Below are 56,793 nucleotides of genomic sequence, written 5' to 3'. Positions count from 1 at the left end.
CAGCCTATATTTTCTTTACTTCTGGTACTACTGGCGTTCCTAAAGGAGTGTTGGGATGTCACAAAGGGTTGGCGCATTTTCTCAACTGGCAAAGACAGACTTTTGGAATTGGGCAACAAGACCGCATTGCCCAACTGACAGGACTTTCCTTTGATGTCGTCCTCAGAGATATCTTCTTACCTTTGACCAGTGGTGCAACCTTGTGTTTGCCAGCAGAAGGAGAGAACTTAGAACCGACAAAAATTCTGCGTTACTTGCAACGCGAGCAGATTTCTGTTCTCCACACAGTACCTTCCTTGGCACAATCATGGTTAGCTAATGTACCAAAAGAAGTTTCTTTAGAAAACTTACGCTGGTTATTCTTAGCCGGAGAACCTCTTAAAGACACACTTGTACTGCAATGGCGGGATGCTTTTCCACAAGCAGGTGAAATTGTCAATCTCTATGGACCAACAGAGACAACTTTAGCAAAGTGTTATTACCAAGTACCTAGCGAACTCATACCAGGGGTGCAGCCAGTGGGATGGCCACTTCCTGAAACTCAAGCACTAGTTTTCAACCAAAATCACCAACTGTGCGGCATTGGTGAACTGGGTGAGATTGTTTTGCGGACACCATTTTGCAGTTTGGGCTACATTAACGCCCCAGAAGAAAAGCATTCTCGATTTGTTAAAAACCCCTTTCAAAATGACGAAGGAGATTTGCTGTACTATACAGGCGATCGCGGACGCTATCGTTTAGACGGCTCTCTAGAAATTCTCGGTCGCCAAGATCATCAAGTTAAGATCCGTGGGATACGCATTGAGCTTGGGGAAATTGAGACAGTATTAGCACAGCACCCATCTGTACATCAAACTGTAGTAATTGCCCGTGAAGATGTTCTTGGCGATCAACGCTTAGTGGCTTACACGATCTTGAATCAGAAGTCAGCACCCACCATTAGTGAGATCCGACGCTTCCTCTCCACTAAGCTGCCACAGTACATGGTACCTTCAAGTTTTGTATTCTTAGATAGTTTGCCACTAACACCCAACGGCAAGATAGACCGTCGTGCCTTACCTTCGCCCGATTTGGCGAAGGAGCTATCAGACAAATATGTCGCTCCACGTAGCCCAATCGAAGAAATACTAGCACTAATTTGGGCTGATGTCCTAAAACTAGAGCAAGTAGGCATACATGATAACTTCTTTGAACTTGGGGGACACTCGCTACTAGCAACCCAGTTGCTCTCCCGCATCCGCAACAGTTTAAAAGTAGAAATCCCTTTGCGTAGCGTTTTTGCAGCCGTGACAGTAGCCGAATTAGCGCATCTAATTGGGCAGTTACAGCAACAAAACTTAGAACTTTCTGCACCACCTATTTTACCAAGGGCAAAGAATGCACAACTAGCACTGTCATTTGCCCAAACTCGGCTGTGGTTTTTAGACCAGTTAGAGCCAAACAGTGCCTTCTACAATATTCCTATAGCTTTGCGACTGCAAGGAACTCTCCAAGTCCCAGCCTTAGAACAAAGCTTACAAGAAATTATTGCTCGCCACGAAGCCTTACGCACCAACTTCATCATAGTTGAAGGACAACCAACTCAAATCATTCAAACGGCAACTACTTGGACATTATCAGTAATTGACTTGAAGCATCTGCCAACAACCGAGCAAGAAATTGCAACACAGCAATTAGCGCAACAACAAGCTATTCAACCCTTTGACCTAGCGAATGAAGCATTAGTCAGAGCAAAATTAGTAGTTTTGTCCGAGACAGAACACAGATTGTTTGTCTGTATGCATCACATTGCCAGTGATGCTTGGTCAATAGGTGTATTTGTCCAGGAACTGGCAGCGCTATACAATGCTTATTCTCAAGGTCAGCCAAGCCTGCGGCACGCTACGCTAACACCCTTAGCGCCACTGCCAATTCAGTATGCAGATTTCGCCATCTGGCAAAGATACTGGTTGCAAGGCGAGGTACTGCAAACCCAATTGAGTTACTGGCAACAACAACTGGCAAACGCACCCGCTTTGTTGTCCCTACCCACAGACCGACCCCGAAGAGCGGTGCAAACCTTCAATGGGTCATATCAAAAGTTTGCACTCTCAGTTGAGCTAACTAATGGGCTAATACAATTGAGTCAGCAACAAGGAGTCACGTTATTCATGACGCTGTTGGCAGCGTTTGATACATTACTTTACCGCTACACAGGTACAGAAGACATTTTGGTGGGGACACCAATTGCGAACCGTAATCGCAGTGAAATAGAAGGGTTAATTGGCTTTTTTGTCAACACTTTAGTTTTGCGTACTGATGTCTCAGGCAATCCCAGTTTCTCAGAATTACTGGTGCGAGTTCGGGAAATGGCTCTTTTAGCTTATGCTCATCAGGACTTGCCGTTTGAAATGCTGGTGGAAGCATTGCAACCAGAACGAAACTTAAGTCATACACCCCTGTTTCAAGTGATGTTTGTCTTGCACAATACTCCCATGTCTGAAGTAGAGTTTGCTGGGTTAAGTGTCAGTCCATTGGTAGGAGAAAGGACAACGGCAAAGTTTGATCTTACCTTGGCAATGGAAAACACATCGACCGGACTGATGGGTGTGTGGGAGTACAATACTGATTTGTTTGATGAGCGCACCATTGAGCTGATGACGGGGCATTTCCAAACATTGCTTGAAGGAATTGTTGCTAACCCACAGCAGCGGATTTCACAATTGCCTCTGCTAACAGAACCTGAGCAACAGCAGTTATTAGTTGAGTGGAACGATACTCAGGCGGATTACCCTGTTGATAAATGTATTCATCAGTTGTTTGAGTCACAGGTTGAGCGCACACCCGATGCAGTAGCGGTAGTGTTTGAAAATCAACAACTGACTTACCGCCAGTTGAATTGTCGCGCGAATCAGTTGGCGCACTACTTGCAATCTTTGGGTGTGGGAGCTTCGGTGCTGGTCGGGTTGTGTGTGGAACGCTCAATAGAAATGGTGGTAGGGCTACTTGGCATTCTTAAGGCGGGTGGGGCTTATGTACCTCTCGACCCACAGTATCCCCAAGAACGCTTGAGCTTTATGTTAGAAGATGCTCAACTTTCGCTGCTACTGACCCAACAGCAACTACTTGAGAAACTACCTAAACACAAAGTCCACCTTGTCTATTTAGATACTGACTCTCAGAAGTTTGCCCAAGCCAACGAAATTCCCAACGCCAGCCAGGTAAAACCATCAAACCTAGCCTACGTGCTCTATACCTCTGGCTCTACAGGTAAACCAAAGGCAGTAGCCATAGAGCATCACAGTCCAGTCGCTTTAGTGAGTTGGGCGCAAGCGGTTTTTACACCAGAGCAGCTTGCTGGTGTCTTAGCTTCTACCTCTATCTGTTTTGACCTCTCGGTTTTTGAATTGTTTGTGCCTCTGAGCCTGGGAGGAAAAGTCATTTTAGCTGAAAATGCTTTACATTTATCTACTATTACTACAGCCAACCAAGTCACTCTGATTAATACAGTTCCTTGTGCGATGGCTGAGTTAATTCGAGAAAATAATTTACCACAGCAGGTATGCACGGTTAATTTAGCGGGTGAACCTTTGCAAAATCAACTTGTGCAGCAAATCTATCAGCACAGAAAAATCGAGCGTGTATTCAATCTCTATGGTCCCTCAGAAGACACCACTTACTCTACATTTAGCTTGATAGAAAAAGGGACAAGCTCCTCACCGACCATTGGGCGACCGATAGCGAACACGCAAATCTACATTTTAGACACTTACCTTCAACCAGTACCGATTGGCGTACCAGGAGAATTGCACATTGGGGGAGCAGGATTAGCACGAGGCTACCTTAACCGTCCAGAGTTGACACAAGGGAAATTCATCCCCAATCCCTTTAGCACTGACCCTCATTCCCGTCTCTACAAAACTGGAGATTTGGCACGCTATTTGTCTGATGGCAACATCGAATACATAGGACGCATCGACAATCAAGTAAAAATCCGGGGCTTCCGCATTGAGTTGGGAGAAATCGAAACAGCCCTGAGCCAACATACCCACGTGCAGGCATCTGTCGTCATCGCTTGCGAAGATACTCCTGGTAATAAACGCTTAGTCGCTTACGTCGTGCTGCAAACAGAGGTGACACCGACAATCAGTGAACTGCGACAATTCCTAAAGGATAAGCTACCAGAGTACATGGTACCGAGTGCGTTCGTCATATTGGAGTCCTTACCCCTGACTCCCAACGGCAAAGTAGACCGCCTCTCCCTACCCGTACCTTCTCACCGCAGTGCTTCAAACACATTTGTCTCACCCCGAAACACTGTAGAACTGCAACTTGCCCAAATCTGGTCAAAAGTTCTCAAGGTTGACAAGGTGGGAGTACAAGATAACTTTTTTGACCTCGGTGGTCATTCCCTTTTAGCTACTTACTTAATGGCTCGAATTAAGCAACAGCTACTTAAAGATGTTCCTTTAGTAACCTTCTTCCAAAATCCAACTATTGAACAGTTAGCGACTATCCTGCAACAAGATTCGGTTTCTTCTTGTTATTCTCCCTTGGTAGCAATTCAGCCAAACGGTTCCAAGTTGCCTTTCTTCTGTCTTCCAGGAGCTGGTGGCTATCCTTTCTACTTGTATAACTTAGCCCGTTATTTAGGCCCAGACCAACCGTTCTACAGTTTCCAAGCAAATAATTTGGATGGAGGATTGCAGGCAATCACCCGAGTTGAGGATATAGCTGACCATTATATTCAAGCAATACAAACTGTTCAGCCCCAAGGCCCATATTTTTTAGGAGGACATTCTTTTGGCGGTAAAGTAGCTTTTGAAATGGCGCAACAGTTGCTTCATCAGGGGCATGTGGTTGCTTTAGTTGCCATTTTTGATACTAAAGCACCTATTTATCAGAAAAAGAAAATAGGTGTTGATTGGGATGATACTAAATGGCTGACTGAGTTTGCCAAAGCACTAGAAATTGCATTTGCAAAGAACTTGGATATTTCTTACGAAACTCTCCAAGCTTTGGAACCAAAGGAGCAACTGAAATGCGTTCTACAGCATTTCCAAATGGTTAATATCATGCCTCCTGACGCTGAAACTACACAACTTGATAATTTGGTGCAAGTTTTCAAAGCTAACCATCTAGTTGATTATGTACCACCACAACAGGTCTATCCAACCCGAATTGCTCTGTTGCGCTCCAGCGAAGCTTCTGTTGATGATTCTACTAGTGAGTTACCTTCTGAGATTTTACAAGATACAGTCTGGGGCTGGGGCAAGTTTTCTTGTGAACCTGTAGATATCTATTTTGTCCCAGGCAACCATATTACGATGATGACTCAACCCCACGTCCAGGTTTTAGCCAAACAGTTGAAAGTTTGCATCCAAAAGGTACAAGCGGTCACAAGGAACGAGGTACCACTGAAGTGATTACAAATTACAGCCATTTTTAGGTAAATAGACCACAGTCATACGGGCACAAGACATTGCGCCCTTACAAAAAGTGTGGTTCATTTAGGTGAAAACTGCTGTAAATTCCTTACAACTATTTACTTAAGGAACTATATATGATTGTTTTAGGTATCAACTCGGTTTATCATGAATCAGCAGCATCTTGTATTATTGATGGTCGAATCGTGTCAGCAGTTGAAGAGGAAAGATTTAATCGCAATAAACACGGCAAAGCTGCACGTATCGATAATCCTCACATTCTCCCTATCCATTCTATTAATTTTTGTCTAAGAAATGCCAATTTAGATATTAAAGATATCGATTTAATTGCATTTTCTTTTGACCCTAAGCTCCGCAAGAAAAGTTTTGAATTTGACCCCATCAGTCTTCCAAGAGATTGGGGGAGTATAGAAGGAGAAAAAACATTCCTTTTAGGGTTGGAACAAGTCAAACTTTCTTTAATTCAAGCTTTAGGCGAAAAAGCAGCAGAAAAACTCATCTGGGTTCCCCATCATTTAGCCCATGCAGCCTCTGCGTTTTCCCCTTCAGGATTAGAAGAAGCAGCAATTTTAGTCATAGATGGTATTGGCGAAAATGCCTCTTCAATCATGGCTTATGGTAATGAGAACAGGCTCGGTGTATTACATGAAATCCAATATCCTCATTCTTTAGGTTTTTTGTGGGAAAAACTGGCTCAATTCCTCGGTTTTTCGGAATACGATGCTTGCAAAGTCATGGGACTAGCAGCTTATGGGCAAAGCGAAACCATGCGAGAAGCATTTTCTCAGTTTGCACGGATAACAGATAAAGACTTTACCCTAGAAAAAGAGGTTCTTCGCTTTCGCGTTGGCGAATTTGAACTATTAGAAGCGCTACTAGGTAAAAGTAGAAAGAAAAATGAACCGATAGAACAACATCACAAAGAGATTGCAGCTTCTTTACAAGCATTTACTGATCAAGCTGTGCTGCATTTAGTCGAAGTCCTTTACCGCCTCTGTCCATCGGATAACCTTTGCTATTCGGGAGGAGTAGCGCTCAACTGCGTTACTAACTGGTTAATTAAAGAAAAAGGACCGTTCAAAAATATCTTTATTCCGACAGCTCCGCACGATGCTGGAACCGCAGTCGGTGCGGCTCTGTACGCTTATCATACGCAATGCAATCAACAAAAAGTTCATACTCCGCAACTCACCCCGCATACAGGACCGGAATTTACAACTGAGGAAATCCTGTTAGCAATTGAGGAATCTGGTTTAACTACCAGACGCTCAATAGATAGTGCGATCGAAGCGGCTGATATGGTAGCAGATGGTAAGGTAGTTGGCTGGTTCCAAGGTCGTATGGAATTTGGTCCTCGCGCTCTCGGTAATCGTTCTTTGTTAGCCGATCCGCGCTACGCTACTACTCGGGAATTGCTCAACCAAAAGGTAAAGCACCGAGAAGATTTCCGACCTTTTGGCCCTAGCGTTTTAGCTGAAAAAGCCGAAAAATGGTTTGAAATTGGTCGCAAGAGTGAAAGTCTAAAGTATATGCTATTTACTTGTCCGGTACGACCTGAAAAAAGAGAAAAAATTCCTGCTGTCGTTCACATAGATGGAACTGCAAGAGTGCAACTAGTAGAAAGACAACTTAACCCCAGTTACTACCGATTAATTGAAAGATTTGAACAGCGTACAGGGATTCCTGTAATCCTTAATACATCGTTCAATGATAGTGAGCCTATAGTCTGCTCGCCTAAGGATGCCATTTCAACCTTTAAACGCACGGCAATTGATGCCTTGATAATGCAAGATTTCGTTATAGAACGTAAAAATTGAAACACATACTACGATGATCGGCGAATTAATCAACTCAAACTTTCGTAATCAGCGCATCAGCGCCATTTCCTCAAAGCTCACAGGAGAATACACAGTTGCTACCGATCTAGTCAGCTACCAACAGCCAGATCAAGTCTTTCCTTTACATCCTGAGCAGCAGTTCTTTCTTGATGAAATTATAGAGGAAAAGATTGCTGATGCACGGGTGCTGGAAATCGGCCTTGGATCGGGCGTATTATCTATTGGTGCACTTAGAGCAGGGGCAATTCATGTCACTGCTCTTGAAATCAATCCACGCGCGAAGAACTATGCTGGCTTCAACATTCTCGCTAACGGTCTAGAAGGCAAGATCGAAATTAGGGATGGCGATGTGAGCGACATCTGGAAACCAGTACGTGGCGATCGCTTTGATTATATGATCTCTAATCCACCTTTCGAGCCGACACCACAGGGAATGAGTCACTATCTGCATTCTGCTGCTGGCATCTGGGGGCTTGATTTTGTAGAAGCAATACTCAAAGAACTCGATGATCATCTGACAGCAGCAGGTCATGGGCAGATTGTTACCTTTGCTCCCGGAAATGCCCAAGAACCATTCATGCTGATGGATATGGCTCAAAAGTACTTAAAGGGGGAGACAAAAATCAAAGTGAATCCGATTTCAATCAAATTTGGTGAGTTTGTAGACAGATATGTTGAAAACGAACAGGCGACTCGAAAACAAGTAGAAGAAATAAAAAAAATGGCACAAGATAATGATGTTTCTCACTTGTATCTTTGCGTACTTCATTACAGGCAGGGTGAGCGATCGCTCACTGTTACGGAGACGACTCTAGCGTATGAAGCTTGGTTAAATCCTTTGTGAAAATGACCATGCCCTTCAGGCAGGCAACTAGTAACAGGAAACAGGGAACAGTAAGAAAAAACCTGCCCGAATATTGGGTTCCAAGCCTCCAAATCGATGAAATAAATACTTTTATTTTTTTCATCGATTTGGCGCAAGAAAAAATGGTCTTTGTTCAAATCCCCTAATTTTTATTATGGGGATTCCCCTGTTGCCCGTTAAGAGTTCCCATTTAAAATATGGCTTATATAAATTGGGTAGTAAAAAAGTTTGCACAAGCGAGTATTTGGCTTCTTACTTACCTGAATTACAGGCTGCTGAACGCTTGTGGTCATTAGTTAACAAACCAATTGCAAATCGTTCTTTTGATCAACTTAAGGACTTAGAGGGGGTTTTATACCGACGCTCTTATTGTCCTTTTATAACAGCAGTCTTTAATTCAAGCTATTACTTACTATCATTAATGACCTCTAACTCCATTTTTATTAGTCCGATGTTAACGGATCTGATATCATAAGGGATGAAGATTTTAATAAGTGTAAAGATAGTTTATCATCATCTAAAATAATTTTTACTTATTTTTTTTAAGTATTGGATTTGGTTACAAAAGATTTCAGGTTTATTTTTAGAATATGCAAAGCCAAGTTTTTCGCAATCAACCTTCAACAAATACTTCTTCAGCTTTTACTCAATTTTGGGAGAATGTAAAAGCGATCGCAGGTCCTTACTGGTATCCAACAAAGCCAGAGGGAAGAGCATTTTCAGACGTGATTCGATCATGGGGAATGCTCTTTATGTTGATCTTATTAATAATTGCACTTGTAGGTGCAACTGTTTTTAATAGCTTCATTAATCGCTATTTACTCGATATTATTATTGGAGAGAAAGATATAGATAAGTTTTTTAAAATGTTAGCCCTTTACGGCGTTGCCCTATTCTTAGTAACACTATTGATAGGATTTTCTAAATTTCTCAGAAAGCAAATTGCTCTTGATTGGTATCAATGGCTAAATAATCAAATTATATCAAAATATTTAAGTTATCGAGCCTATTATAAAATCAATTTCAAGTCTGATATAGATAATCCAGATCAACGTCTATCACAAGAAATAGAACCGCTTGCCAGCAATGCTCTAAGCTTTTCAGCTACTTTCCTTGAGAAAGTGCTGGAAATGACAGCTTTTTTAATAGTTCTTTGGTCAATTTCTCAGCAAGTTGCAGTAATTTTAATTACTTATACTATCATAGGAAATTTAATTGCTATTTACTTAAATAAAGAATTGATTAAGATTAATCAATCTGAACTCGAATCTAAAGCAGATTATAATTATTGCCTGACTCATGTTCGCAATCATGCTGAGTCTATAGCCTTTTTCCAAGGAGAAAGCCAAGAATCAAATATCATTCAACGAAAATTTAGTCACCTGGTAAAAAATGCTCAAAGTAAAATAAATTGGGAGAGAAATCAAGACTTTTTTAAGAGAGGATATCAGGCGGCTATCCAAATATTTCCATTTATAGTACTTGGGCCGTTAGAGCTAAGAGGCGAAATGGAATTTGGAGAAGTTACTCAAGCGGCTATAGCCTGCAATCTATTTGCTAATGCTCTAGCAGAATTAATCAATGAATTTGGAACTTCCGGACGCTTTTCCAGTTACGCTGAACGTTTAGCTGAGTTTTCAAATGCCTTAGAAGCTGTTACTAAACAACCAGAAAACGTTAGTACTATTAAAACAATAGAAGAAAATCATCTCGCTTTTGAGAATGTAACTTTACAAACGCCTAACTATGAACAAGTGATCGTTGAAGATTTATCGCTATCAGTTCAACCTGGAGAGGGTTTACTGATTGTTGGACCGAGTGGTATAGGCAAAAGTTCTCTCCTACGAGCGATCGCTGGTTTGTGGAATGCAGGTACTGGTCGTCTGATGCGACCGCCGCTAGAATCCGTCTTATTTTTGCCCCAACGTCCTTATATAATCTTAGGAACTTTGCGCGAACAGTTACTCTATCCTAATACGAATCGTCAAATGACCGACGCAGAACTTAAAGAAGTTTTGCAACAAGTCAACCTGCAAAACTTGCTAAGTCGCGTCAATGGTTTTGATACAGAAATTCCTTGGGAGAACATATTATCTTTGGGGGAACAACAACGGCTAGCTTTCGGACGACTATTAGTTACTTGTCCTAGCTTTACTATATTAGATGAAGCAACGAGTGCTTTGGATTTGAAAAATGAAGGGAATTTATATCAACAGTTACAATCAACGAAAACAACGTTTATCAGTGTTGGACATCGGGAAAGTCTATTTAATTATCATCAATGGGTTCTGGAGCTTTCACCTGATTCCAGTTGGCAACTTGTGACTGTACAGGATTATCAGCTGCGAAAAGCAAAAGAAATTGTCACTACTCCCGAACCGCCAGAAGATTCCCTATAAGCGTAGGTAGTGCATAGCCCCACTTTATACTGTACATTCGCTCATTTTTGAAGGGTGAGAGGAATTAATGCTTGACTGGGTAAGGAAAAAACGGTGTTGCTGAATCACAATATGAATTATGCGATCGCTACATCCAATTCTGGATTATCTTTCACAACAAACCTTAAGACTTCTCCCACTCGATAAGGATTTGGTACTTTGGTACGTTACGTCAAGCATTACGATTGTGCGCCCACAGGAATTAATAACATTAATGCAGCAATGCAGTAATTCAGTAAGTAATTGAGTATATAAATTATTACTTGAGTAAGAGAAGAAATGATGGGCGCAGTTAGAATCTGCTTGCTGAAAACTTATACAACAACAGAGCGACTTTCCAGTTTTACTTACTGCATCAATGCAGTAACGCAGTAAGTAATTGAGTACAACAGTCATTGCTTGAGCAAGGAAGGAATGATGGGCACAGTGATAGGATTTTTGAATCAAAAGGGGGGGTGTGGCAAGTCCACATCTGCTGTTCACATGAGCTGCTGGCTAATTAAAAAAGGTCATAAGGTTCAGCTTTTAGATGCTGACGCTCAACGCAGCAGTTCAATTTGGCTGACTTCGATGGAAGATAACCCAATTCCAGCTACTGTACTGCAATCACCTGATGAACTACTAGAACAAATTCCAGAGTTAGCCAAGCAGTGTGATTATCTGATTGTGGATGGACCTGCTGGGCTAACTGAGTCCACCAGGGCGATTTTGTTTCGGGCTGATTTGGCTGTCGTTCCCTGTCAGCCAACAGGTTTAGACCTGCAATCGGCTTCTGATTCTGTGCGGTTAATCAAGCAAGCTCAATCTGTGCGCGGTGGTTTACCTAAAGCGGTTATATTCATCAGCCGTGCCGTTAAAGGGACAAAGCTACTAGATGAAGCGATCGCACTGTTATCTAAAACAAAAGAAGTGACGGTGCTCAAGACAGTGATTCACAATAAACAAGCGATCGCAGACACTTTTGGTCAAGCCGCAACAATTTGGGATTTATCAGGTCGTCCAGCGACTGAATCTGCACGCGAGTATGAGCGACTGTTCAAAGAAATTATGGGGATGGTGCCATGAGTACCAAGAAGCGAAAGTCCCTCGATGATGCCCTGGCGAGTGAGTTTGTTTATGGTAAGTCCCAGTCAGAACCTCAAGACTCCCAATCCCCAAAACCAGAACAGGAAACTGTGCCAGTGACAAAACCAGCTGCAGAACCTACATCCACTCAACCAACGAAATCTAATCTCATGTCTCAACTTCAGCCGACGACTCCTAAAGAAGCAACAGTACGATTAACTGTAGATTTACCTGAGTCGATGCACCGCAAGCTATCTGTGCTAGCGGCGAAGACGGGCAGGAAAAAGGCTGAGATTGTGCGGTTTCTACTAGATGAAGCACTTAAGGAAGTAGACGAATAATGCAGTAATGCAGTAATGCAGTAAGTAAATGATGAAGTATTTCCTCACATCGAAGTTTCGATGTGAGGAAATTTTTAGAACTGGATGACAGTTTTCCGAAATTGACAACGCTCTGGTTGTAGTCTTAGTTAGATTACTTATTTATAACTAACTTCTATAACAAACCTTCGGGGATATTGCCCCACTAAACCCCGGTTATCTTGACCGGGTTTTTTAGTGGAGTGAGTTGGCTTCTCTGAGCGATCACGCTCTAGAGCGCAATCACCGACACCAGAAAAGCTATCTCGTGAGAGCAGCAGTTCATTGGCGAACCGCTGCACAAACCCTATTTACTCGTCATCTAAAAGCTCCTTCGCAGTTGCATCCAGTCTTTTGTTGGCATCATCCGAGAGCTTGAACAAGCGAGTAGTGGCAACTCCAGTGGTAAGTCCCACAGCTGTTGTAGCTACTGCTGCGGGTAAGTTCCCCATACAAACTGATATAGCAACCCCAATGCTGAAGGTAGCTGTCAATGTCCATAAACTGACGGTAGCGTTGAAGCTTGCCTTGGCTTGGCGACGACGCTCTTGAAACCACTGTATTGCAATATCGTCATGACTAGCATTAACTACTATGGTGTTATTTGAGCTTGACTTTACGATGGCGCTGCTGTTTAAACCTACTTCTGTTTCAGTAGCAGGAGTGTTTGTGACTTTATCAAAGTGGAATCAAGGGCAAGGGCATTTACTTGAGCTTGTATCAATTGATGATCCACCTTGTTTGTAACAAAGAATGTGTTGTAGATGCAATTTCTGAAAATTTGCCAGGGATGCGATGGCGCTCTGCGATTGCACAGAGTGCAGACGCCCGGGCGCGTATCGCACCCCCCCTCACAACTCATCACTCATCCTCATCCGCCAAATACAACCCACTACTATCAGTAGGTCGAGCGTGCAAATACATCTCAGTAATCGCCACCGAACTATGACCCAGTGTCTTTTGCAACAAATGTATCGGCGCTCCTCTATCAAGACTGTGGGAAGCATGGCTATGTCTTAACCAGTGGGGCGACACATTACCCTCAAGTCCAGCACGTTTCGCCGTATTCTTTACAATATGAAATATCATCGACCGACACAAGTGACCACCTTTACTCGAAACAAACACAGGGTCATCCTTACGAGCATAGCCTTTTAACTCATTAATCTCTCGCCAAATACCTTTCCCCACTAGCACAGTCCTAGTTTTCTCACCTTTACCAAATACTGTTATCTGTCCCCCATCCCCACGCGCCTTGAGGTCACGCCACTTGAGATGACACAATTCTGATACCCGTAACCCAGCAAAGTAAAGTAAGCGGATGATAGCACGGTCACGTGGATTGGTGGTAGATTTTATCAGTAAATGTACACAGTCTTCAGTTAAAATTCGCTCTGCCAATCTGTTCTTTGCCTTGGGTGACTTAACTAACACTCCTAAATTAGCCGATATCACTCCTAGCTGTTTAGCAAAGGAAAACAGACTCTTAATTGCACCCACAGCCACCCGCTTGGAATTCTCAGAACAATGAAGTGTCATCGTCCACATTTGGATATCCATCAAAGTGCAATCTGCTAGCAGTTTATGATTCACATGAACAAAGAACCGTTCTGCATAGCGACGGTAGCCGTCAACAGTGTTGAGACTTTTGCCGTGTAACCAAAGGTCAACAAGTTCAGAGTTAGTGAGCGTGGAAGAGTTATTCAACATTGTGTACTCTTATGTTGAATCCTTCTCCATTAAACCGCACACAGCGGACGAATTGAAGAAAAGTCGCGTAAGCGCTTGAAAATTAATGTCTCCACAATAAATGCTTTCCATTTTTTCCCGCTTCATTAAAACCGGAAAAATCTGCCAGCCTCATTACTAATTAGTTGGTTTAGCGCCAACGACCTGGGCGGGGGTCTTACACGTAAAAATTTTGGCAGCCTTATTACTACGAGTACTCGTCTTGCCCCACCGATCAACAATCACATTGGCTGCCAAAATTTTAGGGGACAATGCGTCGGCGCTAAGATGCCCCAAACGTAGATTTTTCTGAGATAATGAGTATTTATACATGGGCGATAATTCCTGTGGCTGGCAGATTTTTCAATCGTTGTGGCCCAACCCCAGAACTGGGTGTAATCACACTCACTTAACTGGATGATACAGCCCATCTTTTGAGTTAAATCGCCACGCATATTGACTGGAGTCGCGCGAACGAGTCCAAAGTTCAAAATCTTTCTGCGAAAGGACTGCACGTTTTTCCTGGAGCGTCGAGACAGTAGTATTGAGTCGCAATGCTAGGTTTTGTTCGCTAAAGGGTTGGAGTTGAGGTGGTTGGGAGTTGTGCTGATAGGGGTAGCCACCAGATTTATAGCGCGATTTGGATGCATTGAGGTTGTGTTGCATTTGCATTAATGCTCCTTCAAACTGCGCTAGTCGGTTTGCGAATCCTTCGGAAAGCTTCGCTAACGCATCAAGTTTTCCCTCCAAGTTGGTTAGTCTTTCTTCATGACGGGGGTTTGTGTTTTTCGCATCGGGACTAGAACGAATGTGCAAAAACTCTTCCTCAAGTTGGGCAAGACGAGTTTCTACACTCAATTCTGTACCTGGTACATCCCCTAAAATGTGATGCAGCCCTTGAATAACTAAATCAGTTGCGGTGGTTTTACGTTCTCTTGCTACTTTGCGTAGCGCTCCTGCTAAGGGTTTGGGGAGTTTGAAGTTGATTGATTCCCGCTCCAATCGTGTCATGTCTATACTTGTGTATGTGCCAGCGTGTAGAAATTGTACAGCTATTTTGAGGTACGTTTCTCTCAGAACTGAAAAAGAGGTTATCAACGATTCGGATGTGCGGTGGCGCGGTTTACTATCTTGGGCATGGCGTTTATGATGGTTAGCTACAAACAGTAGATTAGAGAACCTCTAAAAAAGCAGTATTTGGTATTTAAGACGATGGGAAAAGTTAATGGTAATATTGTTATATTTTCGTTAAGCTAAACGTAAATATTACTCTTGATTTAAAAGTATGAGTATCTAATGTTTTTACAGTCAGGTAATTCAAAGATAGAGTCAATTTGTGAGCAATGATTTCAAATGATAAGGATTAAGTAACAATGAACGCTTACAAAATATACGTCACGATTGAAGACCCAAATAATGTTGTTTTATCGAATTTACCCTTTCAGCGAGGACAGCGAGTAGAAGTCATTATCTTAGCAGAAGATAATGAAAGGTCTGCAATGAGTCAAAAAATGAGAGATTTATTTGATAGAACGCAGTCACTTCCAGGAGTACAAGAGATTACATCAGAAGATATAGCAGCAGAAGTTGAGGCTTACCGTCGGGGCGAATGAAGATTATTATTGATACGAATGTTTTAGTTTCTGCTGTACTTAGGGGGAGAGAACCAAGAGCAGTTATTCAATTTGTTGTTGACAATCCAGATTGTGAGTGGATTGTGTCTGAAGAAATTTTAACAGAATATAAGGAGGTTTTGAGTCGCTCTAAATTCAAATTGACTTCCCAAATCCGCTCGGAGTGGTTTGAAATTCTTGATAATTTGACGACACTCATTTCGGTTAATGTAGAAATTGATTTTCCACAAGACAGAAAGGATGCAAAGTTTTTGGCTTGTGCTATAGCAGCAGAGGCAGATTTTTTAGTTACGGGTGATTCTGATTTTAATTCAGCTCAAAGTTTGGTCAAGACAGCTATTGTTTCCGTATCTTTATTTAAAAAGCTAGTTTGTGATGTAAGGGGGTAAGTTAATTTACTTTGTTCTGCCTTGCGATTGTGCTCTTTGCGTAGATATACCCCACAAAGAGCGAGCGTCATAACGACGCGAGTTTTTAAATTTCGTGACACAGGCAATTTACATCTATTCACCATAAAGACAACTGCCGCTTCATTTTCCATAGACAAAAATGGACAACCCTACACAATGTCTACTCGTAAAACTCAAGATCTGGGTGTATTTTGGCGCAAAGCTCGCCGGGGGAAGTTTCCCCCGGCAGACTTTGCGGCCTAGCCTGCGTTCTTGGGTAAAACGAGTTAACTTCTGGCCGCCAAAATACAAGGGTTGTCCATTTTTGTCGTTAGCGTAGCGAGCCGTAGGCTGGGTTTGCCCAACCCTGGCGAGACATTAGACTTACCGCCTTGGTGGTAAAAAAGATGACACGCACTGCACAAAGCAACCAAATTACTTTTTCTGTTATCGGCTGGGTTCCGGTTCCAATGATGTACTTGGAGCGTGTACGCCATCCGTTCTGAGCGTGTTAGATGTGATGTGTTCTCACCTGGAGCAATACACTTCAACCCGCATTTTTGACAGCGCCAAAGAGCTTCTTGTTTAACTTCAGCAGCAATTTCTGACCAATTGTCTGGGTAAAGCAAGTACTTGAACTTCATTATCAGTTAAAGAAAGCGTGGCTTCTAGGATTTTAATGTTTATTTGGTGCAAAAGATTTATCCAAGTTCATCTGTAGATAGCGTACGCTTATAAGCTGACTTTCCCCCAGAACTAAAACCTGTTAACAGCTTTTGATGAATTGCAGTATATCTGAGATTGTCCAACGCTTAAGATCGCATACGCGATCGCCCGTCACCTGCCGACGAAGGAACGCTAACAGCCAAAGTGACAAAGCCATTAGCGCTTTTAGCTGCGGGGTTTTTCTCTTCATATTTATATGCCCAATACCAGTGGCTTTACTCTATGGTTACTATGACGATGTTACCTGGACTACTTCTGAGAGGTTAGAGCGCCTTAAGCTAACTACTCCAACAGCCAAAGCACACTCGTGGTTCGTGGATCACAGCCAATGAACCAATCCAGTGAATCCCCAAAAAACCAGTTCTAACCTACCAAAAAGAAAAGTACCAAAAGAAAAAATCTAGTGCAGTACGAGTCTGTTTTAGTTGTTTTTTTAAAAATTCTACGCTTTCTTCAATCACGACCTGCAAACGACGAGCCATAAGAGACAATAACATAAACTCCATCTATTCTATGCAACTTCACATACAGCGTATTACAGGTTTATATCGTAGTGAGAAATCCGGGAACAGGGTTTTCATGAAAGCGTCGGTTTTTGCAACACAACCCAAAAAAGAGTGATCGCAGTTTGATGGGGGTGTGACGCATTGGGGCGGCAGCTTTCTGGGGGAAGCTTCCCCCAGAAACGTGCCTTACAAAGAAACTCGCGGTGCCCTATGGGCGTTTTAGTCTAAAGTCCAATATAATGCAACACTCTCAAATAAATTAGTTCGATAATGAAGAAGATAGAACAATCAAAACCGAGTAGATACAATCTAACAATCCAAAGATTGAAAATAGAGGGTAAAGAACGGCCAAATCGAAACGACTATATTCAAGCTTTTGGACTTCTACCAGATTTTGTCCTCAAGGCTAATGGAATTTTAAGCGCAGAGCTTGAGGAGGGAAATTTAGGAGTATTACTCAGATCTCATCGAGATGCTTTTAAAGCTATCAAGAAGTGGATAGTTCACTTTGTATGCAATGCCAATGATAGCCTGACGACTGACCCACCAGAGTTAGATCTTGGCTGGGAGTTTGATTATAAACCCCATGCTGAAGAGTCTTGGGCTTTGCTAAATCTCTGCGAAGAAATTTTTCAGCGAGACCAATTTGGATGGAAAGACTCAATAGCATCTCTTTTGGCTGCTGAAATTTGGTTTAGCTGTGAGTTTGAACGACTGGAAAATACTTTTCAAAGCACAGGAATCTTAGGAACAACCCCTCAAAGAGGAAAACATCAATCCTGTGATGCCATGTCAAAGCAAATCAGCTCAGACTTTAATTCTATTCCATCACGACGCTTTGCTGATGCTTCTGCCTTTGAGCCAAATGAAATTCAAACCTGGGACTCTACAGAAGAAGCTATTAGAATACACGCTGAAAAAATTGCACAACTTGATACTGAATTTTGTCACATTATCTACTCCAATTACATCAAAATTCGGAAACGCACCATCAGAAGCATCCGCAATAATCCCAATTTACAAGTGGCTACTTTAGAAAAATCAGGCGATCTATTTGTGGGTGGAAAGGGTAAGCGAGGCAAAAGTCAAAAGCGCTCTAAGTCCAAAAAGGGTTTTTGTAAAGAAAAGTAACAATTAGCTATTTAGCTGCACAAAAGCTGCACTTGACTTGACGTTCTGAGATACTAGTTTTAGTGCAGAAAAAATTATTTATATTGCAGCTATGGGGTACTAATTATTAGTATTTTCATGTTGTTCTCCTTGAATAACAGGTTAATTGAAATATGAAAAATGCTCGATTTTCTTGTCAAAAAGCCCCGTTTAGTTTGCTCGTTTTTGTGCATATCCAGCGGGGAGTGGATATGCACAAAACATTGATAAAATTATTAGAGAAATTGATGTAATTATTGAGGTTTTCACTGAAAAATGAAAAGAACTGTAGGCTATGCGAGAGTCTCTTCTCGTGAGCAAGCCGTAGACTCTCAAGCCTTAGAACAGCAAATAGCAAGACTAAAAGCAGCCGGTGCAACTGAAATTTTTCAAGATATTCAATCAGGTAGCAATGATGATAGGCCTGCACTAAAAAAACTAATGAACCTAGTACGTTCTCGACAAATAGACGAAGTTGTCATTACCAGAATTGACCGAAAAGCTAGGTCGTTGCCAAAATTGCGAGAATGTATTGATACTTATAACTCTTCTGGTGTGAATCTCCGAATTTTGGATCAGCAAATTGACTTGAGTACATCTCAAGGCAAGTTGATGGTAAATGTCTTGGGTTCGCTCGCCGAATGGGAAACGGACCTTTTATCAGAGCGAGTCAGGCATGGTAAACAACATCGTAGGAATAAACAAGCAGCTAATGAATCCTATCCTTGGGGTTACCAAATAGTTAATGATAAATATCAACTAGATACTCGTCCATTTCTTTGTCTGCTCTCAGCGAGACCAGACAATTATCTAGACTTGTATAATGAATCAGATTTGACAAAACTTCCTGGTCAGACTATCTCAGAGGTAGCCAAAAGTTGTCTTGACATATTTTTTAAGCATCGAGGAGTTAGTCGAGGTTTAAAAGCTATATTCAATACATATGGAATCATCAAAAGAAGTGACAATAGAAATAGCCGGGATGGCATATTTCATTGGACCCCTACAGGCTTCAATCACTGGTTAACCAATCCTGTGTTGTGTGGGCATACCGCTTATCTCCAACGCATTACTATTAGCAAACGAAAAAGAAAGAGAAATAAGCCTGAAAACTGGGAAATAATCCATGATACTCATCCAGAGCATAGGCTCATCACCGATGCCGAAGCAGCAGAGATTCAACAAATTCTCAAATTTAACTCGAAAACTGGACATTTTAGCTTTAATCAAGACCCCAATAACCCTGTTTGTTACCGAGAATATGCTTATCAGACAGGTCTAGTTTTTTGCGCTGAGTGTGGATCAAAGTGCATTACTAAAAGTGCTACTCATAAGGGAGGAAAGTATTACTACTTTGCTTGTAGATATGCAGGAATGGGATGTGGAAATCCGAAATCTACCCGCAAATCAAATATTGAGTCTGCTCTGATCAAGACTTTAGTGCAACGCTCCCAAATTCTAGCTAGCTCTGACGACAAACAGTTGGCCCAATCGCAGTCAAAGTCAGAGAAGTTAAAGTCGTTGGAGTCTCGCTTAGAGGCTCTAGAAAAAATTCCAGGGTTTGATCCTGATTTGGAAAACCTTAAAGAGAAGACTCGTCAGCTTATTGCATCGGAAATTAACCCATTCCTCTTTGACTCTACCCAAAATAAAAGCCCCGAAGAAATTATTCGTGCAGGTAATAACTTAGCTATCTGGCATACTCTATCTCCCGACGACAAGGTAAAAATTTATCACCAGATTGTGCATCGGATAACTATCCGCAATGCAGATGTTGAAGAAGTCATTTTGAAAATTTAAATCTGTAACTTATAACTATGAATACTCAGGAAAGTTTTGACTTAAACAAGCGCAGATGTGAAGTAGCTATGCAACAAGCGTTGCAGTCATGGCAAGTAAAACCCCAAACTTATGGAATGGAATGCCCAAAATGCAATTCCACAATGATAGGGAAAAATGGCCATTGTGGTGGCGTACAACGATATTTCTGTAAAAACTGCCACCGCAATTTCAAACAAAGACCTCTGCTCGAATGTGATTGCTTGATTCCAGGAAATCAATTAAAGTGTCAGTCTTGCCCTCAGTTTAAAGAGTTTTTGGAAATTGTCAAGCAGAAGGTGGATGATTTACGTAAATTGAGTTTAATTGAGTTACAAAACCTCAAATTACCGTTCTAGAAAACGATGCACGAAAATCCGGCAGCTGTAACTCTAGTTCCATCTCCAAAACTAGTTTTTACAGGGGGTCTTACACGTAGAGAAATCAGCCAGCCCGAATACTTCGAGTACATGAGATGACAACACAGATCAACAAAAACAAGGGCTGGCTGATTTTTTTGACCCAAATGCGACGGCTCATTTCTCCAGTCATTCGCCCGGTCAACCGTGTATTAAGGTTGCGGGTTGGTGACGCAAAGTCAGCGGCAGCTTTTGGGTAAGAAGATTCTTACCCAAAACGTGCCGCCCCTAAAAATTGGGCAGGCTAGTTCCTAAGAGGAACCGCTTTGCTACAAGCCCTCTGATTGATCGGGGGGACAAGACGCGTATCGTATTAAGCCCCACGGAGCCTAGTCCTGAAAAATTGGCAGCCAATGTGATTGGTTATCTGTGTTCCAAGACGAGTACTCGTTGTATTAAGGCTGCCAATTTTTTGCGGCAAATTCGATTCCAATTTTTTCGTGTTAGACCCCGTGACTCAGATCGTCGTTTGACGGTTGACCAATTTATTCAAGCATGGATGCTAAACTCGGTTCTTCTCTTTAGGCGATAGCCCTTTGGGCTGACGCAGAGCGTATCGCCTGAATCGGAATTTCTAGCAGTTCCTGCTGCCATTCTTCCGGCAAGAAGATAAGCATGTTACCAAGCAAAGTTGATCTATGGTGCGGGTCCAGTGCAGCGAGAACGCGAGCAAATGATTTCCACCCAAGACTTGAGGCGATCGCAACCGCTTCATTTACCAAGTCAGTTGGGTCAGGCGTATCTTCTTCCAGTAACAAGGGTAAGTACGTCTTGGCGGCAAACTGCTCATCCTCAGTTAGCGGCTCTCCCAAAGTGTTAACTCCCCTATATAAAGTACTTAATAGGTGAATTAACACTTTTCGGAAGCTGTCAAACCCACCTGCAACCTCGTTAGCAATTTGAGATATCCTGCTTCTGTGACAACCAACAATTTTGGCTAGAGCACCAGTGGTGACTTTCTGCTTTGCCTCATCCAAAACTTTGAAGGCTTGCAGAATTGACCAGTGGATACGTTCACTGGCACTACCTGCATCTGGAGTAATCTGAAATGCTGGTTTCGTTTCAAATTCTGCACCAGGAAATTTATCTTTCAGATAAGATAGATCGGCATCACTAGCAATGTACCAGTACAGCTGCTCATCCGGGCGTCTGGTGCTCCTGAGACGCCAGCCAGCTTGTTGCATTTCATTTTGTACGTGTTCTTGCACAAAAGCATCAAAATTGGCATTACCTCTATCCGGATTGCGATCGCCTGTCAACGTAGTGTATAGCATTTGTAAGTGTCCAATATTCTGGAAAGGTGTTCCAAAACTCACAAGTGCCGAATTCTCTTGAAATCTATTACTTCCTCGGTTGTCCTTGAACCAGTATCCGGCTTCGGATTCCTCATCTAGAGCACCTTTATGATCTATAACCCCTACAGATTCATGTTTCCTTTCTATGCCTGCTGTTAAGGCATTTACACGTTTCTGGGCGCTAGCGCTTCTGTCAGCCCCTAACAAGCCAAAGCCAGTAACTTGAGTAATTACTAAGTTCTTATAAGGTCTGACTTTCTGTTGGATAACAACAATCTCACTTGGATCACATTTAAGCTTCTGTGCTACCGATTTTCTGTTTTCCGTGCCGTCCAAAATTAAGGTAAAATCAGCTTGCTTCAGATGATCGCGGTGACGGTCGTTGTTTGTATAGATGATTAATTTACCCCACTGGATGCGGAAAGAGCCATCTTGCTCCCCTAGCAAAATTTCCAACAAAGGAACCAGCCAGTTTGATGGCATGTTCGCGATCGCATCCCGATTCTCCTTATCTGCTTCTTTCTGCATTACGTTACGAACGTATTTTAGAGATGCAGCACTTCCTTTGCGATCGCTCCGTGCCATGCTGTCTTGGGATACGCTGTCGGCTTCTTTTAACAATTCTTCTAGTTTGGGTGTGAACCGGCGAATGGTTTCTAAGGCTTGCTGAATTTCTGAAATCAGTAGTTCACCTAGCTTTTCTCGCAGAATCGCCTCTGACCAACCGTTGCGGGTATCTGAGTCTGTTTTTTCTTCTCCGTTTAAAATCTGTCGCAAAAAGAAAACAATTGGTTCTAATGTTTTTAGCGCTTCAGCTAAATCTTCATCCGCATCTGAATGCATCCTGCCTTGTAAATACATCCATGTGGTATCAAAATCTTTAAGCGACGCTTCCAACGAATCATGTGAATGAAATTGCGTCAATTCGTCTACAATGATCGCAATTCGCCGCGCTTCTCCTGTGTCTTTTCCTGTGTCTTCTTCTTCTTCGATATTCTCTTCGTTATCTGAATCTTCTTTTTTCTCCGGTACAGGCTTCTGCATTTCAGCGATATCAGGCAAGGAATCCAAGGAGCATCGAATCATGTTGTAAGCAAGTGCACTTCTACGCTCCCATCTAAAGCCACTCCCAGGAACTACATCATCTGTCTCTTCTGCGCCTATACAGGAAATCCTCAGCTTACAATTCAAGCAGAGCGGATTTTCTCCTGCTTCTAATGAAGTTTCCGTTCGGTATCCTTTTTCCGCATACTTGTAAAATAAAGGTGCTTTAAAGCAGTTGCCTTCTAGATTTGCTTGTTCTCCTTTTTGGGGCCAGCGGACGGAAGGATTATTTAAAGGAGTTCGTTTGCTGTCATCCGCGAACAGTCCATCGTTACGCACAGGTAGATCAGCATAATTCCGCTCAATGCTTGCAACGGTAGGATTCCGGTGCGTAGAGCTGGTATAGAATAATTTGTCTATTCCCAATCCCTGCGGTGTAAGCTCACCTGCAAGATGGGATTTTCCAGTACCACCAGAACTGTTGTCAAGAATAATTAATTTCTTGCCAGATGCTTTGGCTTCCTGTGCCAAGCTCTCTATAGTTTGTTGATGTTGCCCTTCTGCAAACTTAATAATCCCAGAATTATTTTCTTTCTCTGGGCTGATTTTGGTCTCAGATTGTGGACCAAAACCTACAAAGGGACGGGTGCGACTAAGATATTTTTTTAATCTACCCAAACCATTGATGAAGAAAGATTTTAATGATTCTTCTTGTTGTTGCTCGGTGTGGCGAGCGCAACATTTTTCAAATTGCTCTTGCTGGGCATCTCTGCGACTATAATCATTTGCAAAAGCAGTTTGCAACTCAGGTACATCTACACCAGCCTGTTGACAAAACTCTTTCGCCGCTGCTGCCCATTCTTTACCCTTGGGGTATTGTGCATTAATACCATTCTTGAAATGCCACCAATAGCCAAAAGCATTGAGTTGCTTATTGTCGGTGCAAGTCGGGCAAGCAAAGCCCCACCCATTACCATTTTGTAGCGGTGCAATCCATCCAGCTGTACCAGTAGTAGATTCATGCCAGGGACAACAACCACGTGCCTTGTTGCCCGTCCACTGCCAGTTATGTCCGGTCCAGTAAAAAGCATCAGCACCTAGGTTTTCTGAAGTTTGGGTAACGGCATCGATCAAACTGTTGGCAGTATCGCCGATAAATCCCGTAACGGTGCGTCTGTACTGCCGTTGGTTACGTTTTTCCGTTAGTTCGCGACGACGTACATTCTCTGGTAAATCACTTTCAGGCAGAGCTAGCAGCTGACGAATGCTAATTTCCTTTTCCCCCCGTGGTAGCTTACTGCTTAAAACCCGACGTACTTCTTGCCAGCGGTCTTGGCTGAGTGAGTCATACCAAGTAAAGTTTAAAGCAACAAAGCAACGTTGCATCCCTTGTTCAAATTCTTCTGGGCTATAACGCGCTTCACTGTAAAATTCTAGAGTTTGCTCTTTACCTTTTTCCTTGCGATAAAACCCAGGAACCCTCATTGGTTGGTGGGGATTGGTTACGGCTGGATCACCCAACAGTGCGATCGCTAACATCCGAGCAAAGAAAGTTCTTTGGGCAATATCAACCGTAGTTGATAACTTCCAGTGGGGGTGGGCAGATTTACCACCAGACCCGATGATGTACCCCGGAGTTAACCCAGACAGTTGAACTAGCAATTCAATGCGTTCCCACTGCTCAAGGGCTGTACCATCGTCCATTTCACCGCCGATATCATCCGAGGCTGGACAGAATTCCTTGAGTGGGTAGTCGCCCGGTTTCCCAGGAATATAGAATGCACCACCATCTAGCTGAGTCGTGCGCTGAGATAAAAATTTAAAAGCATCTGCGTGGTAAGCTGTCTTTCTTCGGTTCGTTCCAGATCCGCGCGTCTCGCATATAGGGAAGTTACCTAATTGGTTAATAGTCCCAGTTAAAAACTGATTGTGACTAAATTTAAGCCAAATCTTTTCGCCAACCTTAAACGCTAGATTTAGCCAAATCTTAAACGCTATTTCGCCAGTGAGAGTTTTTTTGGGAATAGGGGTCGCTTGGCGTTTTGTATTATCTGATGATACAAATTGTGTTTCAGAATTTGTTATGCGAACCATAAAAGCCTCCAAGAAAACCTACGTTTACGTTGGAGGCTCTATTTTTTGCTGATTTCGTCGTTGAAGCTTTTTGTTTCTTGACTAATCTTTTAAAATTACGGGGTTATAATTTTTTAAAAAATTAGCTAAACTGAAAGATATATATGTTTAAAAGCTTTTAAGTATCCGAAAGGTACTTTTTCAGCGAACGGGGGCGAATCAGCAAAAGATGAGCCTCCTTTTTAAGTTTATACTCTACAAATCTGCGTTGCTGATCATTTTTTAAATAATTTCCTCCTTTTTGGGAGGATTTTTGCTTTTTGAGTGTTTCCACTTAGTTGACATCACTTTGTAGACGAAGTTTTCGGAATACGCAAAGGAATGTCATTAAGTAACTACTGCTGTGGTTTTGGCTTTGGTTTCGGCATCTCCTTTGATGCTCCACTTGCCCATTGTTCTTTTATTATGAAGCTGGTGATAGAGTTTCCACTTCATAAATGTTATGGGCGACTGTTTGGTACAACAGAAACTCCAAGCTCTCAAAATCGTAAGATACATCTGTTCAGCTGCAATATTGCAGCGGTCACTTCATCAGCTGACTCAATTAGTCATGAATCGTGAGTAAAGTTAGGACTCAAATCACGCGGGATAATAGACATCATTCCCCCAAAGGCTGAATATAGAATCGACGCACTTAGTGAAAAGCCCTTGGAGCCGATAGAATATTGCAAAAGATGGATTGATATGTCCCCTGATGACCGGGGGTACAGAAAAGCCTGCATAGCCGCGCTCGCTGAAGCAACTGGGCTGAGTCCAAGGACTATAGGCAATTGGGGAGCGAACTTTGAAAAGCGACCCAATTATGTAGCGCATATTTTACGAATGGCGGATCAGCTCAACCAAATCAAAAAAATCGTCTTACCTGGTGACTTTCCTCAAGAATAATTTACTCGTGATTCGTGACTAAAAGAGTTGTATTATAGGCAGATATTTCTTAAGTTGAGGTTAGCAGTATGGGTTTTGCGTGCAGTAGCTTAATGCCTGCACAATTTCCTGTTGCTGTACCATCACATGTCACGAATCCTCAAAATGCAAACTGGGAGGCAATTCCACCACAACAAACATCAAATTGATACCCTCTGTCAGTTGCCCCTGGAACCGATGGAGTATTGCCGTCGCTGGGTTACTCACTCACCAGGACGTAATTATCGCAAAACTTGTATTAATGCGATTGCTCAAGCTACGGGGACGAGTCCCAAAACTGTAAAAGACTGGGGAAAAGATTTTTGCTTACGACCAAAATACATTACTCGAATTTTGCGGCAAGCGGATCTAATAAACCAATTTAAACAGCTTGTTGCTCAAGGGATTATCAATTTACCTTCAGGTTTTCCCCAGGAATAATTTAGTCGCTACTCGCTACCAATTACTAGAAAAAACCCTTGTAGTTAGTACAAGGGTTTTTTAGGCTGGCATACAGAAAGTTTATTAGACGTGCGCGATGACAACAACAGCAGAACACCAAATGGATTCGATTTCGACATTTGATATTACAAAATATCCCTTATTCGATGTCATGAAGGATATAAAAATAGGACGCATTCAACTACCAGACTTTCAGCGAGATTGGATTTGGGATGATACCCATGTGCGCCGTTTGCTAGCAAGTATATCGCTGGCTTATCCTATTGGTGCAGTCATGATGCTCCAACAAGGTATTTCACGCCAACAATTTAAACCGCGTTTACTTGATGGTGTCGCAACTACCGCAACCCAAACACCAAATTTACTAGTACTCGATGGACAGCAAAGACTAACAACTTCGTTCATGGTGCTGCTATCTGGGCAACCCGTCGTCGTCAAAGATCCCAAAAGCCAGAAATTAACGACAAAGTGGTATTACCTGGATATTGAAAAATGCCTTTCACCAGAGTGCGACCGCAAAACCGCCATTATTGCTTTACCCGAATCGAAAGTTATGCGAACTCGAAACGGCGATTTTATCGACTGTTCGACTCCAGAAAATGAGTATGAAGCGCTTTTATTTCCGTTATCCAAAGTATTCTTTTTTTCTGAATGGCGTAGCAAATTTTCTAAATACTGGCAGTACGACTCTCAAAAACTCGAACTAATTGACACTTTAGAATTAGAAGTCCTCAAAAAATTTGAGCATTATCAAATACCAGTAATTCAACTGCGCGATTCATTACCGAAAGAGGCAGTATGCCAAGTTTTCGAGGAAACAAATACAGCTGGGTGCGATCTCAACTTCTTTGATTTAATGAGTTCGAGTTACTGTGCAGATGATTTTAGCCTTCGAGATGATTGGAAACAGCGCGAAAGGCGCTTTCAGGCATTCAAAGTTCTCCGTCAAGTCCGTAGTACCGATTTTATGCAAGCTGTAACCTTAGTAACTGGTTACGCTCGCAGAATCTCAGCAGCTAAACAAGGCTGGAATGTAGATAAATTGCCTGGTGTCGCTTGCGGTCGTGCCGAAGTATTAAAACTAACAAAAGAAGAATATCAAACATGGGCTGATCCTGTTAACAAAGGTTTTGAAGAAGCAGCTCGTTTTCTACGCGGTCAAAAAATCTTTGATGCCAATGATATTGCTTACCCCATCCAATTAGTAGCCTTAAGCGCAATTTTGACTATTATTGGCGATCGCTCTCGTTCGTTTCAAGTACGTTCGATGTTAGAGCGTTGGTTGTGGTGCGGGATGTTTGGGGAAATTTATACCCACTGGCACGATTCGCAAGCTGGACGCGATATTGTCGAAGTACCAGCATGGCTCTCAGGTGGTTCGGTTCCTTTTGGCATCACGCAAGCAAATTTCTCGTTTGAAAGACTTCTTAGCGTCAGAAAGCGACTTGGTGCAGTTTATCAGGGGTTCGCGGCATTACTACGGCGTGAAGGTGCAGTAGATTGGATCACAGGCGAGGAAATTAACGACGTTGTTTATTTTGAAGAACAAATCGACTCACATCATATCTTCCCCGTCGCATGGTGTCGCAGACAAGGCATTGATCCCAAAAAATATAACTGCTTAGTTAATCGCACCCCATTAAGCGCTAAAACTAATAAAAGAATTGGTAGTAAAGCACCTTCGGCTTACTTGAAAGAGTTTGAGCTGCATGGAACTGCGACCGCTAGCTTGGAAGAAATAATGCGCTCGCATTGCATCAAACTAGAAATTTTACGCAATGACGACTTTGAAGCATTTTTCCAAGCAAGAGCAAAAGCGTTAATGGAACTCATTGGCAAAGCGATGGGCAAAAATTTAAGCCTTGAATCGATAGAGGATATAAATGGAAATTTACGCAATGGGAACGGTTACAGGCTACATCCAGAAATCATTACCAAGTATTAAGTGATTATACCAATTCTTTATTCAGCTGCGCTAAATAAAGCTTTAAGAATGAAATCGGGCGTTGCATAATAGAGGGATGAATTTCGGCGTTCTACTGTGTATTGTCCATACTATGATTCTACTGAGATTAGAAAAAACGGTAAACGAAGAGGTAAGCACGCATCACATTTGTGTAAAATGTGGTCGTCAATTTATTGATGCCTATAGTCCACCAAAAGGATACTCAGATGAGATAAAACAAGACTGGGTAGTGCTAAAGAGGAAAGGATGAGTTGGCTGGGAGAGAAGCATTGTAGTGATGGATGAAATTCCAAATCGCGCCAATGTGATTCTCTGACTTTTTGGAAAATGACAAAGTTTTTCTTACTAACCGTGAGACTCGTTGTCTTAACGTACAGTTAAATCGCTCAACATAGCTTGTTAAACCTGTTTCCTTACCAACTGCCCGATGTCGTTTGCTCGGTAGCGCTACAGGATAGGACACCCAGAAATCACTATAACAAACGGCACACTGGCGATACACGGCGGGTAAAGAGTCCCACAATGCCTGAGCCGATTTGCCACTGCGATCACCAATGGTTGCTCCCTTATGTGCATCGCCAATATAGCAACCAACGATCTCGCGTGTGCCAACGTCCATCGCCAGCCAGATCCATTGTTCATTACCTTTGTGATCCACAAACGACCACAACTCATCCATTTGAACTGTCAAGCGACGTTTCGGCTTTGGGCGTACTTGTACCTCCTGAGGCATCGTCTTCGACTTTTGATTGACGTATTGTTGCAACCACAATTCTGAAATCTGTAAGGCACGGGCAATGCCTACAAGCGAAATTTTTTCTAACAGCAACCGCTCAACTATAGGAATCCGGTTTGATTTGTGAAATTGTTTGCGTAGGGAGGGAACGCTTAACGCTTAACGCTTAACAGGAAAAAAGGCTCTTGAAGTGTACCTAGCTTCGTCAAAAATCAAATAGTAGTCCTATATCTCTTTGGTTTCATCTGATATCGGTCGCCACTGCGGGTCTTCAACGAATTGACGCCCACACTCACGGCATTTATAATTTTGCTTCCCATGCCGCGTTCGACCATTTTTCACGACATCCCCAGCATGACAACTTGAACACTGAGGCAAGGCAGGAGACATAATGCATCATTCAATCACAATAATCTCTATTCTCCCATCCTTTCCTCTTTAGCACTACCCAAGAAGCGATTGCTATGTGTATGCAGACAAATGCTGAGTTTATCTGGACAGAAACAGAAAACGAAGAATGAATAGGTGTACAAATTTGTACACCCTTCCTTCTCTCTGAAAAAAAAAGTATTTATACTTACTTTTGACTATTTTCTAATAATTTAGAATAGCTAAAATTAATACATGACTTGGCTTGCAAGCCAGAGAAAAAGCGGTTAGATTTAGTTTTGGGTACATTCGGGTACAAATCTCTGCTAACCTACTGTTATCCGACTTAAAAATCACTAGAATCTAGATGGGGTAAGACTTATGACGAATTCTAAGACCACTGACACAACCGCAAATGTACCCAAAAGTACCCAGAAAATAGAGGGAGTAAAAACACCTAAAATTCCAGCGAAAAATAAGAAGCAGTTCAAGTCGGTGACTGACTTGGGTAATCATTGGATTAAAGCACACGTGGAAGGCTACGAACTTATAAGAGAACCAAGCTGGTATGCTCGCTGTTTATCCAATACCTCTAGTAAGTTACCTGGTCACGTCCGCTATGTCAATGGTGTGAGGACTGAGCTAATCAACAGTTGCTGGCTAATCGGCAATCAAGCTGTCCGCAGTGGTAGCAGTGACCTTATGAGGTTGGTGGAAGATTACATGGGGAAATCATCTCTGTGGCTTGAGTACTTCTTAGGCACTTTAGCTCATCTACCACAGATTAACCCAGAGATGAATCTAGAAGTTACAGTAACTACCAATGATGTTAAACGTCACTCAGGAATTATCAGGAAGAACGAAGGGACGCACAAGGTAGAATTGTGTGGCGTCCCATGTGGTGTAACTATTACCATTAAAGCAATCTTACCCGAAGGCTTTGCAGCGCTTAAAAGCCAGAAGCTAGACGGTGCTGTGACCATCTGTGATATCGGTGGCGGTAACACGTCCATCAGTCGATTCTTCAACTCTGAGCCAGTAGGAGAAGTTGCAGTTAAGGATTTTGGCGCTGAATACCTAATTGAGCGAATTAGCTGTAATTCTGATCTCAAAGCACTTATCAAACAAGCACCTAGTAAGGATGTCATCAACAGGAGTATTGAGGTAGGAGTAAAGTTCAAAAAATCGGAGTTAAGTGAGAAAATTCCGTTTCTGGCTTATGGTGAATCAGATCTCAATTTCTACAAAGTCTATGAGTTCGAGCTACAGGACTTCATCAATTGCAGATTGCGCGAAGTCATTAAGCAGCTAGAACAGTATAAGCTTAGTGGTGACCAAATCCTGATAATCGGAGGTGGTTCTAAGCTTCCACTGCTGAATGCTGCACTAAAGAAGAAAGGTTTCTTGATTTCAGCCAATGGTGCTTTTGATAACCTCATGGGACTCATAGCGGAGGTTGGGTAATGAGGGTCTTACACGTAAAAAATTTGGGCAGGCTTATAACTACGAGTACCCGACTACGCTGACAGATTAACAAACAAAGCCTGCCCAAATTTTTAGGGGACAATGCAATGACAGCTGACAAAATCAGGATTAAGAAGTATCAAAAGCTCAAAGTACAGCAATGGTGTGAATCTTTAGAGATTACTGAGAGTCGGTTTGTTGAGGACGCAATAGGGTTTTACTTACGTTATTTAGAAGGAAAGTACCCAATTCTACCCACTCTAGCAGCGACAGCACCTGCAAGCTTAAACGGATATCAGGAACATGTGGTTATTAAACCAGCGCCGATAGAAACTGATGACCCGGACGAATTTGACGGGGGGATAGAGCTTTAAATCAAAAAGCACTAGCGGGTATCGACTGCCAGTGCTTGAGCATGAACTTGATTCTTGTGATTTGAAAATATAGCAACCACCAAGGCGGTTAGTGTGACTTGAACTAAAAAATGAGATTTTATCTCATGGGTAGTAATGCATAGTAATGATTTCATTTTGTAGACTAGCATTATAGTGATGAATAAAATACCAGATGTAACCGTTCACAGGATTTGAAACGCAGAGCGTGAAAAATGGGTTACTGAGGTGGTAGATTAAATTGCATGGATGAAAACTGCCTCGCCTACGGAATTGAAATTTCCGACTCTGATTGGGAAAAGACTCCAGCCAATGTCAAGGAATTGGTCGAGAAAATGGGGCAGCACATCAAAAAATCAGAAGAAAAGCTGGCTGAACAAGAGGTCAAACACCAAGAACTGTTAGAAAAAATCAATCGCACATCAAAAAACTCGTCATCTGCGCCGTCCTCAGATCCACTTCATGCTGAAAAACACCAAGAAAAAAACAAGAGTGGTAAAAAGCGAGGAGGGCAACCAGGACACAAGGGTCATAGTCGCGAGCTGTATGAGTTATCCGAGTGTGAAAGCGTTTTAGACCACCACCCACAAACCTGTAGCGGTTGTGCAGAAAAATTAAAGGGAGAAGATACCAACCCTTACCGTCACCAGATAGTAGAAATTCCTCCCATCAGTCCAATAATCGTAGAACATCGCCTGCACCAACTAATGTGCTCTGAATGCGGGACTTTAACCCGTGCAACATTACCCGTAGACGTATATCCAAGTGGTTATGGTGTGAGAGTTGTGGCTCTTGTAACCGTGTTGAGCGGACTGTACCGCCACAGTACTCGGATGGTGCAGAGTGCCATGCAAGATATACTTTGTCAGGGGATAGTTTTTACTTTATTGAAGGATTGAAAACGCAAGGTTAGCAATGAGTCCAACTCTTGTTTGTAAGTTGTGTGACACTGATTAAGACAGGAAGTGATTGCCGCCTTGAATGCACTAAAATCAGGATAGTAAATCGAGTATAAGCACTGCTTTTTAACGAATTTCCATAAGCGTTCAATCAAGTTTAAGTTGGGAGAATAAGCAGTCAGATAAAGCAGTTCGATGTTCAACGATTGAGCCAACTCCATCACCAGCGCACACTTCTGATATCGAGCATTATCCAACACCAGGGTAATTGGGATACTCAACCCTAAAGCAGCTAGCTTATTCAGTAGTTCGCAGACACTTTGAGCATTGATGTAAGTTTCATTTGTGACTAGAATTAACTCACGCGTTACGGCATTGAGGGCACCTAGAACATTGAAGCGTTGCCGTCCTGAACCAGATTTGATGAATAATCGCTCAAAGCACCACAAAAACCCAAGGTATGCACCCAAGACAAAGTGAGCCGCATCGACAAAGAACACTGCTCGTTTGCCTGCTTTCGCCTCTTCCAACCGAGGTTCTAGTTTTTTTTAACGAATTCCTCTTGCTCCTGTGGATCTGCTTTGGCAGGGAGTACCCCCACTCGGCAACAACTCATCCCCATCGACTTGAGAAACTGACGCACTTGCTCTCGACTGCGAACAATCCCCGTTCGCTCTTCAATCTTGGCAGCCGCTTGAGCCAAAGTTTTGGGAGGATGTTCTCGAAAGTAAGCTGACAAACTTTCCTGATGCTGCTTTAGTTCACTCTGTGGTCGGTAGAAGGTGATCTCTTTGAGCTTGGCAATTCCTCCTGCTTGGTAGTCCTGAAAGTAACTCAACAAGGTCGGTTTAGTAACTCGAATCAATTGGGCAATTTCCCAATGAGGATAACCCTGGCTTTTGAGGTACAACGCTTCCATTTTTTGTTGCACACGTGGGTGGGGATGATGAAAGCGTTCGTAATGCAGTTGTTTAATCTCGTCGGCAGTGAACGTGAGTTTGATCAAGTTGGTCACCAGAGTAAGAGTTCTCCTCTATTTTTAGCTCTGGAAAAAAGTAAAATCTATACCCTGGCAAAGTATATATTCGGAATTTCCATGTCTTTGGGTACAGTCAACAACCTGAGACTTGAAGCCAGCCATGCAGTCAAAAGTGCAGTTGACCAAGCAAAAATATACGTCCAAAACTCCGAAGTAATTGGGGCAGATGAAACAAGCTTTGCTCAGGGGAATGTTGATGGATGCAATAACAAAAAAAATCAAGGTTGGCTCTGGGTAGCGGTTACAACGCCACATGCTTCAAGTCGGCAAAGCCGCCCAACGCAGTGGCTCCCCTTAGTGACTTATTTTCAGATTGCCCTTTCCCGTTGTTCCGATACTGCCCGTAATCTCCTGGGTGAAAACTTTAGCGGTATTTTAAATTCAGACCGATATGCGGCATACAACTGGGTAAGTTTAGAACAGCGACAATTGTGTTGGGCGCATCTGAGACGAGAATTTATCAAAATCTCTGAGCGTCCTGGAGTTTCAAACGAGATCGGTAATGCTCTAGTAAAACAACAGGAGAAATTATTTGAGTTATGGCATCGGGTTCGAGATGGAACCTTGACACGTTTTGAGTTTCAACTTTTAGTATCAGAGATTCGTAACTCCCTCAAGTCCTCTCTACAAGAGGCTGCCGATTGTGAGATTGGTTCTAAAGAAAAAACACCACTAGCTAAAACTGTTCGCACTTGCCGCCAAATACTGAAAGTTGAACCTGCTTTATGGTTATTTGTGACGGTTGATGGCGTTGAACCGACAAATAATGCTGCTGAAAGAGCAATTCGTCCTGCGGTGATCTGGCGACGCACGAGGGTCTTACACGTAAAATTTTTGCCAGCCTTTGTTTGTTGATCTGTCGGCGTAGTCGGGTACTCGTAGTTATAAGGCTGGCAAAAATTTAGGGGACAATGCGTCACCAGTTTTGGTTCTCAAACCCAGGCTGGCAGTACTTTTGTACAAAGGATGTTGACCGTTGTGACTACTCTCAAGTCCCAGCGTCGAAATGTCTTGGATTTTATCACATCAGCAGTGAGTGCTGCGCGTGTTGGCAAAGCTTCTCCTTCTTTGCTCCCTAAAGTTCCTCTTGCTTCTAAGCAAGTAACAAATGCTGCTTAATCCACATTTCTCATATCCGGTTATTTACTTCTATTCAATTTAGGAGAGTCTCCGGAATTAACCTCCATAACTCCTACGCTCATTGAAATACATTGTGTTTTAGTTCGCGATCGCCCCCTGAACGGTTACTACCAGATAGCACCAATATGATTGTCCAGCATTTTGGAGAACGATAATGTTTTACGAACTAGTCGTCCAACTCGTTGTCGCAAGGTGTTGTTGAATCTTTCAATGTAGCTCGTTTTACCACTTTCTTTGCCTACTGATTGGTGTCGTTTACTGGGTAAAACCTGTTCATAAGCTTCCCAAAAGTCTGTGTAACACATTGCACATTGTCGATAGATAGGTGGTAGCGATTGCCATAATTGTTTTGCTGATTGGCTAGAGCGATCGCCAATATGTACCCCAACAATTTCTCTGGTTGTCGCGTCGATTGCAAGCCAAATCCATTGTTTATTAGCTTTCGACCCTACATATGACCACATCTCATCCATCTGGATTATCAGCCGACCTGGTTTTTTTTTAGTCACTTCAACAGATTTGGGAACCTGGTAATATTTCTGGTTAACGTAGTATTGAAGCCAACGTAGTGAAACTTCAGTGACACGGGCGATCGCCGCTAATGAAACCCGTTCAAGTAAGAGTTTATCGATTAATTCACGTGTTGAGTTATCAATCGGTTGTCTTGTTGGACTCTCGACAAACTGTCGTCCACAATTTTGGCATTTGAACCGTTGTTTTCCGTAGTGAGTACGTCCATTTTTGACTATGTTATTCGAGTTGCATTGAGGGCAGTGCATAGATTCTGTGTTGAACGACAGTTTTTTCTTTTATCATTACTATGCATTACTACCACTTCTTTTGTTGTTCATATTGTGCAGGTCTCTCCCGTGGCTGTTCACATTGGACTTTGGACTTTTTTGTCCAAAGTCCAATACTTATTCTCCCTTGTGGAATGAAACAGCCCTGCCCTGAACGCTTACGAAAAAACAGGAGTTTATGCAACCAATCACAATTTTAAAGGGCGCAGTGGCGATCAAAAAGTCAAAAACTATTTCGCCTCCCCAAGAACGGTGGCGATCTCAGGCTTTTTCGGGAAAATCAGTCACAATCTTGATTCAAGACTCAACTATCAGGTTAGGATAAATAGAGAAAATTTTCTAAAATTTTAACTTGATCTGAGCGTGAGTCACCCTATTCTCCCTTAATCTAGATTTAAAATAGGTTTCTTTGTTTACAAAGACTCCAGTTTTATACCCTGAGTAATGTTTGAACCAAAACCGAAAATTTGAGGTAATTCCAATGGACGAAATCGTTAAAAAACTTGCCGGTCTGGGTCTTCCTGGCATAATTCTCGTGATTCTAACAGCCACAGCAGGAGGTAGTTCTGCTGCTGTTGCTGCTGCCCTCACAGCAGCGGGAGGACCGTTTGGCATCGTAGGAGGTATAGGATTACTTGGTCTATTAACAGTTTTGGGGGATACTATAGCAGGATATGGAATTGAAGCCATTCTTAAGGCCGTCTATGCAGAACGTAGCAAAACGGAATCTGTAAGATTTCTCCTCAAAGAAATTAATGATTTACCCATTTCAGACGAGCTAAAACTCAAACTGAAAAATCAACTTACCCCAGATACCAATACTTACACCGTACCAAATGAGGAACCAAGGACAGTTGAAATTGTCGATGAATAATTTCACTGTAAAATTCGGTGAAATTCCAGATTAAATGTCACTATGTACAGACGTTGGCTCAATGTCATGGAATTGACATTAAATTTTCTAAGTGCAAGATGTGAGCCTCCAACTAGCGGCGTACCGCAAGTGAAATATTTAAGAAAAACATTATTTTCCTGAAATATATAAAAGCCCTGCTATATATGGGTTTCAAAATGTGTTTCATAGGAATTAAGCAGATATTTCAAAGAATTAAAAAAGATTTAAACAGTAAATCAAGAATAGTTACAAAATATAATTTATTTGCAGCGAAAACGTATTTGCAAAGTCACAACTATAGTATGATAACGGCAACCGATAATATGCTGTTAGTTGTATTGCATTTTAATGAGAAACATGAGATTCTTAGTAAGCGAAGTATAAAAAGATTTTTTCAAATAAACTGGAGTTAGGTCATAATCCATGTTAATTTTCAAGGAAAAAAGGAGTATATTGATTGAAGACAGATTCCATTTAGGAAGAAGCACAGACAAGAGCTACCGACTCTCACCTGTTAATAAGAAACTTGCCAAACTTCAAAATTTGTGTCCCTTCGGGACACGCTTCGCGAAATTCAGGGGTAGCATTATACGCTTTTAGGCAAAGCGTATAATGCTACCCCTGAATTAACTGATGCAATACTAAATAAATTTAGCCCATAACTCAGTATTTATGTGTAAGAGGCTAAGCTCATAAAAACAGTTAAAATTGTTCAGAAATAATTTCAATGGCTTTTTAGAGAAAGCTGGATGTCTATCCAAGTAAAGCAATGTCTTAATCGTATGGATTTCTAAGTAAAAAATCCAATTGCTTTGTTGTAAGACGAATGTCTAAAAAAGAAAAAATTGGTTTATGACTTGTTTAGATAATTTCCAAAATCCTCTAGATGATAAATTTTCAAATTTAGTAGATCTGCTACGTTACAGAGCACAAATTCAACCAGAGCAAAGGGCTTACACTTTTCTGCAAGATGGAGAAACTGAAGAAATCAGCTTGACTTATCGAGAACTAGATTTACAAGCACGGGCGATCGCCACCCATCTTCAGTCTTTAAAAGCTGCTGGTAAACGTGTTCTGCTACTATATCCACCAGGTCTAGACTTCATTGCTGCCTTCTTCGGATGTCTGTATGCTGGTGTTGTAGCGGTTCCAGTTTATCCACCTAAACGCAATCAAAGTCTATCGAGACTGCGAGCGATCGCATCAGATGCTCAAATAACAATAGCACTGAGTGTTAGCTCTACTCTCACCCAAATCCAAAGTCAATTTGCCCAAGAGCCAGAGTTTGCCAATATGCCATTGTTAGCTACCGATAGTATCGCTATTGATCAGGCTGCAAACTGGCAACAAGTGCAAATAAATAGGAATACTCTAGCTTTTCTCCAGTACACTTCTGGTTCTACGGGAACGCCCAAAGGTGTAATGGTCAGTCATGGCAACCTGCTGCAAAATTCCAAGTATACGCAACAGATATGGGAGTACAACTTACAAAGCGTCATGGTAACGTGGCTACCTGTCTTCCATGACATGGGACTGATTTATGGAGTTCTCCAACCTCTGTATCAAGGGTTTCCCTGTTACATGATGGCTCCTGTATCTTTTATTCAAAAACCGATACGATGGCTTCAGGCAATTTCGCGCTACAAAGCTACTCATAGTGGCGCTCCTAATTTTGCCTACGAACTTTGCGTGCTTAAGACTACACCCGAAGAACGCGCCACCCTCGATTTAAGCAGCTGGCACATGACCTTAAATGGTGCCGAACCAGTCAGATCAGACACCATCAAACAATTTACCCAAACTTTTCAATCTTGTGGTTTTGACTTAGCAACGTTTTGTCCCGGCTATGGTTTAGCAGAAGCAACCTTAGTAGTAGCTGGAGTGCAAAACCAAAAGCTACCGAGTTTCTTTCCAGTTCAAGCAAAAGCACTAGCACACAATCAGGTAATAGAGAGTAAAACTGAAGAGAAACTACAAACTCTTGTAGGATGTGGACAACCTGGAATTGATACCAAAGTAGTCATTGTTCATCCCGAATTATTAACCCAATGTGTCCCAAAAGAAATTGGGGAAATTTGGGTTTCTGGCTCTAGCGTTGCTCAAGGATATTGGCAGCGACCAGAAGAAACTAAGAAAACTTTTGGTGCTTATTTAAAAGACACCAAAGAAGGACCGTTTATGAGAACGGGGGATTTAGGATTCTTGAAAGATGGCGAGTTGTTCATCACAGGGCGACTTAAAGATGTAATCATTATCCGGGGTCAAAACCATTATCCCCAAGATATTGAATGGACAGTGGCGCAGAGCCACCCAGCACTGCGACCTAGTTGTGGGGCAGCTTTTACAGTGGAGGTTGAGGGTAAAGAGCAATTGGTGGTTGTTCAAGAGGTAGAGCGCACTTGGCGGCGGAAGTTAGATGTAGAGATGGTAGTGAGAGCTATCCGTAAATTTGTCTCGCTAGAACATGAGTTGCAGATTTTTGCAATAGTCCTGCTCGATACTGGGAGCATTCCTAAAACTTCTAGTGGTAAAATTCAACGCTCTGCTTGCCAAAGTGCATTTCTTGAAAAAAGCTTAAAGGTGGTAGCCTCTTGGGGCGATTCGACCAGCCAAACTTCAGATCAGTCTCAAGCTAAAGCAGAATCTCTAGCAAAACCAATTCAAACTCGCCAAAAATCAGATTCTCGCATTCAGAGTACCAATATCACAGTGACAGGATATTCTAGTAAAGAACGTGCTAGCAATTTGATCGAATGGCTGCGCCATTACGCCAACGAACGAATAAATTCCCAACTCATTGATGAGCGTCGGTGCATCCCACCCTATATTGTGCTCGATTTTGGAAATCATGGTCTTTTGGGTATGCAGGTGCCACTCGAATATGGGGGTATCGGTCTTAGCAACTATGATACTATGCGGGTTATAGAACAACTTGGGGCGATCGACCAAACATTAGCTTCCTTTGTGGTTGTTCACAACGTTTTAGGGATTCGTCCTATGCAGAACTATGCCTCAAATCCAGTTCGGGATGAACTTCTTCCCATCTTAGCCACAGGTCGTGAACTGGCTGCTTTTGCAATTACAGAACCAGAAGCAGGGTCAAATCCCCAAGCCATCTCAGCCAAAGCAATACCAGATACTAATGGTGGCTGGCTCTTACAAGGTACCAAAATTTGGAGCGGTTCAGCAGCATGGGCAGGTGCGATTAATGTTTTTGTTCAACACCTCGATACCAACGGCAAATCTAGCGGAATCAGTGGTTTTGTTGTCCGCCAAGGAATGCGAGGTTTGCGCTCTGGAACCGAAGCCCTGACGATGGGGATGCGGGGCATGGTTCAGAATACCGTACATTTAGACGGCGTAGCCGTTGATTCAGACCATTTGTTGGGCAATCCAGGGCAAGGAATGAAAGCTGCTCAGGATGCCATGATGTATGCTCGATTAGGTCTGGCGGCTATGAGCGTAGGCGGGATGAAGCGCTGTGCCCAGTTGATGCTTCGCTATGCTGAACGCCGTTGCATATCAACGGGTCGCTTGCTAGATAACTCAGTAACGCTAATGCGATTGAGCGATCTCACGGCGGCTATTACATCTGTGGAAACCCTGGTTGCCAAGGTAAGCAAGTTACTTGACGATGGGAATTTTGTTCCACCAGAAGTTTATGCAATTTGCAAGACAACTGGCCCAGAGTTTTTCTGGAAGGCTGCTGATAGTCTCGTTCAACTACTAGGCGGTCGCGGTTATATAGAGACGAACATCGCACCTCAGCTCCTCCGCGATGCTAGAGTAATTCGCATTTTTGAAGGCCCTACTGAAACCCTACAAATGTTTGTAGGCTCCTGTGTTGTCAACAATAGTGCAAGAATACACCAATTTCTCAGTAAGGAACTGGCAGCATCAACAATTTCTGATCGCTTGAGAGTAGCTGTAGAACAAATCCGCAATCGCTACACCCAAGCTCAGGCTCCCTTTCCAGACCAAATCTCCGCAACCCGCTGGGGATATCTGCTGATCGGCGAACTCGTCTCCTTTGCCGTTCTGTGGGCTGTAACTCAACAGGCATTTGAGCGAATGCAATCAGAACCCCTACGCCGTGCTGTTGAGTGGACACAACTTCACTTTCAACGAAAGCTCGAAACAGCCCTGCGTGGTACCTCGGCTGAATCTATCCTATCAGGTGCAGATGCCATTAGTGAGATCATATTGGATTATACAGAAGCGATCGGCAATATTGAACAAACCCTCGCAGGCGAAGACCATGAACTAGATGAGCTGCTACGGCAAGACCGTTCTATAATCAGTTGGGATCAAAAATCCAACAACCAGGTAGAAATTTCTACCCCGATTGAAATGCCCAAGGCTGTAGAGGCTAGCTCTGCTGAGTTTCAACATATCTATCTCCATACAGGCGAGACGATTCAGAACTGGATAGAAAATTGGCTGGTCAAAAAATTAAAAATTGATGTCAAATTAGTGAACTCTAGTCAATCGTTTGCTGAGTATGGCATGGATTCAGTAATGGTGGTGGAATTATCACAGGAGTTAGAAGACTGGCTAGGACAAGCTCTAGAACTCGAAGCTACAATTGCCTGGAACTTTCCCACAACTGAAGCTTTAGCGCATTATATAGCTAGCAAACTCAGCATATCAAAACAAACTTCTCAAGTAAATTCACAGCAACGGTTCAACAGTGAAATCGAAAGCTCTAAGAACTTAGGACTGAAATCTCCAGAATCTAATAAGCAGATTGCAAAAGTTTTAACGGATATAGAAACACTCTCTGAAGAGGAGCTAGCTAAATTACTCAGCGAGGAGATAGCAGTAAATAAAAAGAGAAAATAGAATTAATCAAGTTATGAATTTTTCTCCTAGCATCAGTAAAATTACATAATAAGAATGATATGACTGGTACTTCAAATAATATAAACTATCGACAATTATTAAAAAATGCATATTTAGAGCTAACAGATATGCGTTCTCAACTTGATGCTATTGAGCAAGCAAGAACAGAACCAATTGCTATTGTCGGTATGGGGTGCCGCTTTCCGGGAGATGCAAATAATCCAGAAGCATTTTGGAATCTTTTGTACGAGGGAAGACATGCAACGCAAGAAGTACCATCAAATCGCTGGGATATTGATTTTTACTATGACCCAGATCCCGATGTACCAGGGAAGATGTACACGCGGTACGGTGGATTTTTAGATGAGGTAGACAAGTTCGATCCTCAGTTCTTTGGGATTTCTCCACGAGAAGCGACAAGTATAGACCCCCAGCAGCGGTTGCTTCTAGAGGTAACATGGGAGGCATTAGAAAACGCCTCAATTGCAGTAGAAAGTTTGAGAGGGAGCAAAACAGGAGTATTTATTGGAGTTGGCTTTGATGACTATTCACAATTAAGCATAAACTCTGGCGACCCGACTTGTATTGATGCTTACACGCTATTAGGTAATAGCCAAAGTATTGCTGTTGGTCGTTTGTCATACATCTTGGGTCTACAAGGCCCTACTATGCAACTAGATACTACCTGTTCTTCTTCGCTACTGGGAGTTCATTTAGCATGCTCCAGTCTGCGTTCAAGAGAGTGTAATCTCGCTATAGCGGGTGGGGTAAACTTGATGCTCTCGCCAACAACTACAATTGGCTTTTGCAAGCTGAAAGCTTTAGCTGCTGACGGACGCTGCAAAAGCTTCGATGCTGGTGCTGATGGCTACGTGCGGGGAGAAGGGTGTGGGATCATAGTGCTGAAGCGTCTGAGTGAAGCGATCGCAGACGGCGATAATATTTTAGCTCTGATTAAAGGTTCGGCGGTCAATCACGATGGTCAGAGCAATGGACTTACAGCTCCCAACGGTTCTGCTCAAGAAGCGGTAATTCGTCAAGCATTGTTCAATGCTGGGGTAGAGCCAACTCAGATCCAATATGTGGAAGCTCATGGAACGGGGACACCTTTGGGAGACCCCATCGAAGTGTTAGCCTTGGCAAAGGTATTGGATCAAGGACGCTCACAGAGCGATCGCCTAGCGATTGGTTCGGTAAAAACCAATATTGGTCATTTAGAAGCAGCAGCCGGGATAGCAAGTCTCATGAAAGTTGTGCTTGCTCTCCAGCACAAGTTAATCCCACCCACTTTACATCTGCAACAGCCGAATCCCTACATTCCTTGGCAGCAACTCCCGATTGAAGTGCCAACTGTGCTTACTCCCTGGTCTGCAAAACAACAGCCTCGTCTGGCTGGAGTCAGTTCATTTGGCATGAGTGGGACTAATGTGCATTTAATTTTAGAAGAAGCACCAATAGGAAGTCAAAATTCAAGTTACGCTTCCAGCGCACCTTTGGTGCGACTCAAAAGTCAAAATGAAGATGTTATTGAGCGTCCTTACCACCTACTCACCCTCTCCGCAAAAAGTGAGTTGGCTCTGCAAGTTCTTGCCAACCGTTATCAAACTTATTTGAAGTCTAATCCGGAAGCATTCATAGCAGATGTGTGTTTTACGGCGAATACCGGGCGATCACATTTTGCGCACCGCCTCGCTGTCGTAGCGCGAACAACCGCAGAGTTGGGCGAAAAGTTGAGCGTGATCGCTGCTGGTAACGAAACTGTTGGACTGGTAAGCGGACAAGTATCTAGAAAACGTCCAAAAATAGCGTTTTTATTCACGGGTCAGGGTTCCCAATATATCAATATGGGACGCGAACTCTACGACACTCACCCCATTTTCCGTCAAACATTGGATCAGTGTGATGAAATTCTTCGCCCATTCCTGGAGCATTCACTGTTAGAAGTACTCTATCCTCCTCAAGTAGGGGAGCTGGGGAGCTGGGAAGGTGGGGAGAAGTTTGTTGAAAATTCTCCCTCATCTTCCTCATCCATGCCTATTGATCAAACCGCTTATACCCAAGCTGCGCTGTTTGCTTTTGAATATGCCCTGTATCAATTGTGGAAATCTTGGGGGATTGAACCAGATGTGGTTATGGGTCATAGCGTTGGGGAATATGTGGCGGCAACTGTAGCAGGGGTTTTTAGTCTGGAAGATGGACTTAAACTCATCGCCCGTCGAGGACAGTTGATGCAGCAGCTGCCACCGGGAGGCGAGATGGTTTCGCTGATGGCATCCGTTGAGGAAGTACGGCAAATCATAGCACCATTACAAGACAAAGTGGCGATTGCTGCCATCAATGGTCCGGAAAGTGTGGTAATATCGGGAGCTAGTGAAGACATTAGTACTATTTGCCACCAGTTAGAAGCGCAGGGAATCAAGACGAAGCGTTTACAAGTATCCCATGCCTTCCATTCCCCGCTGATGACACCAATGTTGAAGGAGTTTGAGCAAGTAGCCAATCATGTCACCTACAAACAGCCCGAGATTCCATTAGTATCCAATGTCACTGGACAACTAGCTGACGAGCAGATTACCACAGCGGAATACTGGGTAAGTCATGCGTGCCAAACGGTACGGTTTGCCACTAGTATGCAGACATTACATCAGCAAGGGTATGAAGTCTTCTTAGAGATTGGAGCCAAGCCGATTTTGTTGAGCATGGGTCGTCAATGCTTACCAGAAAACGAGTGTTTGTGGCTACCTTCTTTACGTACAGGAATACCAGAATGGCAACAACTGCTTTCTAGCTTGAGTCAATTATACGTTCAAGGAGTCAAAATTGATTGGTTAGGGTTTGAGGGAGACTCTCTGCACGCGAAAGTTGCACTACCGACTTATCCGTTTCAAAGACAGCGCTATTGGATTCAACAAGTAGAACAAACAATGAATGAAAAAGACTTGGCTGTAAATGGCAACAAACAGAAGTCAAAGTTAGATGCGACTCCCACATTTAGCAGACGAGAAGAAATTTTAGCTACATTACAAGCCTTAGTCGGGAATTTACTGCAAGTTTCTCCATCAGATGTTAACATTCATGCTCCTTTTCTGGAAATGGGTGCAGATTCTATTATTCTCGTTGACGCCGTGCGTCAGATAGAAAACACCTATGACATCAAAATTGCAATTCGTCAGTTATTTGAAGAGTTGACAACTATTTATACATTAGCTACGTACATAGACCAAAATTTATCTTCACAATGGGTTGAGCCATCGCCTCAACGATCTAATTTAAACGTACAACCACAGCAGCCAGAGCAACTAACCTCTGCTCACTCAATTCCTGAATCGAGCCTTCATAGTAAACAAGATTCTGAAGACAAAGGAACAATATCGTCTGAGACAACCTTAGAACGAATTATGACGCAGCAGATCCAAGCTATGTCTCAGTTAATGTCTCAGCAATTAGAGGTTTTGGGCGGCAACGGTTCGACTTCAAAAAGTTCATTGTCATCCCATGAACAGTTTCAATCCACTCCAGCTATAATGCCTGCTGTTGATTCGCAAAAGAAAGAGCAACACAACCAAATCTCTGAAGCAACACCTTCTTCGACAAGAGCCAAGCCGGAGCTAAAGCAACCCTCACCTCAGGTATTTTCACCTCTTTCTTCTCCAGGCGCAGATACTCAAGCAAATGTACTCAGCCTGCGACAACAGCATCATATAGAAATACTGAGCGATCATTATAACAAGCGCCATCCAAAATCAAAACAGCTTGCACAAAGCTATCGTCCGGTACTAGCTGATAGCAGAGCTACCGCTGGGTTCCGTCTCTCCATTAAGGAGATGGTTTATCCTATCGCTGGAGAGCGAGCGGAAGGTTCTAGATTTTGGGATGTGGACGGGAATGAGTATGTAGATATCACTATGGGATTCGGGGTGCTTCTTTTTGGACATGATCCACAGTTCGTTACTGAAGCTGTTGAAAAGCACTATCAACAAGGTTTAAAAATTGGTCCACAGTCTAAGTTAGCAGGAGAAGTTGCCCAGTTAATTTGCGAACTGACTGGTATGGAGCGTGTTACTTTCTGTAATTCAGGTACAGAAGCAGTGATGACAGCGCTACGTCTAGCACGCTCAGCGACAGGTCGTAGTAAAATTGCTTTATTTGCTGGTTCCTATCACGGTCAGTTTGATGGAATCTTAGCCACAGCGTTAGAGGGTAAGATTACAGCTGTACCCCTGGCTTCAGGAGTATCTCAGAACTTTGTTGAAAATGTTTTAGTACTGGATTATGGAAATCCAAAATCCATTGAGATTTTGCAAGTTCATGCTCAAGAACTAGCTGCTGTATTAGTTGAGCCTGTGCAAAGCCGCCGACCGGATTTACAGCCCAAAGAGTTTTTACAGCAGTTAAGGCAATTGACTCAAGCATCAGGAACAGCACTGATTTTTGATGAAGTTCTCACAGGGTTTCGGATACATTCAGGTGGGGCACAAACATGGTTTGGCGTTAAAGCAGATATCGTCACCTATGGAAAAATTATTGGCGGTGGGACTCCAATAGGAGTGGTAGCAGGGAAAGCCACCTACATGAATGGAATTGATGGTGGTTTGTGGAACTATGGAGATGCTTCGTATCCACAAGTAGAAAAGATATTTTTTGCCGGAACTTTCAATAAAAATCACACAGGCATGGTTGCGGCATTAGCAGTGCTTCAGCATCTCAAGAAACAAGGCCCTAAACTTCAGCAGCAGTTAAATCAGCGCACATCGCAGTTAGCCCAAACACTTAACTCTTACTTTGAAGAAGAAGATGTGCCCATCCGCATTGTGCATTTTGGTTCGCTGTTTCGTTTTGCTTTCTCAGGAAATCTAGATTTATTTTTTTATCATTTAATTGACAAAGGTGTTTATATCTGGGAAGGGCGTAACTGTTTTCTTTCTACAGCACATACCAATGCGGATATTAATTATGTTATCCAAGCAGTCAAAGATAGTGTCAAGGAACTGCGGAATGGTGGTTTTTTCCAGTCAGGTTTAAGCGAGTTACTAACAACTAATAAGATCACTAGTGGAACATCAAGCGATTTGATACCAGCCCTTTCGGATAAAAACTTTACGCCATCCGCCTTGTTCTGGGATACGCAACAAACAATTGATGCAGAAGCCAGTAAGGAATTGACACATCTGAGGGTGAGTCGAGACGAGTGCCGTCTAAGAGATTATATGCCTACCGCCTCAGAGATTGGCGATCGCCTTCTGTCGGAGTTCAATCAAGTAACTTGCCAACAAAATGTCAAAGTTTATGGAGAAGCAGTAGCTCAGTTGGAAGCTCTAAGCATTACCTATGTTTTGAGAGCATTCCAGCAAATGGGATGGGAATTTCAACCTTCCGGACGCTTCTCAACAAAATTTATTGCAGAGCAATTAGGCATCATTGAGCAGCACCAACGGTTGCTGGAGCGCTTACTGGAGATGCTGGTAGAAGAAAAAGTGCTACATCAAGTAGATGATCATTGGGAAGTCACTCAGGTAGTAGAGATTCAAAACCCACAAGCACAAGAAATTGCATTTTTGGCTCAATACCCAGAAGTAGAAGCAGAACTGACCTTGCTCCAGCGCTGTGGTCAGAAACTCGCACAAGTTTTACAGGGAGAGTGCCACCCATTGGAGTTGTTGTTCCCAAAGGGTAATTCAACCGCGTTAACCAAACTATATCAGGATTCACCTGGTTCACAGGTGATGAACACCTTGGTGCAAAAGGCAGTTTCTGGAGTACTGGAGCGTTTACCACAGGAATGCAGGGTGCGAATTCTGGAAATTGGCGGCGGAACTGGGGGAACAACATCCTATATTCTGGCTCAACTGCTAGACCATCAGGCAGAATACGTGTTTACCGATCTCTCCCCTGTGTTGATTTCCAAAGCTCAAAAGAAATTTTGCGACTATCCATTTGTATGCTGTCAGATTTTAGACATTGAGCAAGATCCTAAAACACAGACGGATGAATTTCGTCAGTACGATTTGATCATAGCGGCTAATGTGTTGCACGCTACCAAGGATTTGCGTCAGACATTACAGCATATACAGCAGTTGTTAGTTCCTGGCGGGCTGCTAGTACTGTTAGAAGTAACCGTTCGCCAGCGCTGGTTGGATTTGACATTCGGGTTGACAGAAGGTTGGTGGAAGTTTGCCGATCTGGATTTGAGACCATCTCACCCTTTGCTTTCTCCTTACCAATGGCAGGATCTATTAAAGGAAAGTCAATTTAAAGAAGTTGTAACTATTCCTGATAACCAACAGCAGGTAGGAATTCTATCCAAACAAACTGTCATCATAGCATCGGCTGCATCTGAAGTTACTCTCACTGAAGCTCAAAAGCAACTCTGGATATTAGCTCAGTTGGGAGAAGATAGCTCAGTTGCCTATAACGAATCTGTAACGCTGCAATTACGAGGTTCGTTGAACGCAACAGCAATAAACAAGGCGATACAGAAACTAGTTGACCGCCACGAGGCACTGCGAACGAAAATCAGCCCCAAGGGGGATGTGCAAGAAGTCTTACCTACTTTCAAAGTCAATTGTCCTGTATTAGATTTCAGTTGTGTAGAGGGCGATCGCACTGTTAAAGTCGCCCAGTGGCTCGACCAAGAAAGCCGAAAACCCTTTGATCTGACTCAGGGTTCTCTGTTGCGTGTGCATCTGCTCAAATTAGAGCCAGAAATCCATTTATTGGTTTTGAGCGCTCATCATATCGTCATTGATGGCTGGTCAATAGGAATCATTCTCCGAGAATTGGGGGCTTTGTATTCAGCCGAGTCTCAAGGAATGGTTTGCCACCTGAATCCCCCGAAACAATTTCGGGAATACATAGAGTGGCAAAATCAGCATTACCAGATGCAGGAGATGAAAACTCACCAATCCTACTGGTTGGAGAAATTGACCGCACCTCCTGTTTTAGACTTACCCACTGACCGCACTCGCCCACCCATACAAACGTATAACAGCAGTCGGAAAACCATAACGCTTGATGCTCAAGTGACCACCAACCTCAAACTGTTCAGTCGGCAACAGGGTTGCACCTTATTAATGACCCTGCTGTCGGTTTACATGACGTTAATTCACCGCCTCACGGGACAGAACGATATTATTATTGGAGTTCCGACATCTGGGCGATCGCTCTTGGGGGGTGAGGGAATGGTTGGTTACTGTGCCCATTTATTACCGATACGCAGTCAGGTGACGGGTAATCCTACGTTTGGAGAATATCTTAAACAGATGCGGGGTGTTTTATTAGAAGCTTACGAACACCAAGATTACCCCTTTGCCCAATTGCTAAATCAACTGAACCTACCAAGAGATACTAGTCGTTCTCCCTTGGCTGACGTGAGCTTTAATTTAGAGCCGCCGATTAATCTGCCACAGATGTTTCAACTGGACGTTAGCTTATCGCCTTCAGCCGTTAAATTTAAGGATCTGGATCTCTCTTTAAATGTCGCAGAGATAGCAGGTGAGCTATTAGTTGAATGTGATTATAATACCGACTTATTCAATGCAGACACGATTGGGCGTTGGCTGAGTCATTTCCAGACTTTGCTGCAAGCAATTGTCACCCAGCCAAAACAACATCTGAGAGAATTACCTCTACTGACTGCTGACCAACGGCATCAGTTATTAGTCGAGTGGAATGATACTCAAGCTGAGTATCCCTTTGATAAGTGTATCCATCAGTTGTTTGAGTCACAGGTTGAGCGCACCCCCGATGCAGTGGCGGTGGTGTTTGAAAATCAACAACTTACCTACCGCGAGTTGAATTGTCGTGCTAATCAATTGGCGCATTACTTGCAAACTTTGGGTGTGGGAGCTTCGGTGCTGGTAGGGTTGTGTGTGGAACGTTCACTGTTAATGGTGGTGGGACTTTTGGGCATTCTCAAAGCAGGTGGGGCTTATGTGCCACTTGACCCAGAGTATCCCCAAGAGCGTTTGAACTTTATGCTCGAAGATGCTCAAGTTCAAGTGCTGCTGACTCAACAGCCACTCCTTGAGAGACTACCTGAGCATCACGCGCCGCTTGTCTGTTTGGATACTGATTGGCAACTTATCTCCCAGTCGAGCGCTCTTGACTTGGTTAATAGTACCATCCCAAAAAATTTAGCATATATAATTTATACTTCTGGTTCTACAGGTCAGCCTAAAGGAGTAATGATTCAACATCACTCCCTAATTAATATTACGCAGACAGCAATTGTTGAATATGGATTAAGCAATAGCGATCGCTCACTCCAGTTTTCCTCTATTAGTTTCGATGTGGCGGCAGCAGAAATCTATCCCTGCCTGAGTTGCGGTGCAACCTTAGTGTTGCGAACCGATGAAATGTTGAGTTCTGTACAGATGTTTATCGAAAAATGCAGGGATTGGGATTTAACAGTGTTAGACTTGCCAACAGCATACTGGTATCAGGTTACTACTGAATTAGCCAATGCCAATTTGCTGTTACCTGATTCCATCCGGCTGGTAACTATTGGCGGAGAGCGTCTGCTCAAGCAACAATTAAGAATCTGGCAGCAACATATAGGTGAGTATCCTCAGCTAATAAACGCATATGGTCCGACTGAAACGACTGTAGCCGCAACGCTATGCAAATTACCGGGTTCAGCCACAACAGAAATTGATGAGCAAAACATCCCAATTGGATACCCCATCCATAATACTCAAATATACATACTAGACCAATACCTACAACTAGTCCCCATTGGTATAGCAGGAGAACTGCACATTGGTGGTGCGGGTTTGGCACGAGGCTATCTCAACCGCCCAGAATTGACACAAGAAAAATTTATCCCTAATCCCTTTAGTACAAACTCAGATTCACGGCTTTACAAAACAGGAGATTTAGCACGCTATTTGCCTGATGGCAACATTGAGTATCTAGGACGTATTGACAACCAAGTCAAAATCCGTGGCTTCCGCATTGAGTTGGGAGAAATTGAAGCAGTACTAAACCAACATAGCAATGTGCAAACATCTTGTGTTACCGCCCGTGAAGACACGACCGGGGATAAACACTTAGTCGCCTACGTGGTGCCATATCAACAGCACACACCCACAAACCGTGAACTCCGCCAGTTCCTCTCCAGTCTACTGCCTCTTTACATGGTACCAAATGCTTTTGTGGTACTAGAAACTTTGCCACTAACATCCAACGGCAAGGTAGACTACCGCTCCCTGCCTGCAGCAAATTTAGAATCTCAACTGCTAGACAAATTTGTTGCCCCACGTACATCAATCGAAAAAACGGTTGCACAAATTTGGGCTGATGTCCTTAAACTAGAGCAAGTAGGCATTTACGATAATTTCTTTGAACTCGGCGGACATTCTCTGCTAGCTACACAAGTAATTTCTCGCTTGCAGGAAGCTTTCCAGATTTCCTTGCCATTGCGCTATCTATTTAAATCACCTACGATAGCCCAGTTAAATGATCTGATCTTAGCTGAACTTCAAACCGATTCAGGTCTGACGGTTCCAGCGATTGTGCCCGTCCCCAGAGAGAAAGATATACCCCTGTCATGGGCACAGGAGCGTTTGTGGTTTCTCCATCACTTGGAAGGCGAAAGTGGTGCCTACACAATGTCTTATGCCGTGCGTCTGGTGGGAAATCTGAATGTCAAAGCTTTGGAGGGGGCGCTCCAAGAAATTGTGCGGCGGCATGAAGTTCTGCGTACTCGCTTTGAGATCAAGGATGACAAGCCAGTACAGGTGATTGCCCCTCAGATAACCATAACATTGCCAGTCGTGGATCTCCAGAATGTGGCAGACTCTTGGAAACAAGCAAAGCAACAGGCAATAAAAGAAGCCCACAAACCATTCGATCTAGCTAATGGCCCTGTGCTGCGAGTCATGCTGTGGCAAGTTGCGACCGACGAGTACATACTGCTGTTGGCGATTCATCATATTGCTGCTGATGGTTGGTCAATAGGCGTCTTTAGTCGCGAACTTTCTGCCCATTATCGAGCTATTTCAACAAGTAGTTCTGTTGTGTTACCAGAGTTATCTGTGCAGTATGCCGACTTCACCGTGTGGCAGCGCCAGTGGCTGACCAGTCAGGTTCTAGAGCGTCAGTTAAACTATTGGAAGCAACAGTTGGCTGGAGCGCCACCTCTTATCGAATTGCCCACAGACCGTTCCCGCCCATCTGTACAGAGTTTTCGCGGAGGTGTAGAGCGCTTTCAAGTAGATGCCTTGCTGACTTCTCAACTAAGACAGATCAGCCAGGAGTCAGAAGCCACTCTGTTTATGACGCTGCTGGCAGGTTTTGTCGTATTACTGTCTCGCTACAGTGGACAAACGGATCTGGTGGTAGGCTCTCCGATTGCCAATCGCAACCGCAAAGAAACAGAACCATTGATTGGATTCTTTGTCAATACTCTAGCCTTAAGGTTCGATTTATCCCAAGAACCGTCCTTTGAAGCCTTACTGGCGCAAGTGCGGCAAGTCACCCTCAATGCCTATGAACACCAGGATTTGCCCTTCGAGATATTAGTAGAAGAGTTGCAACCAGAGCGAAAATTGAATCGCAACCCACTAGTGCAGGTGGCATTCGCACTGCAAAATGCTCCTACCTCCGATTGGGATTTGCCTGGTTTAAGCGTAGAGCAGATGCTTTGGCATCTTGACACGGTTCGGGTTGACCTAGAACTACACTTCTGGGAAACTCCGGAAGGTCTTAACGGCTTTTGCTGTTACAGTACTGATTTATTTGATGCGGCAACGATCGCCCGCATGATGCAGCATTATCAAACGTTGTTAGCGGCTATTGTTGCTGACCCAGAACAACCAGTCAACCGATTACCCCTACTCACAGCAGCCGAACAGCAGCAATTGTTAATGGAGTGGAACGCGACTCAAACGGATTATCCGAGTTCGCAATGTCTGCATCAACTGTTTGAAGCCCAGGTGGAACGGAACAGTAATGCAGTAGCCGTCGTGTTTGAGGCGCAACAACTCACCTATCGGGAGTTGAATGCACAGGCAAATCAATTGGCACATCATTTGCAAAAACTGGGTGTGAAACCAGAAATGCTGGTAGGCATTTGTGTCGAACGTTCTGTGTCCATGATTGTGGGATTGTTAGGAATTCTCAAAGCTGGTGGTGCTTATGTGCCTCTAGATCCAAAGTATCCCAGCGATCGCATTGCCTATATGTTGAGTGATGCTCAATTGCAGGTGCTGGTTACTCAGTCTCCGTTAGCGGACCGATTGCCCAAACATGAGGCACAAGTGGTCTATTTGGATACAGACTGGGGAGTAATTTCTCAAAAAAGTAAAGAAAACCCCGTTAGTGGTGCTAAGCCCAAGAACTTAGCTTATGTGATTTACACCTCCGGTTCTACAGGCAAACCTAAAGGGGTTTTAGTCGCTCACCAAGGATTGTGCAACCTAGCTTCTGCACAAACTCGCCTGTTTGACGTACAGCCAGACAGCCGCATTCTCCAGTTCGCTTCCTTAAGCTTCGATGCCTCAATTTGGGAAATTGCTATGGCTTTTGGTTCCGGAGCGAGGTTAGTTTTGGGAACGTCAGAATCATTACTTCCGGGTAAGGATTTAATGCAGTTACTGCATTCCCAGTCCATTACTCACGTTACACTTCCACCCTCAGCACTGGCGGTTCTGCCTGCTGATAAATTGCCAGCCTTGCAGAATATCATTGTGGCCGGAGAAGCCATGCCAGCCGATCTGGTGGCGCAATGGTCTAGAGACCGACGCTTGTTCAACGCCTACGGACCTACTGAATCGACTGTCTGTGCAACGGTAGCTTTTTGTAGCGACGGCAGCCAGAAACCACCCATTGGTCGCCCTATTGCTAACACACAGATCTACATTTTAGACCAACATTGCCAACCGGTTCCCATCGGTGTTCCGGGCGAACTACACATCGGGGGTATTGGTTTGGCTCGTGGCTACATAAATCGGCCTGAGTTGACTGCTGAGAAATTTATTCGCCACCCCTTCAGTTCAGAATCTGGCGATTGCATTTACAAAACTGGAGATAAAGCTCGTTACCTGAGTGATGGGAATATCGAGTTTCTCGGTCGGATAGATCATCAGGTGAAGGTTCGCGGTTTTCGCATCGAAACAGGGGAAGTTGAAGCAGTTTTGAATCAACACCCCTTGGTGCGGGAGAGTGTTGTCGTAGCTAGAGTTGACATCCCTGGCGATCAACGTCTAGTGGCTTATTTAGTGCCGGCTCTCAAAAGCGAAGCATTATCGGAGCAGATTTACCAATGGCAGAATGAGTACGTTTCGGACTGGCAAACGCTTTATGAGCAAGCTTATAGTCAGTCTCAAGCATCTACAGATGACCTAACGTTCAATATTGCGGGTTGGAACAGTTCGTACACCAAGCAACCAATCCCAGCACCGGAGATGCAGGAGTGGGTAGAGAGTACCGTGGAACGAATTTTGTCTCTGTTACCGCAGCGGGTGTTAGAAATTGGTTGTGGCACGGGGTTATTGTTATCTCGTGTTGCCCAACGCTGCCAACAGTATTGGGGAACCGATTATTCCAAAGCCGCCCTAAAGCATGTTGAGCAGCTATGCCACGCAGTTGATGGTCTAGAAAATGTTCGGTTGCTGCACAAAACGGCGGATAACTTTGAAGGTATCCCCATTGAATTTGACACTGTAATTTTGAACTCAGTTATACAGTATTTTCCCAGCGTTGAGTATCTGTTGCAAGTTCTAGAAGGAGTCATGGCGACGATTTGCGATCGCGGCACTATTTTCGTGGGTGATGTCCGAAACTTGTTGTTATTGGAGCCATACCATGCGGCTGTGCAGTTGTCCCAAGTCCCTGAGTCCAAAAGTGTCGAGCAATGGCAGCAGCAGGTACATCAGAGTATAGATGGGGAAGAAGAATTGGCCATCGACCCCAGTTTTTTCATCGCCCTAACGCAACGCTTTCCCCAAATTACTTGGGTGGAGATTCAGCCCAAACGCGGTCGCTTTCAAAATGAGTTAATCCAATTTCGCTATGATGTCACCATCTATGTAAATACTAATGTCCAAACAACGGTAGTTCCTTGGTTAAACTGGCAACTAGACCAACTTTCATTCACACAAATTCAAAACCAGTTGCTTCAAGAGCAGCCAGAACTGTTGGGAATCAGGCGCGTACCTAATCAACGGGTACAGCAAGCACTACAGATTTGGGAATGGTTGGAACATCCCCCTGGTGTCGAGACAGTGAGCCAACTGCGGCAACTGCTAGCACAACAGTCAGCAGGTGGGATAAATCCAGAGCAGTTTTGGGAACTGGGGCAGCATCTAGGCTACACTGTTAACCTGAGTTGGTGGGAGAGTAGTCAGGATGGTTGCTATGATGTGGTGTTTTGCCGCACCAGTTCGACGCCAGGGTATGATCCCCAGAAAGCTATGGCCTTCTGGGACAACGAGACAGTCACTGCCAAACCCTGGACTGACTATACTAACAATCCCTTGCGGGGCAAGTTAGTCCGGAAGCTAGTGCCTCAAGTGCGCGAATTGATCCAACTGAAGTTACCCAATTACATGGTGCCCCAAGCTTTTGTCCTCCTCGATCGCCTGCCCCTGACACCCAATGGCAAGGTGGATCGCCGCTCCCTCCCAGCACCTGATACAGCCACCAGAAATCTCTCAACTGGCTTTGTTTTACCTCGGACGCCCACTGAAGCTCAACTGGCTCAAATCTGGAGTGAAGTCCTAGGACTAGAACGGATTGGGGTCAAGGACAACTTCTTTGAAATAGGTGGGCATTCTCTGCTAGCCACCCAAGTGATATCACGGGTAAACTCAGCTTTTGGACTTGACCTACCTATACAGATGATATTTGAGTCTCCTACAGTGGCTGGTATAGCAGCTTACATGGAAGTAATGGATTGGGCAGCAAAAGATTTACCAGTTACAGAAGTCAGTAGCGAAGTAGTGGAGTTTTGAAAATGACCAACAGCACCGTCGAATTCCTTCGTCACCTGAGCAACTTGAGTATTAACCTAGAAACCGATGGTGAACGCTTGCGCTGCCACGCACCTGAAGGGGTGTTAAATCCAAGTCTGCGACAGGAAATAGCTGGGCGCAAAACAGAAATTATTCTTTTATTACAGCAAGCAAAGCAAGTTAAAGCTTCTAATAATCACTTGCCTATTCAAAGAGTGCCAAAAGACGGTGAGCTACCACTATCTTTTGCTCAACAGCAACTCTGGTTTTTGCAACAGTTGTTACCCGACACTCATCTTAGCAATATGCTACTGGTTCTGCGGCTAAGCGGGTCGCTAAATGTAGCTGCATTGGAGCAGAGTCTCAGTGAACTCATTCGACGTCACGAAGTCTTAAGAACGTCTTTCCCAACGGTAAACGTAAAACCTGTCCAAATTATTGTCCCCCCCCCTACCTTAACTCTGCCAATCATAGACTGGCAAGGATTGTCAGCCCAAGAGCAAACCGAACGGATTCAACAAATAGCGGATGCTGAAGTATCCAAGCCTTTCGATCTGGCTGTCGGGCCTTTATTACAATTCACCCTGCTGCAATTGGGTGAGCAAGAATATATCTTTCTATTGAAGATACATCACATTATCTATGATGGCTGGTCTTCTAACATCTTCATTCGTGAGTTATCTCAACTGTATGAAGCTTTCACTCAAGGATTACCCTACCCTCTAGCTGAATTACCCATCCAGTACGCTGACTTTGCGGTTTGGCAGAGACAGTGGTTGCAAGGAGATGTACTGCAAACCAAACTGACTTACTGGCAACAAAAACTGGCTTCAGCACCAGCTTTATTGTCGTTACCTACAGATCGACCCAGACCTGCTGTACAAACTTTCCACGGTGCAAATCAAGAGTTTACACTCTCACAGAAGCTTAGTGTTGCGCTCATACAATTGAGTCAAAAAGAAAATGTTACCTTGTTTATGACGCTGTTAGCAGCATTCCAAACATTGCTATGGCGCTATAGTGGGCAGGATGATATTTGCATAGGTACACCGATTGCCAATCGCAACCGTGCAGAGACAGAAGGACTGATTGGTTTTTTTGTCAATAGCCTTGTGTTGCATACCTACTTGGGAGATAATCACAGTTTTAGGCAATTACTGGCGCAGGTGCGAGAAGTATGCTTGGGAGCGTATGCTCATCAAGATTTACCTTTTGAAATGTTAGTGGAAGCATTGCAGCCAGAACGGAATCTTAGCTATCATCCGATTTTCCAAGTGTGGTTTAATCTACTTAACTTGGGGGACAATCAATTAGAACTGTCTGGATTATCTGTAGAATCTATATCAATTCCAACAGCAGAAGCTTCCAAGTTTGACTTAAGCCTATATATTACAGAACGAGAACAAGGTATAAAACTGGAATTAGTTTATAATACTGACCTATTTTCTTCAGAACGAATATTGGAAATGCTGCAACAATTTCATTATTTGCTGAGTCAGATTGTTGCTGCTCCTGATAGTGCGATCGCTTCCTATTCTCTTGTGACACCACAAGCTCAATCTCTGCTGCCAAATCCAAGAACAGTTTTACTAGAACCGCAATATGAATTAGTCACAACAGAGTTTACTTATTGGGTAAATAGCACCCCAGAACAGTCAGCATTGTCTCAAGAATCTCGCACTTGGAACTATGGGGAATTAGGCAAAATAGCTCAAGCTTTAGCACAGGTGATGCTAAACCACGGAATCGAGCGGGAAGATGTCGTAGCTGTGTATGGAACACCAAGTTTGGGAATGATTGCCAGTATAATCGCCGTCCTCTTGAGTGGAGGAGTGTTGCTGACCCTCGATCCCCAACTTCCCAGTGATCGCCAACGGCTGATGCTTCAAGAAGCTAAAGCTAAATACATATTGTACATCGATAGTCAACCCCCAGAAGACCAAAATAAATGGCAGTCATTAACTAGCATCTGTGTAAATCCAGATACAGCAGAAGCGATAAATTCTTTAGAAAGCAGTCATGCAATACCCCTGCCGGAAATATCTGCTGATGATGCAGCCTATATTTTCTTTACTTCTGGTACTACTGGCGTTCCTAAAGGA

The 56,793-nt window shown here is 43.3% G+C and carries 33 protein-coding genes and 5 pseudogenes; 26 read left to right on the top strand and 12 right to left on the bottom strand.

Annotated elements, in window-relative coordinates; genetic code table 11:
• The 6 genes from AC5JM2_RS07465 to AC5JM2_RS07440 all read left to right on the top strand — a co-directional run.
• Positions 1-5,405, top strand: a 5,405-nt coding sequence (locus AC5JM2_RS07465) for an amino acid adenylation domain-containing protein (protein WP_495834264.1), incomplete at its 5' end; no start/stop codon positions are given.
• Between the two features lie 137 nt (positions 5,406-5,542).
• Positions 5,543-7,243, top strand: a complete 1,701-nt coding sequence (locus AC5JM2_RS07460) for a carbamoyltransferase family protein (RefSeq protein WP_495834263.1) — start codon at positions 5,543-5,545, stop codon at positions 7,241-7,243.
• 13 nt (positions 7,244-7,256) lie between these two features.
• Positions 7,257-8,108: a methyltransferase gene (locus tag AC5JM2_RS07455; protein ID WP_495834262.1), complete on the top strand. Its 852-nt coding sequence runs from the start codon at positions 7,257-7,259 to the stop codon at positions 8,106-8,108.
• Between the two features lie 611 nt (positions 8,109-8,719).
• Positions 8,720-10,528 carry an ABC transporter ATP-binding protein/permease gene (locus AC5JM2_RS07450; RefSeq protein ID WP_495834261.1) on the top strand — a complete coding sequence of 603 codons (1,809 nt, stop codon included), beginning with the start codon at positions 8,720-8,722 and terminating at the stop codon, positions 10,526-10,528.
• Between the two features lie 453 nt (positions 10,529-10,981).
• Positions 10,982-11,632 (top strand): AAA family ATPase, encoded by a 651-nt coding sequence (locus AC5JM2_RS07445; protein WP_495834260.1) that lies wholly within the window; start codon positions 10,982-10,984, stop codon positions 11,630-11,632.
• Positions 11,629-11,973, top strand: coding sequence for a CopG family transcriptional regulator (locus AC5JM2_RS07440; RefSeq protein ID WP_495834259.1), 345 nt, complete (start codon positions 11,629-11,631; stop codon positions 11,971-11,973). The genes AC5JM2_RS07445 and AC5JM2_RS07440 overlap by 4 nt, the downstream gene beginning before the upstream one ends.
• A gap of 137 nt (positions 11,974-12,110) precedes the next feature.
• Here AC5JM2_RS07440 and AC5JM2_RS07435 read toward each other — a convergent pair whose 3' ends face one another.
• Both AC5JM2_RS07435 and AC5JM2_RS07430 read right to left on the bottom strand, forming a co-directional pair.
• Positions 12,111-12,293, bottom strand: coding sequence for a hypothetical protein (locus AC5JM2_RS07435; RefSeq protein WP_495834258.1), 183 nt, complete (start codon positions 12,291-12,293; stop codon positions 12,111-12,113).
• A 9-nt stretch (positions 12,294-12,302) separates the two neighbouring features.
• Positions 12,303-12,485, bottom strand: coding sequence for a TRADD-N-associated membrane domain-containing protein (locus AC5JM2_RS07430; protein ID WP_495834257.1), 183 nt, complete (start codon positions 12,483-12,485; stop codon positions 12,303-12,305).
• A gap of 100 nt (positions 12,486-12,585) precedes the next feature.
• Here AC5JM2_RS07430 and AC5JM2_RS07425 point away from each other — a divergent pair, with 100 nt between their 5' ends.
• Entirely contained in the window at positions 12,586-12,738 is a 153-nt protein-coding gene (locus AC5JM2_RS07425; protein ID WP_495834256.1) for a hypothetical protein, read from the top strand.
• A 114-nt stretch (positions 12,739-12,852) separates the two neighbouring features.
• Here AC5JM2_RS07425 and AC5JM2_RS07420 read toward each other — a convergent pair whose 3' ends face one another.
• Positions 12,853-13,701 (bottom strand): tyrosine-type recombinase/integrase, encoded by an 849-nt coding sequence (locus tag AC5JM2_RS07420; RefSeq protein ID WP_495834255.1) that lies wholly within the window; start codon positions 13,699-13,701, stop codon positions 12,853-12,855.
• Positions 13,702-14,124: 423 nt separating this feature from the next.
• Entirely contained in the window at positions 14,125-14,730 is a 606-nt protein-coding gene (locus tag AC5JM2_RS07415) for a hypothetical protein (RefSeq protein WP_495834254.1), read from the bottom strand.
• A gap of 362 nt (positions 14,731-15,092) precedes the next feature.
• Between AC5JM2_RS07415 and AC5JM2_RS07410 the strand changes: the two genes are divergently transcribed.
• Both AC5JM2_RS07410 and AC5JM2_RS07405 read left to right on the top strand, forming a co-directional pair.
• On the top strand, positions 15,093-15,332 hold the full coding sequence (locus tag AC5JM2_RS07410; RefSeq protein WP_495834253.1) for a hypothetical protein: 240 nt from the start codon (positions 15,093-15,095) through the stop codon (positions 15,330-15,332).
• The gene (locus tag AC5JM2_RS07405) at positions 15,329-15,742 is read left to right on the top strand and encodes a putative toxin-antitoxin system toxin component, PIN family (protein ID WP_495834252.1); all 414 of its coding nucleotides are present in this window, start codon (positions 15,329-15,331) and stop codon (positions 15,740-15,742) included. The genes AC5JM2_RS07410 and AC5JM2_RS07405 overlap by 4 nt, the downstream gene beginning before the upstream one ends.
• Before the next feature lie 287 nt (positions 15,743-16,029).
• Here AC5JM2_RS07405 and AC5JM2_RS07400 read toward each other — a convergent pair whose 3' ends face one another.
• A complete protein-coding gene (locus AC5JM2_RS07400) occupies positions 16,030-16,386 on the bottom strand; it encodes an HNH endonuclease (protein ID WP_495834251.1) in 357 nt (118 codons plus the stop codon).
• Between the two features lie 122 nt (positions 16,387-16,508).
• Positions 16,509-16,658, bottom strand: a complete 150-nt coding sequence (locus tag AC5JM2_RS07395) for a hypothetical protein (protein WP_495834250.1) — start codon at positions 16,656-16,658, stop codon at positions 16,509-16,511.
• A gap of 586 nt (positions 16,659-17,244) precedes the next feature.
• Between AC5JM2_RS07395 and AC5JM2_RS07390 the strand changes: the two genes are divergently transcribed.
• The 4 genes from AC5JM2_RS07390 to AC5JM2_RS07375 all read left to right on the top strand — a co-directional run bounded on the left by AC5JM2_RS07390 (position 17,245) and on the right by AC5JM2_RS07375 (position 20,560).
• Positions 17,245-18,105: a hypothetical protein gene (locus tag AC5JM2_RS07390; RefSeq protein WP_495834249.1), complete on the top strand. Its 861-nt coding sequence runs from the start codon at positions 17,245-17,247 to the stop codon at positions 18,103-18,105.
• A gap of 294 nt (positions 18,106-18,399) precedes the next feature.
• Positions 18,400-19,923, top strand: coding sequence for a fdxN element excision recombinase XisF (gene xisF / locus AC5JM2_RS07385; RefSeq protein WP_495834248.1), 1,524 nt, complete (start codon positions 18,400-18,402; stop codon positions 19,921-19,923).
• Between the two features lie 17 nt (positions 19,924-19,940).
• Entirely contained in the window at positions 19,941-20,300 is a 360-nt protein-coding gene (locus AC5JM2_RS07380) for a transposase (RefSeq protein WP_495834247.1), read from the top strand.
• Between the two features lie 116 nt (positions 20,301-20,416).
• A complete protein-coding gene (locus AC5JM2_RS07375; RefSeq protein WP_495834246.1) occupies positions 20,417-20,560 on the top strand; it encodes a hypothetical protein in 144 nt (47 codons plus the stop codon).
• Positions 20,561-20,881: 321 nt separating this feature from the next.
• Here the strand turns inward: AC5JM2_RS07375 and AC5JM2_RS07370 are convergent, their stop codons facing one another.
• On the bottom strand, positions 20,882-24,793 hold the full coding sequence (locus tag AC5JM2_RS07370; RefSeq protein WP_495834245.1) for a hypothetical protein: 3,912 nt from the start codon (positions 24,791-24,793) through the stop codon (positions 20,882-20,884).
• 723 nt (positions 24,794-25,516) lie between these two features.
• Here AC5JM2_RS07370 and AC5JM2_RS07365 point away from each other — a divergent pair.
• From AC5JM2_RS07365 to AC5JM2_RS07350, 4 genes and pseudogenes are all read left to right on the top strand, one after another.
• A complete protein-coding gene (locus AC5JM2_RS07365; RefSeq protein ID WP_495834244.1) occupies positions 25,517-25,717 on the top strand; it encodes a hypothetical protein in 201 nt (66 codons plus the stop codon).
• A gap of 144 nt (positions 25,718-25,861) precedes the next feature.
• The gene (locus tag AC5JM2_RS07360) at positions 25,862-26,176 is read left to right on the top strand and encodes a hypothetical protein (RefSeq protein WP_495834265.1); all 315 of its coding nucleotides are present in this window, start codon (positions 25,862-25,864) and stop codon (positions 26,174-26,176) included.
• Positions 26,177-26,273: 97 nt separating this feature from the next.
• Complete coding sequence (locus tag AC5JM2_RS07355) at positions 26,274-28,142, top strand: GmrSD restriction endonuclease domain-containing protein (RefSeq protein WP_495834243.1); 1,869 nt, start codon at positions 26,274-26,276, stop codon at positions 28,140-28,142.
• A gap of 96 nt (positions 28,143-28,238) precedes the next feature.
• Positions 28,239-28,410: pseudogene (locus tag AC5JM2_RS07350) on the top strand (IS1/IS1595 family N-terminal zinc-binding domain-containing protein); the annotation flags it as partial.
• Here AC5JM2_RS07350 and AC5JM2_RS07345 read toward each other — a convergent pair.
• Both AC5JM2_RS07345 and AC5JM2_RS07340 read right to left on the bottom strand, forming a co-directional pair.
• Positions 28,396-29,007: pseudogene (locus AC5JM2_RS07345) on the bottom strand (IS1 family transposase); the annotation flags it as partial. The pseudogenes AC5JM2_RS07350 and AC5JM2_RS07345 sit on opposite strands and share 15 nt — an antisense overlap.
• Before the next feature lie 126 nt (positions 29,008-29,133).
• Positions 29,134-29,289 (bottom strand): annotated as a pseudogene (locus tag AC5JM2_RS07340) (IS1/IS1595 family N-terminal zinc-binding domain-containing protein); the annotation flags it as partial.
• A gap of 360 nt (positions 29,290-29,649) precedes the next feature.
• Here AC5JM2_RS07340 and AC5JM2_RS07335 point away from each other — a divergent pair.
• Positions 29,650-30,732, top strand: a complete 1,083-nt coding sequence (locus AC5JM2_RS07335; RefSeq protein WP_495834242.1) for a ParM/StbA family protein — start codon at positions 29,650-29,652, stop codon at positions 30,730-30,732.
• Positions 30,733-30,839: 107 nt separating this feature from the next.
• The gene (locus tag AC5JM2_RS07330; protein ID WP_495834241.1) at positions 30,840-31,106 is read left to right on the top strand and encodes a hypothetical protein; all 267 of its coding nucleotides are present in this window, start codon (positions 30,840-30,842) and stop codon (positions 31,104-31,106) included.
• An 11-nt stretch (positions 31,107-31,117) separates the two neighbouring features.
• Here the strand turns inward: AC5JM2_RS07330 and AC5JM2_RS07325 are convergent, their stop codons facing one another.
• The gene (locus AC5JM2_RS07325; RefSeq protein WP_495834240.1) at positions 31,118-31,261 is read right to left on the bottom strand and encodes a hypothetical protein; all 144 of its coding nucleotides are present in this window, start codon (positions 31,259-31,261) and stop codon (positions 31,118-31,120) included.
• A gap of 108 nt (positions 31,262-31,369) precedes the next feature.
• On the opposite strand from AC5JM2_RS07325, the gene AC5JM2_RS07320 reads away from it, so the two are divergent.
• Positions 31,370-32,023: a DUF6444 domain-containing protein gene (locus AC5JM2_RS07320; RefSeq protein WP_495834239.1), complete on the top strand. Its 654-nt coding sequence runs from the start codon at positions 31,370-31,372 to the stop codon at positions 32,021-32,023.
• On the opposite strand, the pseudogene AC5JM2_RS07315 reads toward AC5JM2_RS07320, so the two are convergent.
• Positions 31,990-33,029 (bottom strand): annotated as a pseudogene (locus AC5JM2_RS07315) (IS630 family transposase). The gene AC5JM2_RS07320 and the pseudogene AC5JM2_RS07315 overlap by 34 nt on opposite strands.
• 75 nt (positions 33,030-33,104) lie before the next feature.
• Between AC5JM2_RS07315 and AC5JM2_RS07310 the strand changes: the two are divergent.
• Positions 33,105-34,181, top strand: a pseudogene (locus tag AC5JM2_RS07310) (IS66 family transposase); the annotation flags it as partial.
• Between the two features lie 128 nt (positions 34,182-34,309).
• Here AC5JM2_RS07310 and AC5JM2_RS07305 read toward each other — a convergent pair.
• Positions 34,310-34,981, bottom strand: coding sequence for an IS1 family transposase (locus tag AC5JM2_RS07305; RefSeq protein WP_495834238.1), 672 nt, complete (start codon positions 34,979-34,981; stop codon positions 34,310-34,312).
• Between the two features lie 199 nt (positions 34,982-35,180).
• Between AC5JM2_RS07305 and AC5JM2_RS07300 the strand changes: the two genes are divergently transcribed.
• The 5 genes from AC5JM2_RS07300 to AC5JM2_RS07280 all read left to right on the top strand — a co-directional run.
• A complete protein-coding gene (locus AC5JM2_RS07300; RefSeq protein ID WP_495834237.1) occupies positions 35,181-35,327 on the top strand; it encodes a hypothetical protein in 147 nt (48 codons plus the stop codon).
• 156 nt (positions 35,328-35,483) lie between these two features.
• The gene (locus AC5JM2_RS07295) at positions 35,484-35,876 is read left to right on the top strand and encodes a hypothetical protein (protein WP_495834236.1); all 393 of its coding nucleotides are present in this window, start codon (positions 35,484-35,486) and stop codon (positions 35,874-35,876) included.
• An 873-nt stretch (positions 35,877-36,749) separates the two neighbouring features.
• Positions 36,750-40,739 (top strand): AMP-binding protein, encoded by a 3,990-nt coding sequence (locus tag AC5JM2_RS07290; RefSeq protein WP_495834235.1) that lies wholly within the window; start codon positions 36,750-36,752, stop codon positions 40,737-40,739.
• A gap of 59 nt (positions 40,740-40,798) precedes the next feature.
• Positions 40,799-54,691: an amino acid adenylation domain-containing protein gene (locus AC5JM2_RS07285; RefSeq protein ID WP_495834234.1), complete on the top strand. Its 13,893-nt coding sequence runs from the start codon at positions 40,799-40,801 to the stop codon at positions 54,689-54,691.
• Between the two features lie 2 nt (positions 54,692-54,693).
• Positions 54,694-56,793: condensation domain-containing protein (locus tag AC5JM2_RS07280; protein ID WP_495834233.1), on the top strand; the 2,100-nt coding region annotated here is incomplete at its 3' end.

Source organism: Brasilonema angustatum (assembly GCF_059505445.1).
The sequence above is the reverse complement of the archived record's forward strand: the minus strand, read 5'-3'. Positions and strand labels throughout refer to the sequence as shown.

Bases quoted from the DNA above. Each gene is read 5' to 3' on its own strand.
- AC5JM2_RS07410 (WP_495834253.1), top strand. From the start codon at position 15,093: ATGAACGCTTACAAAATATACGTCACGATTGAAGACCCAAATAATGTT.
- AC5JM2_RS07285 (WP_495834234.1), top strand. From the start codon at position 40,799: ATGACTGGTACTTCAAATAATATAAACTATCGACAATTATTAAAAAAT.
- AC5JM2_RS07370 (WP_495834245.1), bottom strand. From the start codon at position 24,793: ATGGTTCGCATAACAAATTCTGAAACACAATTTGTATCATCAGATAAT.
- AC5JM2_RS07420 (WP_495834255.1), bottom strand. From the start codon at position 13,701: ATGTTGAATAACTCTTCCACGCTCACTAACTCTGAACTTGTTGACCTT.
- AC5JM2_RS07460 (WP_495834263.1), top strand. From the start codon at position 5,543: ATGATTGTTTTAGGTATCAACTCGGTTTATCATGAATCAGCAGCATCT.
- AC5JM2_RS07425 (WP_495834256.1), top strand. From the start codon at position 12,586: ATGGTGTTATTTGAGCTTGACTTTACGATGGCGCTGCTGTTTAAACCT.
- AC5JM2_RS07395 (WP_495834250.1), bottom strand. From the start codon at position 16,658: ATGAAGAGAAAAACCCCGCAGCTAAAAGCGCTAATGGCTTTGTCACTT.
- AC5JM2_RS07400 (WP_495834251.1), bottom strand. From the start codon at position 16,386: ATGAAGTTCAAGTACTTGCTTTACCCAGACAATTGGTCAGAAATTGCT.
- AC5JM2_RS07440 (WP_495834259.1), top strand. From the start codon at position 11,629: ATGAGTACCAAGAAGCGAAAGTCCCTCGATGATGCCCTGGCGAGTGAG.
- AC5JM2_RS07380 (WP_495834247.1), top strand. From the start codon at position 19,941: ATGAATACTCAGGAAAGTTTTGACTTAAACAAGCGCAGATGTGAAGTA.
- AC5JM2_RS07450 (WP_495834261.1), top strand. From the start codon at position 8,720: ATGCAAAGCCAAGTTTTTCGCAATCAACCTTCAACAAATACTTCTTCA.
- AC5JM2_RS07360 (WP_495834265.1), top strand. From the start codon at position 25,862: ATGCAAACTGGGAGGCAATTCCACCACAACAAACATCAAATTGATACC.
- AC5JM2_RS07295 (WP_495834236.1), top strand. From the start codon at position 35,484: ATGGACGAAATCGTTAAAAAACTTGCCGGTCTGGGTCTTCCTGGCATA.
- AC5JM2_RS07305 (WP_495834238.1), bottom strand. From the start codon at position 34,981: ATGCACTGCCCTCAATGCAACTCGAATAACATAGTCAAAAATGGACGT.
- AC5JM2_RS07320 (WP_495834239.1), top strand. From the start codon at position 31,370: ATGGATGAAAACTGCCTCGCCTACGGAATTGAAATTTCCGACTCTGAT.
- AC5JM2_RS07355 (WP_495834243.1), top strand. From the start codon at position 26,274: ATGACAACAACAGCAGAACACCAAATGGATTCGATTTCGACATTTGAT.
- AC5JM2_RS07325 (WP_495834240.1), bottom strand. From the start codon at position 31,261: ATGAAATCATTACTATGCATTACTACCCATGAGATAAAATCTCATTTT.
- AC5JM2_RS07335 (WP_495834242.1), top strand. From the start codon at position 29,650: ATGACGAATTCTAAGACCACTGACACAACCGCAAATGTACCCAAAAGT.
- xisF (WP_495834248.1), top strand. From the start codon at position 18,400: ATGAAAAGAACTGTAGGCTATGCGAGAGTCTCTTCTCGTGAGCAAGCC.
- AC5JM2_RS07415 (WP_495834254.1), bottom strand. From the start codon at position 14,730: ATGACACGATTGGAGCGGGAATCAATCAACTTCAAACTCCCCAAACCC.
- AC5JM2_RS07375 (WP_495834246.1), top strand. From the start codon at position 20,417: ATGACAACACAGATCAACAAAAACAAGGGCTGGCTGATTTTTTTGACC.
- AC5JM2_RS07300 (WP_495834237.1), top strand. From the start codon at position 35,181: ATGCAACCAATCACAATTTTAAAGGGCGCAGTGGCGATCAAAAAGTCA.
- AC5JM2_RS07330 (WP_495834241.1), top strand. From the start codon at position 30,840: ATGACAGCTGACAAAATCAGGATTAAGAAGTATCAAAAGCTCAAAGTA.
- AC5JM2_RS07290 (WP_495834235.1), top strand. From the start codon at position 36,750: ATGACTTGTTTAGATAATTTCCAAAATCCTCTAGATGATAAATTTTCA.
- AC5JM2_RS07445 (WP_495834260.1), top strand. From the start codon at position 10,982: ATGATGGGCACAGTGATAGGATTTTTGAATCAAAAGGGGGGGTGTGGC.
- AC5JM2_RS07405 (WP_495834252.1), top strand. From the start codon at position 15,329: ATGAAGATTATTATTGATACGAATGTTTTAGTTTCTGCTGTACTTAGG.
- AC5JM2_RS07390 (WP_495834249.1), top strand. From the start codon at position 17,245: ATGAAGAAGATAGAACAATCAAAACCGAGTAGATACAATCTAACAATC.
- AC5JM2_RS07455 (WP_495834262.1), top strand. From the start codon at position 7,257: ATGATCGGCGAATTAATCAACTCAAACTTTCGTAATCAGCGCATCAGC.
- AC5JM2_RS07365 (WP_495834244.1), top strand. From the start codon at position 25,517: ATGTCCCCTGATGACCGGGGGTACAGAAAAGCCTGCATAGCCGCGCTC.